Consider the following 57,238-nt stretch of genomic DNA (forward strand, 5'->3'; position numbering starts at 1 on the left):
TTCTGGTTCTTCGGGCATCCCGAGGTCTACATCATCGCCCTGCCGTTCTTCGGCATCATCACCGAAGTCCTGCCGGTCTTCAGCCGCAAACCGGTCTTCGGGTACTGGGGTCTCGTCGGCGCGACCCTGAGCATCGCGGCGCTGTCGATCGCGGTCTGGGCGCACCACATGTTCGTCACCGGAGCGGTCAGCCTGCCGTTCTTCTCGTTCATGACGTTCCTGATCGCGGTGCCGACCGGGGTGAAGTTCTTCAACTGGATCGGCACGATCTGGGGCGGGTCGGTGTCGATGGACACGCCCATGCTCTGGTCGGTCGGCTTCCTGGTGACCTTCCTGTTCGGCGGGTTGACCGGCGTGATCCTGGCGTCGCCGGCGCTGGACTACCAGATCTCGGACACGTACTTCGTGGTCGCACACTTCCACTACGTCGTCTTCGGGACCGTGGTGTTCGCGATGTTCGCCGGGTTCTATTTCTGGTGGCCGAAGATGACGGGCCGGATGCTGGACGAGCGGTTGGGCAAGCTGCACTTCTGGCTGCTGTTCATCGGCTTCCACACCACGTTCCTGGTGCAGCACTGGCTCGGCGTCGAGGGCATGCCGCGTCGCTACGCGACGTACGGCGCCAACGAGGGCTTCACGTTCCTGCACCAGGTCTCGTCGGTCGGCGCGTTCGTCCTGGGGCTGTCCACGCTGCCGTTCCTTTACAACGTCTGGAAGACGCGCAAGGCGCCGCTGGTCGGCGTGGACGATCCGTGGGGTTGGGGACGGTCGCTGGAATGGGCGACCAGTTGCCCGCCGCCGCGGCACAACTTCACCAGCCTACCCCGCATCCGTTCTGAGAGCCCGGCCTTCGACCACCACCATCCCGACGTGGCGCTCGCGGAGTACCCCGACACGAGGGCACCGGAGGACAGCCTCCTGGATGCCGGCGAGGACCAAGGCCGCGTCGACCATCTCAAGTCCCAGTCCTCGAGCCCCGACGACGAAACCCCCGACCCGCCACCCAAGAACTGAGCCCTCAGCCGGAGAGGCGGGTCAGGAGCGTGGTCAGGTGGTCGTGGGCCGCCTGGGGTGGCGGACCGGTCGTGGCCAGGAGGTTGAGGGCCTGGGTGTAGGTGTCGACGTCGTCGCGCTTGTCGAGGTAGAGGGCGCTGGTGAGGTGCTCCAGGTAGACGATGTCGGGCAGGTCGCGCTGCGGGAAGCGAAGAATGGTGAAGGCGCCCCCGGCTGCCGCGTGCCCAGGGCTGTCCACCGGGATGATCTGCAGGGTGATGTTGGGTCGCTCGACCGCCGACCGAAGAGCGTCCAGTTGATCGCGCAGCACGTCGCGTCCGCCGATCGGGCGAAGCAGCACGGACTCCTCGATCACAGCCCACAGCTTGAGCGGCGGCTCACGGTCGAGCACCTGCTGGCGCCGCGTCCGCAGGTCGACGAGCCGCTCGACCTCCGCCTCGGAGCGGGCGTTCTCCGGCGTCAGCCGCGCGACCGCCCGGGCGTAGTCGGCGGTCTGCAGCAGACCGGGCACGAACTGGATCTCGTACGTCCGGATCAGCTCGGCCGCCGCCTCCAGACCGATGTACGCGTCGAACCAGTCCGGCGTGACGTCGCCGTACCGATGCCACCAGCCGCGGTTGTTGGCCTCCCGGGCCAGCTCCAGCAGCCGCTCCCGCTCGCGCGCCTCGGTCACGCCGTACAGACTGAGCAGATCCTCGACGTCGCGGACCTTGAACCCGACCCGGCCGAGCTCGAGCCGGCTGATCTTCGACTCCGACGCCCGGATCGCCCACCCGGCGTCCGACCGGCTCACCCCCGCTCGCTCACGCAGCCGCCGCAGATGACTGCCGAGCATCATCCGCAGCGCTGTCGGCCCAACCTCACCGTGCCCCGCCATGGAGCCACTCTACAGTACTATCGAACATATGTTCTAGGCGGTCCGACACTCCGCCAGATCGAGCCAATGCTCGACATCGGCGGGCGTGAAGTGCCGGATCGCCCAGTCGACCATCCGTAGGCTCATGTGTGCCCACAGCGGCCGGAGTACGTCGTCCGGGAAGGTGTCGAGGACGTCGTCCAACCGTTCGACGACGGTGGTGTCGATGGGGGAGTCGCCGTGGACGCCGAAGCGGAGCGTGACCAGGTCGAGCCGGCGGTCACCGCGCCCGGCGCCGTCCCAGTCGATGACGCCGGTGATCCTCCCGTCGACCGCGAGCAGGTTGCGCGGGTGGAAGTCGACGTGCACCGCGTCGTCGCCGGACAACGGTCCCGGGTACTGCGTCCCGACCGCGGTGATCCGGTCGTCGAGGCGCGCCGTACGGCGATCATGTGCGCGCAGCGGCCCGTGGAGACAGAAGCCTGGGCCATCGCCTTGCAGGAACAGTTCGAGCGGCGGGATATCCGGGCGCTCGGCCAGCAGACCTGCCTGGAGGTCGTTCAACGCCAGCGCCTGGTCCAGGCCGTGCGGGTCGAGCTGCAGGATCGGGGCCCCGGGCAACAGTTCCTGCAGGGTGGCGACCGCGGAGCCGAGCTGCACCGCCAGTTGAGTTTCGGGGACCGGCGCCCCCGCGGCGCGGACCGCCTCGGAGACCGCGATCGGGCCCGCGAGCAGATCCTCGAGGCGCGTTCCCGGGCGCCACTTCAGCACCGACCGACGACCGTCGGGCCACCGAACGAACGCGGCGCCGACCTCCCCGCCGGCGCACGGCCCCTCGACCACCAGTCGTACGCCGGCCACCTCGGCCAACTCATCCGCGACCCGGCCCGCATCCAGCCGCTCCACCCGACCCCATGGCGAACTCATCCGCACCCCGTCAACTAGGCAACCGCAAACCCCGCAGTCTCCCCGCAGAGTCCGCCCCCTGTCGACCAGATTCCACCACCCACCCATCCGCCGAGCGAATCACACACGCCCGCGTGGGTCCTCAGCTCACCCCGCGCGCGTCATCAGGCTCGCACCCCGCTGATTGAGGGGGTCACGCCGCGTGCGTCCTCGGTCCCACGCCGCGTGCGTCCTCGGTCCCGTGCCGCGTGCGTTCCCGGTCCCGTGCCGCGTGCGTTCCCGGTCCCGTGCCGCGTGCGTTCCCGGTCCCGTGCCGCGTGCGTTCCCGGTCCCGTGCCGCGTGCGTTCCCGGGCCCGTGCCGCGTGCGTTCCCGGGCCCGCGCCTGCTTGGGGTGCCGGGCTCGCGCGTGGTGACGTCAGTCGCGGAGGTACTCGGCTCGCCAGCGGTGGATGGTGGGGTCGGTGGGGCTGGGGGACTGGATGACCTGGATCAGGCGGAGGTCCGGGGTGGCGAAGGACTCGATCGCCGCACGGGTGAGCGGCCACGGCGGACCCTCGATCGCGTCGTCGGCCTGGTCGTCCGGCCGGGCTGCCGCGATCACGACGAGCGTGCCGCCAGGCCCGACCTGTTCGCCGACCTGCTTGATCGCGGCCGGCTGGAGCTCGATCGGCAGCGCTTGGACGGTGTAGATCTCGACGACGAGGTCGAACGCGCGATGCCAGTCGGCCGGCGGCGCGAGCAGGTCGGCGGTGACGTACTTCGCTTGAGAGTCGGGATGATTGCGGCGCGCGGCCTCGACCGCCGAGGGGGAGATGTCGAAGGCGGTCGTGTCGTACCCGAGGTCGGCGATCAGCTCGGCGTCCCAGCCGGTGCCGGCACCGACGATCAGCGCGGACTTGCCGGACCCGTCCGGCTGCGACTCCTCGGCCCACTCCGTCAGCAGCGGGTGCGCCGCACCACGATCCCACGGAACCACCGCGGCCCCGTCGGAAGCGGCCGAGTAGAGGCGCTCGAACCAGCCGGTCGGATCGTGCTGTCCGAGGGACTCGCTCGCGATCCGCCGCGCCACGACGTCCGGATCCTCGGCCGGCTCAGCCATCGGCAACCCCTTCGTGAATGGCTCGCACGGTCTGCACGGTATCAACCTGGTCGGGCGACTTGTCCTCGCGATAACGCAGGACGCGCGCGAACCGCAACGCCATCCCGGCCGGATACCGCGGGGAGGTCTGGACACCGTCGAACGCGATCTCCACGACGATCTCCGGACGGAGGTAGACGGCGTACTCGTCCCGGCGTACCTCCAGCTCCTGGAACCGCTCGGTCTGCCACCGCAGCAGCTCGTCCGTCAGCCCCTTGAACGTCTTCCCGAGCATCACGAACTCACCGGTGTCCGAGTCGCGGGCACCGAGATGCAGGTTCGACAGCCAGCCGGTCCGCCGGCCGTGCCCCCACTCGGCCGCCAGCACGAGCAGGTCGAGCGTGTGCGTCTGCTTGACCTTGACCCAGCCCGACCCGCGCCGGCCGGCTTCGTACGGCACGGTCAACGACTTCACCATCACGCCCTCGTGCCCGCGTCTCACCGCGTCGGCGAAGAACGCCTGTCCCGACTCCGCGTCGTCGGTCACCAGTCGCGGGATCCGCTGCTCCTCGGGGATCAGCTTGCTCAACCACTCGTGCCGCGTTGCGCCGTCGAGCCCGAGCAGGTCCTCACCGTCCTGATGGAGGATGTCGAAGAAGTACGGCGTCAGCGGCACGGACTCCGGCCCGGTCGCCGCCCGGGTCGCCGTCCGCGAACCCGTTACCTGAAAGGGCTCCGGCCGACCGTCGGGACGCAACGCGATCAGCTCGCCATCGAGCACCACCTGCTGCGCGTCGAGCGCGAGCACGGCAGTCACGACCTCAGGGACGCGCGAGGTGATGTCGTCGAGCGTCCGGGTGTAGACCACGACCTCGGACCCGTCCCGGTGCACCTGGATGCGGATCCCGTCCAGCTTCCACTCGAGCGCGGCCGGCGTCCCCGTCTTGCCGAGCGCTTCGGCCACGCTGGTCGCGGACTGCGCGAGCATCGGCTGCACGCCTTGGCCGACCTTCAGCCCGAACTGCGCCAGCCCGGACTCGCCCTCGGTCAGTACGGCGACCGCGACCGGAGCCGCCGCGCCCCGCAGCATGGTCGCCGCCCGGATCTTCTCCAAAGGAATCCCGGTCGCGCGGGCGACCGCGTCAGCCATCACCCCGTCGAGCGCGCCCTGCCGCAGCTCACCGCTCACCAGCAACCGCAGGAACCGCTGCTCCGCCTCGGTCGCCCGGCCGAACAACGCGTCGACCGCCTCCCGCCGGCGCGCCTGCGACCCCGGACCAGCCAGCTCGGCCAGCTCGGCGAACGCGCGATCGACCTCCGCGACGGTCAAGGAGGGCGATTCGGCCGGCTCCGGCGCGGTCGTCAGGGTCCGCCAGCCGACCCCGGTCCGGCGCTGGCGCAGCTCGCCGGACAGGTAGGTGACCACGACCTCGGTCTCCTCCGGATCCGTGGCGGTGGCGAGCAGGGCGGCGATCAGTTCGGCCTTCTTCAGGCGCGACCGGGTGCCGGCCAGCCCGGTCGACGTCTCGACCACCTCGGAGAGCAACATGCCCCCAGTCTCACCCATCGCACCGACAGTTTCGGGCAGCGCAACTTTCGCGTCCGGCCGTGCATCGAACAAGGCAACCGAGCCTGATCCGGAGGACGATCACCGCACGAACCGGGGGGACCTCATGCGACGCACCCTAGCCACGACAGCCGGTCTCGCACTGACAGCTGCCCTCATCACCCCAACCGCTCACGCGGCCCCCGCCAAGCCCGCCACTCACGCCGGCCAGGCCAGTCACGCCGCTCCAGCCGCTCCCACGGCGATCGCCGCGGCCTCCGCGACCTGCTGGGTCGAAGCCGGCGCCGCGACGACCGGTCGCGACTACACCGACCGGTTCGTGCACTCGACGTCGCCGATCACGGTCGAGCCGGACCACCAGATCGCCGAGCAGCCGTACGGCGACCTGGTCGTCCGCCTCAACAGCGACATGGTGTGGGACCGCGACACCGCCATCGAGACCCTGACCGGCAGCGTCGTGTTCGGCGCGGCCCTGTACGACTCCCGGATCCGGATCGACCGCGTCTCGGGCAACGGAGCGATCAAAGAGACCACGCTGACCCGGATCGGCGGCGGCTGGGACCGGTTCCGCACGCTGACCCGGTCGAACGTGACGGCCGGCGACCCGGGGTTCGACCGCAGCTACGCACTCCGTGACGACGGCGTGCTCTTCCGCTGGTTCGTCCAGCCCGTGAACGGCCGGACGGTCTGGAAGGCCGCCGGTTCGCATCCGGGGTTCGCCGCGGTCAAGGCCGTCGCGCTGCTCAGCCGGACGTCGACGTACGACACCCTGCTGGTGAACACCCGCGGCGGCGCGCTCTACACCGTCCGCATCCCGCTCGCGTCGCCGATGCGGCCGATCGTAAAGCCGGTGCGCACCCGGACCTGGCAGGGCTTCGAGAGCCTGAACGTGAACCGCTGCGGCCAGTACGGCTCGCTCCTGCTCGGCATCGACAAGGACACCAAGGCCGGTTATCTGTACGCCGTCGGTCACGCGAACGGGACCGCGACGGTGATCAACAGCCTCGGCAAGGTCCCGGCGACGTTCGCCGAGCCGGTCGACTTCCGCTGGTCCAGCTACTACGACGCCCCGCCGTTCGGGGAATGAGTCTTCCCCCGGCTCCCTGACCCTTCAGGGTGGGTCAGGGAGCCGGCGGGAGGTCGTCGAGGAACGCGGCCGCCGGAGCGAAGAACAGCGTGCCGGTGACCGCGGTGGAGAAGTCGAGGATGCGGTCGTGGTTGCGCTCGGGCTCACCGACGAACATCCGCCGCAGCATCAGCTCGGTGACCGCGGGGGACTTCGCGTACCCGATGAAGTAGGTGCCGAACTCCTGGGTGCCGATCGTCCCGAACGGCATGTTGTCGCGCAGGATCTTCAGCTCGTTGCCGTCCTCGTCCTCGATCACGTTCAGCGCGAGGTGCGAGTTGGCCGGCTTCACGTCGTCGTCGAGCTCGATGTCGTCGAGCTTGGTCCGGCCGATCGCCTGCTCCTGCTGCTCGACGGTCAGCGCGTTCCACGCCTTCAAGTCGTGCAGGTACTTCTGCACGATCACGTAGCTGCCGCCCGCGAACGCCGGGTCCTCGGTGCCGACGAGTACGGCGTCCTCGGCCTCGGCACCGGCCGGGTTCTCGGTCCCGTCGACGAAGCCGAGCAGGTCGCGCATCTCGAAGTACTTGAAGCCGTGGACCTCGTCGATCACCGTGGCCGCGCCGTCGAGCACCTTCATGATCTGGCCGGCCAACTCGAAGCACTGGTCCAGGTGGGCGGCGCGGATGTGGAACAGCAGGTCGCCGGGCGTGGAGACCGCGTGGTGGGTGGCGCCGTGGAGCTCGACGAAGGGGTGCAGCTCGGCCGGCCGCGGGCCGCTGAACAATCGGTCCCACGCGTCGGAGCCGATGCTGGTGACGCAGGACAGGTTCCCGGCGGGCACCCGGAACCCGACCGAGCGGGTCAGACCGCTGACGCGCTCCAGCAGGTCGCGGGCCGTCTGCTCGCCGCCGGGCTCGATCCGGACGACCAGGAAGATCGCGGATCCGGTGAGCGGCATCAGCACCGACTGCGGCAGTGCTCGCGTCGACGCGGTCGGTCCGGGAGTCGGATCTGTCACCACTGCGCTCTCCTCCGAGTGCTTCTTGTCCCGATCTTCTAGAGTCCAGTCATGGACCCGCAGCACGGCGAACCACGCCCCGAGGATTCGCCCCGCCCAGGCACCCAGCCACCCCCTGGCAGCCCACCGCCACCTGGAGGTACGCCGCCACCCTGGAGCGCGCCGCAAGCCGGTCCGACCCCTCAGCCCGGCCCATATTCCCAGCCCGGTCCCTACCTGCCACCAGCACCCCACCCCCAACAAGGCCCGTACCAGCAGCCGCCCCACCCGCAACAAGGTCCCTACCAGCAGCCGCCCCACCCGCAACAAGGTCCCTACCAGCAGCCGCCCCACCCGCAACAAGGTCCGTATCAGCAGCCGCCGTACCCGCAGCCGGGCTTCTACCCACCGCCGGGGCAGTACCCGCCTGCGCAGTATCCGCAGGGGCAGTATCCGCCTGGCCAGCCGCCGTTCTGGTCGCCGGAGCAGCCGCCGCCGTGGGGTGCGCCGCAGCCGTTCTACCGCGAGCCCAGCATCGTCGCCGCGCCACCCGGTACGCCGTACCACAGGCTCGCGCGCACCCCGAAGCACCGCTGGTGGCGCCCGATCGTCGGCACGCTGTTCCTCGCGGCCGGTGCGTTCTTCCTGATCGGCGCGCTCGTCGTCGGCTGGGTGATCGTGCACGGCCTGGTCACCGGCGACGTCTCCGAGCCGACCGACACCGAGTTCTTCCCGAACGACGTCGAGAATCTCGCGCTCACGCTCGTCATGCTCGGTGTGCTGACGCCGCTCGTGCTCCTCGCGGCCTGGCTCGTGCAGCGCCGCCCGTGGTTCAGCGTGGCCTCTGTGCTCAACCGCATCCGCTGGCGCTGGCTACTGCTGACCTGCGTCCCGGCGTTCGGTTACCTCGTGCTCTCGTACGCCCTCGGGCTGCTGGTCGAGCAGATCTTCCCGACTACCGACCCGGTGCCTGCCGACGAGGGCTCGTGGGTCGGTCTCGGCGCGTTCGTCGTACCGGCGCTGGTCATCATCCTCCTGGTGCCGTTCCAGTCGGCGGCGGAGGAGTTCGTGTTCCGCGGGTGGTTGATCCAGGCGGTCGGCGCCTACGGACCTGACCGCGTGGACGGCCGCGCGCGGTGGCTCAAGTTGCTCCTGCGGACGCCGTGGCCCGGCATCGTGATCAGCAGCGCGGCCTTCGTCTCGGCGCACGGCTACACCGGCTGGGCGATGGCGGACATCTTCGTGTTCGCGATGATCGTCGGCTGGCTGACCATTCGCACCGGCGGCCTGGAGGCCGCCATCACGGTGCACGCGCTGAACAACCTGTTCGCCTTCTTGTTGCCTGCGGCAATGGGTACGCTCGACGGGTGGGACGAACAGGGTGGCGCGCCGTGGACCCTGCTGGTCGTGGACGTGCCGTGTCTTGCGATCTACGCGACTGCCGTCGTCTGGCTCTCCAAGCGCCAACGCATTGCCCGCGTGAGCTGACTGGCAGCGGGCCGGCCCGAAAACCGGGGGAGAAGTGTCGGTGCGGTCTGGCAGGGTGTCGCTGTGACGAACGCGAACACCCCACCGATCGAAGCCGTCCTGTTCGACTGGGGCGGCACCCTGGCCACCTGGCACGACATCGACCTGTACGCCGTCTGGCGGTCGGTGGCCGAGTTGATCGACGACGCCCGGGCCGACGAGCTCGCGGAGCGACTGGTGAAGGCCGAAGGCTCCGTCTGGCTGCGCTCCCGCGACGAGCACCTGAGCAGCACGCTCGAGGAGGTCTGCCTGCTCGCCGACGTGGTGATGACCCCGGCCGCCCTGGCCGAGTACGAGCGCCAGTGGCACCCGCACACCGAGCTCGAGCCGGACGCCGTAGAGACCCTGCAGGAGTTGCGGGCCCGCGGGCTGAAGGTCGGCGTGCTGTCGAACACGATCTGGTCGCGCCCACGGCACGAGGAGATCTTCATGCGCGACGGCGTACTCGACCTGCTGGACGGCGCCGTCTACACCAGCGAGATCAGGCACACCAAGCCGCACCCGGAGGCGTTCCTGGCCGCGATGAAGGCGGTCGGGGCGACCGACCCGGGCCGGTGCCTGTTCGTCGGCGACCGGCTGTTCGACGACGTCTGGGGCGCGCAGAACGTCGGCATGCGCGCCGTCCACATCCCGCACAGCGCGATCCCGCTCGAGCAGATCGGTCACACGGAGGGTACGCCGGACGCGACGGTGCACCGCCTGTCCGAGCTCCCGCCGCTGATCGACACGTGGAACGGCCAGGTCGCCTGAACCGTTCCGTCACGTACTCGACGCGCGCCGGCTAGCAACCGGACACCGGCTCTGGTTAGCGTCCAACCTCCGAGCAACCCGCCCATGGAGGTTTCTGACCATGTTGCCCATCCGCCGTAGGCTCGCCGCGCTCATCGCCGCCGCTGCGCTCGGCCTGTCCCTGACCGGCGGCGTCTCCCAGGCCGCTCCCACGCAGTCGACCGCCCCGACGGAGGCGGCCGGTGGGTCACGCCAGCCGCTGCACGTGATGTCGTACAACCTGCGCTACGCCAGCGACACCCCGCCGAACGAGTGGAGCGCCCGCCGCCCGGTCATGCGCGAGCAGCTGCGGCGCGCGCGGCCACAGCTCATCGGCACGCAGGAGGGGCTGTACGCCCAGCTGCAGGACGTCTCCGCCGACCTCGGCCCGTCGTACGACTCGATCGGGCTGGGCCGTGAGGGCGGCAGCAAGGGCGAGTTCATGATGATCTTCTTCGACACCCGCCGGCTGCAGCCGCTGGAGTACGACCACTACTGGCTGTCGGACACGCCCGAGGTGATCGGCTCGAAGACTTGGGGTGGCTGCTGTGCGCGGATGGTGACCTGGGTCCGGTTCAAGGACAAGGCCACGTCGAAGGAGTTCTACGCGATCAACACGCACCTGGAGGCGTTCGACGCGACCGCGCGGTCCAAGTCGGCGGACCTGATCCTGCAGCGGATGAAGGCCCTCGACCCGACCCTGCCGGTGATCATGACCGGTGACTTCAACGAGGCGGCCGCCGCCGGGGTGAACGTGTACGACAAGCTCGTCACCAGCGGCACCCTGGCCGACAGCTGGGTGACGGCCGAGCGCCGGGGCGCGCTGTGGGGCACCTTCCACGGCTACAAGCCGCTGACGCCGAACGGCAACCGGATCGACTGGATCCTGACCACCCCGGGCCTGCGCGTCTCCCAGGCGTCCATCAACACCTTCAGCAAGCGCGGCCAGTTCCCGAGCGACCACCTGCCGGTCGAGTCCTGGATCCACCTGTCCTGATCCGCCTGTCCTGAAGCACCGCACCGGATGACGAAGGACCCCCAGCCGCGAGGTGGCTGGGGGTCCTTCCGCGGGGTTTCGGGGTGGTGTCCTACGCGGCCAGGGTCGGGTCGGCGAGCAGGCGCAGCCGGCCGAGCGCCTCGCGCTCGATCTGGCGGACGCGCTCGGCGGAGATGCCGTGCACGGCGCCGATGTCGGCGAGCTTCGCCTGGCGGCCGTCGTGCAGGCCGTACCGGCGCCGGATCACGTCCGCGGACCGCGGGTCGAGCTGGTCGACCAGGCTGAACAGGCCCGAGCGGTCCGACGCGTCGGCGACCAGCTGGTCCGGCCCCGGCGCGGTCTCGGCCGCGATCAGGTCGCCCAGCGAGGTCTCACCCTCGTCGTCGATCGGGTTGTCCAGGCTGATGTGGTCCCGCCCGATGCGGATCAGCTCCGTGACCCGCTCCTCGTCCAGGTCCAGCTCCGCCGCGATCTCGTCGATCTCCGGCTCCCGGCCGAGCTTGCGCTCCAGCGTGCGCCGGGCCGAGCCGATCTGGTTCAGCTGCTCCACCACGTGCACCGGCAGCCGGACCACGCGGGCCTGCTGCGCGATACCGCGGGTGATGGCCTGCCGCACCCACCAGGTCGCGTACGTCGAGAACTTGAAACCCTTGCGGTAGTCGAACTTCTCCACCGCACGGATCAGGCCGGTGTTGCCCTCCTGGACCAGGTCCAGCAGCGGCATCTGCGAACGCCCGTAACGCCGGGCGATCGAGACCACCAGCCGGAGGTTCGCGGTCACGAACCGCTGCTGCGCGCGCTGGCCCTCGTCCGCCAGCCACTGCAGCTCTTCCTCCGTCGCATATTTGGGCGCTCCGCCCTTCTTCCGTCCAACCCGCCCCTCGGCCAGCAGTTGCTCCGCCAGGAGACCTGCCTCGACCGTCTCAGCGAGCTCGACCTCTTCCTCAGCCGACAGCAGGGGAGTGCGCGCGATCTCTTCGAGGTAGAGACCGACGCTGTCCTTGCCGTCGATACCGTCGTCCGCGGTGCGGACACGAGTCGTGCGAGCCACCGAAACTCCCTTCGTCGTTACATGGAGAGCAACGCTCGAGTGAGGTTCAAGATTCCACGACGAGTGTGTAAACAGCCTGAACGTTCCCTGAGAGTTCCCGGCACCGATCAGGGGCGGAAACCACGGTCTGCAGGCCTGGTCGCGGTCGCTTGCCGGACACCGAGGCCCGAATCTGCGCGCATTTCGGTGTGTTCACGCACCTTCCGCGGGTCTCCACCGGAATTGCACCGGCCGGATCCAGCGACACCCCGGCGCCGAAAGCTGAGAAACTGGACAGAATCCCGGCCTTTCCGGTCGCCGAATGTGTTGCACGACACACCATTCGTTCTCTCCATCGGACAGCAACGCCGCAAGTACCCGCCGTGTTCCCGCGCGAAACGGTCACCGGTTGCCGATGGGCGCAGGCCCGCCAGGTCGCGGGCCTGCGCAATGCGTCAGGCGAGGCCGAGGGTGTCCAGCTCCCAGGCGAGGGTGAAGGCGAGCTCCCGCCACGCGTCGTACCGGCCGGAGCGGCCGCCGTGGCCGGCTTCCATCTCGGTCTTCAGCAGCACGTCGACTGTCCCGGTCGCGGTGGCGCGGAGCTTGGCGACCCACTTGGCCGGCTCGACGAAGAACACCCGGGTGTCGTTCAGGCTGGTGATCGCGAGGATCCGCGGATACTGCTGGGCGGTGACGTTCTCGTACGGCGAGTAGGACTTCATGTACTCGTACACCGCGGCGTCCTCGAGCGGGTTGCCCCATTCCTCCCACTCGATCACGGTCAGCGGCAGCGACGGGTCCAGGATCGTCGTCAACGCGTCCACGAACGGCACCTCGGCGACGATCCCGCCGACCGCGTTCGGCGCCAGGTTCGCGACCGCGCCCATCAGCAGGCCGCCCGCGCTGCCACCCTGGGCGACGATCCGCTCCGGCCGCGTCCAGCCGTCCTTGACCAGGTGCTCGGCGGCGGCGACGAAGTCGGTGAACGTGTTCCGCTTGGTCAGCATCTTCCCGTCGTCGTACCACTGCCGGCCGAGCTCACCCCCACCGCGGACGTGCGCGATCGCGAACACCACGCCGCGGTCGAGCAGGGACAGCCGCGGGATCGAGAACCACGGATCCATCGAGCTCTCGTAGGAGCCGTACCCGTACAGCACGACGGGCGCGTTCCCGTCCTTCGCCACGTCCTTGCGCGCCACCAGCGAGATCGGCACGGAGGTCCCGTCGGTGGCGGTCGCCCACTCCCGGTACTGCGTGTACGCGGACAGGTCGACGCCACCGAGAACGGGCTGCTGCTTCAGCAACCGGCGTTCACCGGTCGCGACGTCCACGTCGTACGTCGACCCCGGCGTGACCAGCGACGTGTAGCCGAAGCGGTACCGCGTGTCGTGCCACTCGTCGTTGCGCCCGGGGGAGACCGTGTAGATCGGCTCCTCGAACTCGAGCGTCTCCGGTGATCCGAGGCCGTCCGGCGTATGGCGCATGACCGCGAGCTCGGTGAGCGCGTCGCGCCGGCGGTACAGGATCACGTGGTCGGCGAACGCGTCGACCCCGAGGAGCCGGCTGGTCTCGTCTCCCTGGATCAGCGTCGTCCAGTCACCGGGGGAGTCCAGCGACGCGGTCGCGAGCGAGAAGTTCGCCGCGTCCGCGTTGTGCGTGACGAGCAACTGGTCGCCCGCGTGCTCGACGTCGTACTCGACGCCCTCGCGCCGGGGCGCGACCACGACCGGCTCACCGGCCGGGTCGTTCGCGTCCAGCAGCCAGACCTCGCTGGTCAGCTTGCTGCCGAGGGCGATCATGATCGCCTGCTCGTTGCGGGTGAGGTCGACGCCGACCCAGAAGCGCTCGTCCGGCTCCTCCATCACCAGTACGTCGTCGCCGGCGCCGAGGGTGTGCCGCCACACCTGGTACGGCCGCCAGGCGTCGTCGACCTTGGTGTAGAAGATCGTCGAGCCGTCCGCCGACCAGGCCGAGCCGTAGTGCACCTCGGGCAACTCGTCCGGCAGCAGCTCACCGGTCGACAGGTCCTTGATCCGCAGGGTGAACCGCTCGTCGCCCTTCAGGTCGACCGAGTACGCCAGCAGGCGGCCGTCGGGGGAGACGTCGACCGTGCCGAGGGAGAAGAACTCGGAGTCGCCGGCCACCTCGTTGCCGTCGAGCATCACCTCTTCGCCCGGGATCTCGCCGTCGGTCGCGGGCGGCTCGTCGCCGTCGGCCTTGACCCGGCAGTGGATCCCGTACTGCTTGCCCTCGATCGTGCGCGCGTAGTACCAGTACCCGCCGCGGCGCGCGGGCACGCTCAGGTCGGTCTGCAGCGTGCGGTCCGAGATCTCCTTGAAGATTGCCTCACGCAACGATTCCAGGTGGGCCGTGCGCGCCTCGGTGTAGGCGTTCTCGGCCCGCAGGTACTCGAGCACGTCGTCGTCGGACTTGTCCCGCAACCACTCGTACTCGTCGACGAACACGTCGCCGTGGTGACGGCGCTCGACCGGCTTCCGGGCGGCGACCGGGGGCTTCACAGAATCGTTCTCGGGCATGTCGCGAGACTACCCGTAACCGGCGGCGCCCCGTCGCCGGATATCCACAGCCGGATCAGAGCGCGTACGTCGCCACGACCGGAGCGTGGTCGCTCCACCGCTCGGCGTACGTCGGGGCCCGGTGGACGACGCAACCGGTCGCGGCCGCGGCCAGCTCCGCGGACGCGATCTGGTAGTCGATCCGCCAGCCGGCGTCGTTGTCGAACGCCTTGCCGCGCCACGACCACCACGAGTACGGACCTGGGCCCTCGCCACCGAACCGACGGCCCAGATCCACCCAGCCGGCGGCGAACAAACGATCCATCCAGGCACGTTCCCCGGGCAGGAAACCGCTCTTCTTCCGGTTCGCCTTCCAGGCCTTCAGGTCGACCTCACGGTGCGCGATGTTCAGGTCGCCGCACATCAGCACGTGCCGCCCGTCCGTGCGCAACTCGGTGAGCCGCGCGGTGATCGCGTCCAGGAACGCGTACTTCTCCTCCTGCCGCGGCGGCGTCTCGAACTCACCGGTGAACACGTACGTGCTGACCGCGGTCAGCAGCGACCCGTCGTCCAGCACGACGTCCGCCTCGATCCACCGCCCCGACCCGGCGAACCGCTCCGGCCCGACGTCGATCCGCTCCTCCTTGATCGGCCGGCGGGACGCCACCGCGACACCAGCCCGGCCTTTGTGCCCGTCGATCGACGGCTCGGCGTGCGCGAGGTGCCAGTCCGGGCCGAGCAACTCGCGCAGTACGTCGTCGGTCGCCCGGACTTCCTGCATCAGCAGCAACTCCGGATCGGTCTGTTCCAGCCAAGGCGCCATCCCCCGCCGGAATGCGGCTCGAATTCCGTTCACATTCACCGTGGCGACCGTCAGCACGTCCAAACCCTAACGCGCACCCACCGACAGGTTGCGCAGCGCCAGATATCCACCGACGGCCGGCACGAACGACAGCACCTTCGCCCGCGTCGACGCGCCGGCCGTGGACAACGCCGAAACGATCACCACCAGGTAGGCCGTCCCGTGCGTCGGACCGAGCGCGGACGACACCGCCGGCCAGTGCACGGTGAAGAGGTTGAGGAACAACAGGCACACACTGACCGCCTCGACGGCAGCCGCGATCTTCAGCACTCGCAGCACGTCAGACCCCCGTCGTCGAGCCGGGCCGAACGACCATCAGCACGACCACGACGGCCCACAACAGTGCGAAGACACCGGTTGTCATGGACAGCGCCTTCGCCTGCGGCATCAACTGCTCGCGGACCTCGGGGGTGGCACCGACGCCCGCGAGCACCCGGGACTGCGCCGGCAGCACGGCGAACGCGAGGACGCCGGCGGCGATCGCGGTCAGCGCCATCGACACGATCAGCCAGTAGTCCGTGAGGACGCCGAGCCCTGCCGCGACCGCGATCCCGAAGACCGGCACCGTCAGCCCGCCGATCGCGTAGCCCCGGCTGATCCGGTGCAGCACCTGGAGTACGCCGTTCTCCGCGTGCTCGGCCGCCAGCGCCCGGCGGGCGAGCGGCGGGAACATGCTGGCCGCGACCGTGACCGGTCCGATGAAGATGATCGCGGCGAGCACGTGCACGCTGAGCAGGAACTTGTTCATCCGGATCCGATCTCTCGAGGCGCCCTCTGTTTCAGGGTGACTGTAACTCAAGTATCAGCCCACCTGAAACTACGCCCGGCTGCCATGATGTGCCGATGACAGATGTGCCGATGGACGGGGAGAGCGGCCGGCCGCCGATCAGCCCGGCGCTGCTGCTGATGATGCTCGGCCGTCAGCTCCGGGACGCGACCGAGACGGAGCTGCGCCGGCAGGGCCTGTCGATGCGGCACTTCTCCGCGCTCGGACATCTGGCTCACCAGCCCGGGCTGTCGTACAGCGAGCTCGCCCGTCGGGACGGCATCACCGCGCAGAGCATGCAGTCGACCCTGCTGCAGTTGCAGCAGATGGGTGCGGTCGAACGCCTGAGCGCGCCGGGACGGGGGAGGACCGCCGACCTGCAGGTCACGCGGGCCGGTCACGAGCTGCTCGACCGCTGCCGAGCCGTCCTGAACGAGGTCGACGAACGGCTACGCGAGGCCGTCGGTCCGGACCGGGCGGAGATCGTGGTGAAGGCGACCCTCGACGCCCTGACCAGCTTCAGTCGGCCGGCATCCTGAGTCAGTGGGTGGTCGACAGGATGGCGTCGAGGGAGCGCTCGCAGAGGCTTTCCAGGTCGCCGGCCGAGATCGTCGGGTGGTCGATCCAGGTCAGCAGGGTCTGCTCGACGTACCCCTGCCAGCCGTGGCAGGCGAGCTCGACGACCGGCGTGATCTCGATGCCGCGCCGGCCGACGGCGCCGATCACCCAGGTGCTGAACACCTGCCGGATCTCCGAGTGCAGCGCGCGGACGTCGGGATCGCCGGCGGCCGACATCAGCAGCGTGACCCGGTAGAGCTGGGGCGCCTCCAGGACCGCGCGGACGAAGGCCCGGATGCCGGCCCGCAGTTGCTCCTCGGGTGGCAGCGACGGGTCGGGGGCGGTCCGCAGCATCACCTCGGCGGCGGCTTCCTCGATGACGGCGTACTGGAACTTCTTCTTCGAGCCGAAGTAGTGGAAGAGCAGCGCGGGGGAGACGCCGGCCTCGGCAGCGACCAACTCGACCGTGAGCTCGCGATGGGGGTCGGCGACCAGGACCCGCCGGGCGGCCGCCAGGATCTGCGCACGCCGCTCGTCGGGGCGCAGCCGGGCGGCCGAGGTCTGGGTCATACCGCCAGTCTATTGAGCAATCGGTCAACAGTCACTTACTGTTGAGTGCCCACTCAACAAGCTGGAGGTCCTCGATGAGTCCGTTGCCCGGTCAGGTCGTCCTCGTCACCGGAGCCTCGCGCGGTATCGGCGCCGCGGTCGCGCGCAGGCTGGCCCAGGAGGGTGCGACGCTTGCGCTGGTCGGGCTGGAGCCGGACGAGTTGAAGAGGGTCGCCGAGGACTGTGGACCGGACGCCGGCTGGTGGGAGGCCGATGTCACCGACACCGAGTCGCTGCGGACCGCGGTGGAGTCCGTGGTCGCGCGGTACGGCCGGATCGACGTGGTGATGGCGAACGCCGGCATCGCGGCGCCGGGGTTCAGCCGGAGCATGGATCCGAAGGTGTGGGAGCGGGTCGTCGACGTCAACCTGGTGGGCGTCTGGCGGACGGTCCACCTCACGCTTCCGTACCTGCTCGAGAGCAAGGGCTACCTGCTGCTGGTGTCGTCCCTCGCGGCGATCGTGCGCATCCCCGGGCTGGCGTCGTACAACGTGGCCAAGGCCGGTGTCGAGGCGATGGGGGACACGCTGCGGGTCGAGCTCAAGCACCTCGGTGTCCGGGTCGGCGTCGCGCACATGACGTTCGTCGACACCGACATGGTGCGTGGGGTGGACGAGCACCCGGTGTTCGGGAAGGTGCGGACCGGGGTGCCGCTGGCGGGCAAGGTGTACCCGCTGGAGTTCGCGGTGGAGAAGTTCACCGACGGGATCAGGAAGCGCCGGCGGACCGTGCACGTGCCGGGGTGGATCGGCGCGATGAAGGTGTTCCGCTGGCTGATCCCGCACGTGATCGAGGCCGGCTCCCGGTTCAGCGTGCCGAGGGCGGACCAGGCCGCGCTCGCCGACATCGAGGCTCGCGGACTGGCCGAGTCGACCCGGGCGTCCGGAGCCGGCGGCCGCGCCGACGCGGCGAAGGCGGCCGGACGATGAGCCGGCCGACGAGCCGGGCGTACGACGTCGTCCTGCTCGGCGCCAGTGGGTTCACCGGCGCCCTGACCGCGGAGTACCTGGCGAAGAACGCGCCGCCGGACCTCCGCTGGGCGGTTGCCGGACGCAACAAGACGAAGCTGGAGGGCTTCGGCCGCGACGTCCTGTACGCCGACGTCACCGACCCTGCCTCGCTCAAGGCGCTGGCCGAGTCGACCCGCATCGTCGTCACCACGGTCGGGCCCTACATCCAGTACGGCGAGCAGTTGGTCGCGGCCTGCGCCGACGCGGGCACGGACTACCTGGATCTGACCGGTGAGCCCGAGTTCGTCGACCGGATGTACGTCCGCTACCACGAGCGGGCCGTCCAAACCGGTGCACGCCTCATCCATGCGTGCGGCTTCGACTCGATCCCGTACGACCTCGGCGTCCAGTTCACCGTCGAACAGCTGCCTGAGCGAGTCCCGATCCGGATCGACGGGCTGGTGCGCGCCGGCGGCCGTCCGTCCGGCGGCACCTTCCAGACGTTCATCACCGCGCTGTCCCGGCCGAAGCAAAACCTCGAGGCCCACCGAGCCCGGCGCCGGCTCGAGCCGCGTCCCGAGGGCCGGTCGGCCAAGGCGGTCCCCGGCAGGCTCCATCGCCAGCAGGGGTTCTGGGCGGTACCGCTGCCGACCGTCGATCCCCAGATCGTCGCGTACTCGGCCCGCCGGCTCGACCGCTACGGGCCTGACTTCCGCTACTCGCACTATGCCGCGGTCCGGCGCCTGCCGATGGTTGCCGGAGGCATCGGTGGGGTCGCTCTGCTCGCCGCGGCGGTCCAGGTCCCACCGGCCCGCACTGCGTTGCTCAAGCGGCTCGCGTCCGGGGAGGGACCGAGTCCGGAGCGGCGTGCCAGGTCGTGGTTCAACGTCCGCTTCGTCGGCCGCGGCGGGGGCCGGCAGGTGATCACGGAGGTCGCGGGCGGCGACCCCGGGTACGACGAGACCGCGAAGATGCTCGCGGAGAGCGCCCTGTGCCTGGCCCTCGACGACCTCCCGGAAACGGCCGGCCAGACGACCACGGCCGCCGCGATGGGGCCTGCCTTGCGCGAACGGCTGGTCAGTGCCGGCCTGACGTTCGCGACCCTGAGCACCGACGCCTACTGAGTCAGGGTCCGACCCGGATTGATCCCGGGGTGTGCCGCGACGACTTCGGTGGCGCACCCCATGGGTGGCAGGCTGGAAGCATGAGGACGCTTCTCAACCTGATCTGGCTGGTGCTCGCCGGGTTCTGGCTGGCGGTCGGGTACGCGGTCGCCGGCATCATCTGCTGCGTGCTGATCGTGACGATCCCGTTCGGCATCGCGGCGTTCCGGATCGCCGGGTTCACACTCTGGCCGTTCGGCCGGACGGTGGTGGACAAGCCGTCGGCCGGCGCCGGCGCCGTCCTCGGCAACATCATCTGGGTGATCTTCGCGGGCTGGTGGCTGGCGCTGGGTCACCTGGTCACCGGGATCGCGCTGTGCGTGACGATCATCGGCATCCCGCTCGGGGTGGCGAACTTCAAGCTGATCCCGATCTCGCTGCTGCCGCTCGGCAAGGACATCGTCCCGACCGACCAGCCGTTCGCCGTCCGGTGAGCGGTCCGGTCAGCCGGCCGGCGAGGTCGCTCACTGTCCTGGGCTCCTGTGGTGCCTGGCCCGAGGCCGGCCGTGCCTGCGCCGGTTTCCTGCTCGAGTACGACGGCTTCAGCCTCGTGCTCGATCTCGGGTACGCCGCCCTGCCGCAACTCCTTCGCCACCGCCCGCACGGTGAGGTCGACGCCGTCGTCGTCACACATCAGCACCCGGACCACTGCGTCGACGTGAGCGCCCTCGCCCGGGTCCGGTACTACGAAGCGCCGGACGCCGCCCCGATTCCGCTCCACTGTCCGCCGGGTGTTCTCGACGTACTGCGAGCCCTCGAGCCGAACCCGGATCCGGCGACCGTCTTCGACGTCCACAACCTGGCCGAGACGAAGGAGCTCGGGCCGTTCGCGGTGGAGACCGTGGTGCTGCCGCACTACGTCACCAACTTGGGCGTCCGGTTGACCGCTCCCGGCGTCTCGGTCGCCTACACCGGCGACAGCGGGCCGTCCGACGAGCTGTCGAAGCTTGCCCAGGGCACCGACCTCGTCATCTCCGACGCGACCCTGCAGGGCGCATCACCGCCGACCACTCCGCGGTACACCATGACCGCGACCGAAGCCGCCCGCGGCGCCAGGGGAGCGCGCCGTCTGCTCCTGACGCACTTCTGGCCGGGCTCCGATCGGTCGGTGTCGGTCGCCGAGGCACGCAAGGAGTTCTCCGGCGAGGTCGTCGCGGCCGAGGAGGGCCTCACCCTCCCGCTGTGAGGTCAGGCAGCCTCGACGACCTTGCGGACGTTGGCGATGTCGCCGCAACCCGAATCGATCAAGCGGGCACGCTCCTCGGCGAACGCGTCGCCCAGCTGGCGGCGGGTCTCTTCCGAGATGTCGGTACGGGCCGGATTGAGGACGTCGCGTTCTTCCTCGTCGAGGTGGTGAGAGAGCGACTCGGACAGCTCGTGCAGCTTCTCGCTGAACTCCTCGCTGTCGGTGTCCGCTACCTCCATCAGCGCCAGCAACGCCTCGTTGCCCTCGTCGTGCTCGTGCTCGGAGTGCTCGACCTCTTCCTCGTCGATCGCGTTCTTGCGCCGCAGTGACGGGTAGACCTTCGACTCCTCGGCTTCCGCGTGCGCGATCAGGACCGTGGCCAGGTCGGCCAGAACGGCGGCCCGGTCGCTCCGCACGTCCCGCAGTTCGCGCAGCGCCTCCTCGAACCAGCGGTGGTCCGCCAGGATGATCTCCACCACGTCGCCACCCGTGGCCGGCAGGATCTTCGGCATTCGTCGCCCTCCAAGAATCTCGAACGTCTGCGGAGCCGGTACCCACGGCCGTACCGGTTAACCTGCCCCCATGCCGACAGCTCTGGTCCGACGTCCCAGCCCCCGCCTCGCCGACGGGATCGTCACCCACATCGAACGCAGCCCGGTCGACGCGGACCTCGCCGCCCGCCAGTGGCAGCAGTACGTCGACGCGCTCGAGGCCACCGGCTGGACGACGGTCGAGGTGCCGCCGATCGACGAGTGCCCCGACGGCGTCTTCGTCGAGGACACGATGGTCGTGTACGGCGACCTGGCCGTGATCGCCCGCGCCGGCGCCGACGAACGCCGGCCCGAAGCCGCGGCCGCCGAGCAGGCCGTGGCGGCGCAGGGCCACCGGATCACGCACATCAACGAACCGGGCACCCTCGACGGCGGCGACATCCTGAAGATCGGGTCGACCGTGTACGCCGGACTCGGCGGCCGGACGAACGCGGACGGCATCCGCCAACTGGCCCAAGCACTCGAGCCGCTCGGCGCGACCGTGCGGACGGTGCCCGTGAGTAAGGTCCTGCACCTGAAGTCCGCGGTGACCGCCTTGCCCGACGGCACCGTCATCGGGTACGAGCCGCTCGTCGACGATCCACAGGCGTTCGACGTGTTCGAACCGGTCCCCGAGGAGTCCGGCGCGCACGTCGTACTGCTGGGGGAGGGCCGTCTGTTGATGGCCGCGTCGGCACCGAAGTCCGCGGAGTTGTTCGAGCAGTCGGGCTACACGCCGGTGGTCGTCGACATCAGCGAGTTCGAGAAACTCGAGGGCTGCGTCACGTGCCTGTCGGTGCGCTTGCGACGTTGAGCATCCGGCGCGCGGCCTCGACCGCCTGGACGTCGCGCTTCCGGCCCCGCGCCTCGGCCAGGTCGCACGCCTCCACCAGCGCCGTGCGGTAGACCACCGTGTCCGGGTGCGAAGCGCCGAGCGCGTGCGTGCTGTCGTCGACCGTCCGGGTGAGTGCTCGGATTGCGTCGGCAACCTCCCCGCACGCGAGCAAGGCTCGACCGAGCGCGGCGCGGTCCCGCAGCAGTTGGGCGTCGTACCGATCGAGGTCCTGCTCGTCGACAGCGACGATGTTCGCGAGCAGCTTCGCCTCCGAGCGTGGACCACCAACCATGAGCCGCGCGCCGGTGACCGCTTCGGTGGCGGCGCTGGTCAGCTCGTGGTTCGGACCGAACACCTCGATCAGCTGCGGGGTCACCAGCTCGAACCACGCGATCGCCCGGCCGTAGTTCGCGGTCGCCAGCAATCCCTGGGCGACCCGGAGCCGCACGCGCAACGTGGCCGGATCGTCGGCCGCCAGGACCTGCTCGCGGTCGGCCAGCACCGACTGGTAGAACGGCAGCGCGCGACCGGGCTCGCGGTCGTGCCAGTGCGCCTCGGCCTGCCGGTACGCCGGATCGCCGTCCAACTCCGCATGCGTGATGACCGGTTCGCGCCGTACGACGGTCCGCACGGGCCGCTCGACGACCTTGCGGCCGATGTAGTCGCGACCGCCGGTCGGGATGATCCGGAACCGGCCGACCTTCGCGACCGGGATCCACAGGAATGTCGAGTAGAGCGTGCGGACCGACGAGCCGCAGCTCTCGCAGACGTCGCGGTGGCCGTAGAAGCGGGTCCCGATCCCGGTCGCGCCGGCCGCGTCGGGTGCGCGCCAGGCGACCGACGACGCGGTGCAGGGTGCGCAGAACGGGTACACCCCGCGCCGTTCCTCATTCATTCGGCCCATTCTGTCCGCTGCCGGGTTCGTCGTTCGCCCCGGCCTCGGTCACGGCCAGTTTTTCCAGGGCGGGATCGTCGACGGCGAACGTCCGGACCGGGCCCGGCGGGGTGTCCGCGGTCTCGAAGCGGACGGTCACCCGGCCGAGTCCGGAGCCCCAGACCCAGCCGCGGCCGTGCTCGGGATGGACGACGTCCTGGCCGGGGTAGTAGCCGGTCAGGTCGCGGGTGCGGTCCGGCAGCTCGACCACCTCGGGCGGCTGGTCGGCGTACTCGCTCTCGGTGAACAGGTCGTCCTGGATCCAGTCGGCCAACGAGGAGACCCCGACGCCGAGCAACCGGATGCCGCCGGAGATGTCGCTCTCCTCGAGCAGCCGGCGGGCGACCCGTGCGATCACCCGGGCGTCGTCGGTCGGGCCGGCCAGCGTGGACGAGCGGGTGTGCGTGGTGAAGTTGTGCATGCGCGTCTTCACCGTGACCGTCCGGCCGGACAGCTGCGCCTTCTGCAGGCGTTCTGCGACGCGGTGCGCCATCCGGTCGGCGATCGCCGACAGCAGCGAGCGGTCGATGATGTCGGTCTCGAAGGTGTCCTCGACACTGACCGACTTGGTCTCGCGGTCGCTCACCACCGGGCGGTCGTCGGCCGCGACCGCCAGCCGGTGCAGGCTCGAGCCGTGCGCCGACCCGACCTGCCGGATCAGCTCGTCCTCGTCCAGTTGCTGCAGGTCGGCGACCGTCCGGACGCCGGCCATGCTCAACCGCTGCGCGGTCGCCGGCCCGACCCCGGGGATCACCGTCACCTGCATCGGCGCGAGGAACTCGGCCTCCGTCCCCGGCGGTACGACGACCACGCCGTCGGGTTTGTCGAGGTCGCTCGCAATCTTCGCGATCAGCTTCGACGTGCCGGCCCCGACCGACGCGGTCAGCCCGCCGCTCGCCTCCCGGATCGCCGCCTTCAGGTCGAGCGCGATCGCGTGCACGTCGTCGACCGTCAGCCCGGTCAGCCCGGACGCGGACAGGTCCACGAACGCCTCGTCCAGCGACAGCGGCTCGACCAGCGGCGACAGCGCCCGCATCTGCGCCATCACCGCCTGACTCGTCCGCCGGTACACCTCGAACCGCGGCCCGAGGTACGCCGCGTGCGGACACCGGGACCGTGCCTCGGCGGTCGACATCGCCGACCGGACGCCGTACCTGCGCGCCTCGTACGACGCCGTCGACACCACGCCGCGCAGGCCGATCCCGCCGACCACGACCGGCTTGCCCCGCAACGACGGCTTGTCGCGCTGCTCGACGGCCGCGAAGAACGCGTCCAGGTCGACATGCAGCACCGAAGGATCACCACGCACCTGACAAGTCTCGCCGTACCCACCGACAGTCCCGCGACCGGACCCGGTCGTTGCCCGCAGCAAATCCCCGGCCGCCGCCCCCGGCGGACCGGGTCCGGACGCCGGTGTGACGCACCACGCGATTGCGGCTCACATCCGCGGGCACCTTCAGGCAGACTGAGGCCATTACCACCTCGGGGCCACCACGGGAGGCACGGATGGGTGAGGAAGTCGACCGGGTCGAGTTCACCCGGGCGGACCGGACGGCGTTCCGCAACCAGGTCCACCGGAACCTGGACGCGTTCGCCCGGATGTTGCGCGAGGCCCGGTTCGCCCCCGAGCGGCCGATGACCGGGATCGAGATCGAGCTGAACCTGGTCGACGAGAACTTCGACCCGGCGTTCAAGAACTCCGAGGTGCTGAGCGCGATCGAGGACGACGCGTTCCAGACCGAGCTCGGCCAGTTCAACATCGAGATCAATGTGCCGCCCGGCCAGATCGACGGCATCGGGCTGGACACGATGGAGTCGAACATCCGCGACAGCCTGAACGCGGCCGAGGAGAAGGCCGGCCGGACTGGCTCGTCGATGGTCATCGTCGGCATCCTGCCGACGCTGATGACCGACCACATCCACCGCGAGGCGCTCAGCACGAACCCGCGGTACGCCTTGCTGAACGACCAGATCTTCGCCGCCCGCGGCGAGGACGTGCAGATCGCCATCGACGGGGTCGAGCGGCTGGCGGTGACCGCGGACAGCATCGTGCCGGAGGCGGCCTGCACGTCGACGCAGTTCCACCTGCAGGTCACGCCGGAGGCCTTCCCGAAGTACTGGAACGCGGCCCAGGCGATCTCCGGCGTCCAGTTGGCGGTCGGCGCGAACTCGCCGTTCCTGTTCGGCAAGGAGCTGATGCGGGAGACCCGGATCGCCCTGTTCGAGCAGGCCGCCGACACCCGCACGCACGAGCTGAAGACGCAGGGTGTGCGGCCGCGGGTGTGGTTCGGCGAACGCTGGATCACCTCGATCTTCGACCTGTTCGAGGAGAACTCGCGCTACTACCCGGCGCTGCTGCCGGTCACCTCCGACGAGGACCCGATCGCCGTGCTGGACCGCGGCGACGCGCCGGCCCTTTCGGAGTTGCGGCTGCACAACGGGACGATCTACCGCTGGAACCGCCCGGTGTACGACGTTGTCCGGGAGAAGCCGCACCTGCGGGTGGAAAATCGCGTACTGCCGGCCGGCCCCACGGTCGTCGACACGATCGCCAACGGCGCCTTCTACTTCGGCCTGGTGCGCGCACTCGCCGACGACGAACGGCCGATCTGGTCGCAGATGTCGTTCTCCGCGGCCGAGGAGAACTTCCACGCGGCCGCCCGGTACGGCATCGACGCGGAGGTCTTCTGGCCCGGCGTCGGGACGGCGCGCGCGACCGAGCTGGTGCTGCGACGCCTGCTGCCGTTGGCCTCCCGGGGCCTGGACGCGTGGGGCGTCGACACCGCGGTGCGCGACCGCCTGCTCGGCATCATCGAGCAGCGCTGCCTGACCAACCGCAACGGTGCCGCCTGGCAGGCCGACGAGTTCCATCGACTGTATACAAAGGGATCCCACGGTCGCCGGGACGCGCTCCGCGGGATGCTCCGCCGGTACTCCGAGCACATGCACGCGAACACGCCGGTCCACGAGTGGCCGATCGACTGACCGGCGCCCCGGGGAGCCGCACTGAACCGGTTAGTCGGGCAGACAACGTAGGACAAGCGATCGTCACGCTCTGTCCGGGTGGCCGCACTTGCCCAAGGCAACGGGCAGGACGCTCCGGCGAGGAGTTCGATAACGACCCGGACTACAGGGGTGGCGCGTTGGGTGACAGCCCTGCAAAGGTGTGGCCACCGGAAGGTTAGAGAGGCCCGTCGCGGGTAGTACTCGGGCACCGGCGTGGCTGCCGCAGCAGCCGCCGCGGCGGTGGTGGAGTACTACCCGCACGACGATCAGCCGTCCGTCACGACCGCGACACAGCTGGTGCAAATCCAGCGGATGCCGACCACGGTCGGGAGCAGTATCGTTCGGAACGGGTCGACACGACACCCGGAGGTGAGGCAGGGCGATGACGACCATCGTCGTGGGTTACGTGCCGAAGGCGGAGGGCCGTGCAGCCCTCCGGCGCGCGGCGGAAGAGGCGACGCTTCGTGACGCGAAGCTGGTGGTGGTGAACTCGCACCGGGGCGGACGCACCTTCGACAGCGACGAGGCCGCGGCGAGTGACGCCGCGCTGACGGAGGTACGGGAGCAGCTCGACTCGACCGGTGTGCCCTACGAGGTGCGGCAACTGGTGCGTGGACTCGACCCGGCGGAGGACCTGGTGGCCGTCGCCGAGCAGGTGCACGCCGAGTTCATCGTGATCGGGCTTCGGCGCCGGTCGCCGGTCGGCAAGCTCATCCTCGGCAGCAATGCCCAGCGGGTGCTCCTCGACGCTCCGTGTCCGGTGCTGGCCGTGAAGGCCGAAGAAGGGGAGGACTGAGGTGACTTCGACACGCAGCAAGAAGCTGTGCCTCGCACAGCAGCCCGACGCCGACGAGATGCTGAGCAGAGATCCCTTCGCACTGCTGGTGGGCATGCTGCTCGACCAGCAGATCCCGATGGAGCGTGCGTTCGCGGGTCCGGTCGCGATCGCGAAACGGATGGCCGGCCCGTTCGACCCGTCCACGGTCGCGCACTACGACCCGGACGCGTTCGTCGAGGTGGTGGCCGGCCCGCCGGCCGTGCACCGGTTCCCGACCGCGATGGCCGCCCGGATCCAGACCCTGGCCAAACACCTCGACGAGGAGTACGGCGGTAACGCCTCGGCGCTGTGGTCCGATGTCAAGTCAGGGGACGACCTGCTGGCCAGGCTGTCCGCCCTGCCGGGGTTCGGTGCGCAGAAGGCGAAGATCTTCGTCGCGCTGCTCGGCAAGCAGCTCAAGGTCCGTCCGCGCGGCTGGCGCGAGGCGTCCGAGCCGTACGGCGAGGACGGCGCGTACAAGTCGGTCGCGGACGTGATCGACGTGGCGTCGTTGGTGAAGGTGAGGCAGTTCAAGCAGGAGCAGCAGCTGGTCCAGCAACGCGTCGTGGCCCGGCCGCTGCGGCGGACCCGCAACGGCTGAGGACGGTCCGGCACACGACTCGGTGAACGTCGAAGTACTCAGGCCTCCACCGCCGCGGGCACGCCCGGGCAGTGGAGGCCTCGGTACGTCGTTCGGGGGGTCGCGGCACGCTCGGGCTTGGTCCGCGGATTACAATGTAGTGTTGCCGCCGCCTGACCAGCGAGCAGCCGCAGACAGTCGTACCCAGAAGCCAGCATCACCAGCACCATCAACGTCGTACCGCCGTACTACAAACCCTGCGTCAGACGAGAGGTAATTCGTGTCGTCCAGCTCGTCCGAGAACCTTCCCGCCGAGTCAGCCCGGGCAGTGCCCGCCACCGCCCGCAGCACGGCTCCGAGGACCAGCGCCCGAGTGACCGACCCCGCGGCCAAGAAGGCCGCTGCCAAGAAGGCCGCGGCCAAGCCGGCCGCCGCCACCAAGGAGGACGGTATCCCCGCGAAGAAGGCCGCCGCGGCCAAGAAATCGTCGCCGGCGAAGAAGGCCGTCCCTGGCAAAGTCACCGAGGCGGGGTTGTCGATCGATCCCAAGACCGGCAAGCCGCGCTCGCTCGACGAGGTTGACGAGTCCGACTTCAAGCCCGACGCGGTGCAGGGCCTGGAGAAGGAGCTGACCGAGGACGAGGGCTTCGTCGTCTCCGAGGCCGACGAGACCGACGAGCCCGAGCAGCAGGTCATGGTCGCCGGCGCGACCGCCGACCCGGTGAAGGACTACCTGAAGCAGATCGGCAAGGTCCCGCTGCTGAACGCCGAGCAGGAGGTCGAGCTCGCCAAGCGGATCGAGGCCGGCCTGTTCGCCGAGGAGCAGCTGGGCGACGAGGCCGCGAAGCTCAAGGACAAGGTCCGCGACGAGTACGACTGGATCTCCGAGGACGGCCGGCGCGCGAAGAACCACCTGCTGGAGGCCAACCTGCGCCTGGTGGTGTCGTTGGCCAAGCGCTACACCGGCCGCGGCATGCTGTTCCTGGACCTGATCCAGGAGGGCAACCTCGGTCTGATCCGCGCGGTGGAGAAGTTCGACTACACCAAGGGCTACAAGTTCTCGACGTACGCGACCTGGTGGATTCGGCAGGCGATCACCCGGGCGATGGCCGACCAGGCCCGGACCATCCGGATCCCGGTGCACATGGTCGAGGTCATCAACAAGCTGGCCCGGGTGCAGCGGCAGATGCTGCAGGACCTCGGTCGCGAACCCACTCCGGAGGAGCTCGCCAAGGAGCTCGACATGACCCCGGAGAAGGTCATCGAGGTGCAGAAGTACGGCCGTGAGCCGATCTCCCTGCACACCCCGCTCGGTGAGGACGGCGACTCCGAGTTCGGCGACCTGATCGAGGACTCCGAGGCGATCGTGCCGGCCGAGGCGGTCTCGTTCACGCTCCTGCAGGAGCAGTTGCACGCGGTTCTGGACACGCTGTCCGAGCGCGAGGCCGGCGTCGTGTCGATGCGCTTCGGCCTAACGGACGGCCAGCCGAAGACCCTGGACGAGATCGGCAAGGTGTACGGCGTGACCCGCGAGCGGATCCGTCAGATCGAGTCCAAGACGATGTCGAAGCTCCGCCACCCGTCCCGTTCGCAGGTCCTGCGGGACTACCTGGACTGATCGATGACCCAGGTGATCGCCGGCGCCGTCGCGCTGGCGATCCCTGTCCTCGACACGGCTTCACTGGCCGCCGCCGTGCTCACGGCGGCGGCCCTGCTGTTCACCCTGCTGCTGGTCGCCCGCGCCTCCGCGCCGGCGACCACTCCGTTGCGGGCGATCGCCTCGTCGGTCCGGCACCGCGCGGAGGAGACGGCGTTCCTCCGTCTCCGCGACCCGGACGCGTCCGGCCGTCCCCGCCCACGAGCCCCCGGACAGTAGTGCCTGCTCTCGCGCGCTCACTGTTCCTTCTCACTCGTGGAGTTCTGTCATGCCTGCTTTCCTCGAGGCGCCGGTCGCCGGTGCCTACCACCTGATCACCGCCCTCGTCACCGCGATCGAACCGCTCACCGGCGCGTACGCAGCCGTGACCGCGATCGTCCTGTGCACTCTCGCCGTACGCCTGCTGCTCCTGCCGCTCAGTGTCCGCGCCCATCGCGGGATGCGTGCGCGCGCGGCTCTCATGCCCCAACTGAAGGTCCTCACCGATCGGCACCGGAACGATCCGGAGCGGCTGCAGCGTGAGATCGCCAAGCTGCAGGCGGACTCCGGGACCACCGTGTTCGCCGGGTTCCTGCCGACGCTCGCGCAGTTGCCGTTCTTCTGGCTGATGTACACGTTGTTCTCGCGCGCGATGGTCGCGGGGGAGTCGAACCAGTTGATCAGCGGAAGCCTGCTCGGCGCACCGCTCGGCCTGCACTGGCCGGTCGTCACCGCGACGCCGGCGTTCCTCGCGCTCGCCGTACTGCTCGCCGTGGTCGCGTTCTTCTCCGCCCGCCTGCAACTGCGCCAACTGGACGAGACCGCGACCCCGCTGACGCGCCGGCTGGCGCGGCTGCTCCCGTTCGGCACGCTCGCGACCGCGGCGTTCGTACCGCTGGCCGCCGGGTTGTACCTGCTCACGACCACTACCTGGACCGTGGTCGAACGCACCGTCCTGCAGCGCTGAGAGCAGGCGTTGCGGCCCGCCGGAGCATTCTGCTACCGTATTTATTAAAGCCGGTTGCATAACGATGGGACCTCGATGCACGCGGAGCGGTCGGAGAACCAGGTCGCCTGCCTGCGATTCCTGGCCGGCACCGACGAGGCGCGCACGGTCGGCGTCATCAGCGCGGAGACCGGCCTGTCCCGGCCCACCGTGCACGCCGTCCTCGAGAATCTCCTCGACGCCCGGCTGGTCGTCGCCACCAACCCGTCGACCGCCGGGCCGGGACGTCCCGCCCGCGCGTTCCGCTTCGCCCGGGAGACCGGAGTCGTCGCGGGCGTCGACCTCGGACCGCGCGGCGCCCGGGCAGTCCTCTGCGACCTGTCGGGCATCCGGCTCGGGTACGCCGAGCTGCCGCGGGGCCGGCGTCCGGACCTCTCGCTCGTCCCGCAGGCGTTGCGCGCGGTCGCCGACGAGAACTCGATCGACCTCGGGCGGCTTCGTGGGGTTGGCCTCGCCCTGCCCGGCGTGGTCGAGACCGACGGCCACCTGCGCGCCAGTCTCGCGCTGCCCGAGCTGGTCGGCCTCCCGGTCGCGGACACCCTGTCGCAGGAGCTCGGCTGTCCGGTCGTGGTCGACAACGACATCAAGCTGGCCGCGCTCGCCGAGCAGCGCGGCGGCGCGGGACGCGGGTACTCCGACGTCGTCTACCTCCAGATCGGCCGGCGTGTGTCGGTGGCCATCGTTCTGAACGGGGTCATCCGGCAGGGACGGCACCGGCTCGCCGGCGAGCTCGGTGCGCAGCGAGGGATGCGGTGGACGCGGAACGCTCAGCGCGGGCAGCTGGTCTGGACGTCGCACCCGACGGTCGAGGCCGTGGTGGCCGCGGCGGCCGCGGGCGACTCGGCTGCCCGGGCGGAGATCAAGGAGTTCTGCTCCCAGCTCGCCGGCCGCATCGCCACCGTGCTCCTCGTGGTCGACCCGGAGGTCGTGGTCGTCCGGGGCGGGCTTCCGGAGGACAGCGGTGCGTTCCTTCGTCCGCTGGCGGCCGCGGTCGAGAAGGAGTTGGTGTTCCCCGAGCGCCCGCCGTTCGTCTCCTCGGCCCTCGGCCGCGAGGCCGTGGTGCTCGGGGCGGTCGGCAACGCGTTCGACCGGTTCAGTTCCGGCATCTTCGGGGTCCACGACTACCCGAGTCCGTGGACCCGGCTCACCCACGTCGTAGAGAGGACGAGTACGTGAAGCTAGGAGTCAGCTCATACTGCTTCCGCACGCTGATGGCGAGCGGCGAGATGGACTTGATCGGCGTCCTGGACTGGGTCGCGGCCTCACCCGCCCAGCACCTGGAGGTCGCCGCGATGGACGGCGAGTACTACCTGGAGCACGACGACGTCGTCCGCGACGCGGCCAAGCACGCCGACGAGCTCGGCGTACCGATCGTGAACTACCTGGTCAGCGGCGACCTGCGGACGGCCGACGCCCAGGAGATCGACCGCCTCCGCCGGCAGCTGGATGTCGCGCACCGGTTCGGCGCGCGGATCTTCCGGCACGACGTCGCGCCCTGGGCCTGGCGCGAGCAGGACCCGGGGGAGTTCGAGTCGACCTTCGAGCGGGTCGTCGAGGGCTGCCGCGCGGTCGCCGACCACGCGGCGGACCTGGGCATCGTGTCGACGATCGAGAACCACGGCTTCTACATGAACGGCGGCGACCGGCTGGCCCGGCTGGTGCACGCGGTGGACCGCCCGAACTTCCGGGTCACCCTCGATCTCGGCAACGGGCTCTGCGTCGGCGAGGTGCCCGGCAAGACCGCCGCCACCCTGCTCGACGTGGCGGCGTCCGTCGGCGTCAAGGACTTCCACATCCGCCGCTCGGCGGGTGACGGCTGGCTGAAGACACTGGCCGGTGACTACCTGCTCGGCACCGTCGCCGGCCACGGCGACGTGGACCTGGCGGGCCTGCTGGCACTGGTCGGCACCAAGCCCGACCTGCCGGTCAGCCTCGAGTTCGAGGGTTTGGAGTCGACTCCGGACGCCATCGAGCGCTCGCTCAAGAACATCCTCCGACTGGTGGGAGCTGCCTGACATGACAACCCGAATCGCAGTCATCGGAGTGGGCGCGATCGCGACCCAGCACCTGCTCGCGTACCAGGCCAACCCGCAGGCCGAGCTGGTCGCGGTCTGCGACATCGACCGGACCCGCGCCAAGGCGCGTGCCGACGAGTTCGCCGTACCCAAGGCCACGGACGTCGTCGAGGAGGTCCTGGCCGATCCCGACGTCGACGCCGTGAGCATCTGCGTCCCCAACCTGCTGCACGCGTCGATCGCGGAGGCGGCGCTGCGGGCCGGTAAGGACGTGCTGGTCGAGAAGCCGATGTCGGTGACGGTCGCGGAGGCCGAGGCGCTGGTCCGGGCCACCCAGGAGACCGGCCAGGCCCTGCAGATCGGCTACGTACGCCGCTTCGCCCCGAACGCCCTGGTGACCAAGCGTTTCCTGGACGCGGGGGAGTTCGGTGACATCTACGCCGCGCGGGCCACGATCATCCGGGCCGCCGGCAACCCCGGTGGCTGGTTCGGCGACGTCGGGGTCTCCGGCGGCGGCCCGCTGATCGACCTGGGCGTGCACATCATCGACCTGTGCTGGTACCTGATGGGCATGCCGGCCGCGGTCTCCGCGTCGGGCGCGACGTTCTCGACGCTCGGTGCCCGGGACAACATCCAGCACCTGTCCCGGTACCGGGCCGCGTCGGCGTCGCGGGTGAACAACGTCGAGGACTACGCGACCGCGCAGATCCGGTTCGAGGGCGGGGCGGTCCTCGACGTCGACACGTCGTACTCGCTGCACGCGCGGAACTCGACCAGTGTGAAGATCCACGGCGACAAGGGCGGCGCGGAGATCGAGCCCGAGCTGCTGATGATCACCGAGCGGCACGACACTCTGCTGCACGTGCAGCCGCAGATCGACTCGCTCGGCTTCGACTTCACCGTCGGGTTCGCCAACCAGATCGACCACTTCCTGCGGATCTGCCGGCGGGAGATCCCGGCCGACGCGACCGCGGAGCAGGGCCTGGAGATGGCCCGGATCCTGACGGCGATCTACGAGTCCGCCCGGATCGGCGCCGAGGTAGCCATCACCCGGTGACCAGGCGCCGTGGCTGAGCCTGGCCGGGGCGGGCCGGGTTCGGCCACGGTTCGGGGCCTGACTCGGTGCCTGACTCGGGCCCGGCTCAGCTTCGATTGAGGCGGGCCTCGATGCCGTCGAGTGTGCGGGCGAGGCCGTAGGTGAAGCTGTCCTCGCCGCCGGCTTCGAGATCGGTGTCGCTGTTGGCGGCGTAGAGCGCCCGCATGTGCGGATACGGCTCGGCGGCCCTGACCGCGGCCGGCCAGACCTCGGACTGCCAGGCCGCCATGTCCTTGCCGGAGCGCTTCAGCTTGCTGACGGTCGCGGCCTCGACCGAGGCCACGCCGATCACGTAGCCGAGCACGGTGTTGGCGGCCTGGTCCGCCTCGATCAGCTCGAAGCCGGCGGTGCGGTAGATCCCGAGGATCCGGTCCGAGATCCGCATCAGGTTCGGGCCGAGGTAGTTCATGCCGACGTCGGCGAGCGTCGGCGCGACCCACGGGTGCCGGACGATCATCGCGCGGACACTGCGGGCAGCCGTCTCCGCCGCGTCCCGCCACTGGGCCGGCTCGGTCACCTCGGGTACGTCGATCTCGCCGTACACCTCGTCGACCGCGAGCTCGAGCAACTCGTCCTTGTTCGCGACGTGCCAGTAGACCGCGGTCGCGACCGCGCCGAGCGCCGTCCCCAGCTTGCGCATGGTCAGTGCGTCCAGGCCCTCGGCGTCGAGCAGCTTGATCGCCTCGGCGACGATCTGCTCCTGACTCAGCGCCGGCTGCTCGCGCCGGCGACCGCGCTTGGGCCGCGTCCAGACGGACGTGTACTCCTCGGTCGGCATCCCGCCACCTCCTCGTGGGAGTTCACCCTACCGCATTTCCTGAACGACGTGCAGGACTTGACCGCTGTTCAATTGGCGTTGCACACTGTTCAGGCAAACTGCACACCGTTCAATTCTGAGGAGGTGCGTGATGACCGCTCGTCATCCGCGTCGGTGGCTGATTCTGATCGTGCTCTGCCTGAGCACACTGGTCCTGGTGCTGGACAACGGTGTGCTGAACGTGGCGATCCCGGTTCTGACCGAGGACCTGGGGGCCACCGCCCAGGAGATCCAGTGGATCATCGCCAGCTACATCCTGGTCTTCGCCGGCCTGCTGCTGACCGCGGGCAGCCTGTCCGACCGGTACGGCCGGAAGAAGGTGATGATCGCCGGCCTGGCGATCTTCGGGGTCGCCTCACTCGTCGCGACGTACGCCGGAAGCCCGGAGATGCTGATCACCGGGCGAGTGCTGATGGGGATCGGCGGGGCGGTGGTGATGCCGAGCACGCTGTCGGTGCTGATCACCGTGTTCGACGACGAGGAGCGCCGCAAGGCGATGTCGATCTGGAGCTCGGTGCTGATGGTCGGCCTGATCGGCGGCCCGGTGCTGGGCGGGGCGCTGATCGCGAAGTTCTGGTGGGGTTCGGTCTTCCTGATCAACGTGCCGGTCGTGGTGATCGCGATCGCCGCGGCGCTCATCTGGATGCCGGAGTCGAAGGCGCCGTGGCGTAAGCCCGACCCGGTCGGGGCGGTGCTGTCAATGATCGGGCTGGTCGCGCTGGTCTGGGTGATCATCGAGCTGCCCGAGCACGGGATCTCCTGGCCGATGCTGGCGGTTGCGGTCGCGGGTCTGGTCGCGTTCCTCGTCTGGGAGGTGCGGACGCCGGTGCCGATGGTGCCGCTGCAGTTGTTCCGGGACCGCAACTTCAGCGGCGGCAGCCTGTCGCTGGTGCTGCTGCAGATCGCCAACGGCGGGCTGATTCTCGCGCTGACGCAGTACATGCAGTTCGTGCTCGGCTTCTCGCCGACGAAGGCCGGGCTGGCGATGGCTCCGATGGCGCTGGGCGTGATCGTGGTGAACGGCCTTGGCGCGACGCTCGGTCAGAAGATCGGCAACCGGCCGATGACGGTGGCCGGACTGGTCGGGCTAGCCGGTGGGTTCGCGGTGATGTCGACGCTGTCCGCCGACGACGGGTTCGGCATGGTGACGATCGCGCTGCTGATCTTCGGCGTCGGCGCCGGTCTGGCGCAGCCCGCGGCCACCGCCGCGCTGATGGGTGCCGTCCCGCACGAGCACGCCGGCGTCGGCTCCGCGCTGAACGACACCGTGCAGCAGGCCGGCGCGGCGCTCGGCATCGCGATCCTCGGCAGCGCGCTGGCGAACAACTTCACCGCCACGATGCCGGACAGCACGCCAGAGGCCGCCCGCGGCTCGATCGGCGAGGCGCTGGCAGTGGCCGGCACCACCGGCGACAGCGCCTTGGCCGACCTCGCCAAGAACGCCTTCGCCCAGGCGATGTCCGGCACCTTCGTGGTCAGCGCCTTCGCCGTCCTCGGCAGCGCCTTGATCGCCTTCGCCCTCATCCGCGACAAGAAGACCACCCCACCCACCCCCGACGCAGAGCAAGAAACAGTCGCCGTCAGCTGACCACGACAGCCGGTCCTCGGTCGCACATGTTTCGGGGGCTGGGGTGTTTACCTGTTGGTCATGAATGGTCTCGACTGTTGCGGCATGAGTACTCCTGATCTGGTGCGTGAGCTCGGGTTTCGTGTCCTCGACGAGGAGGACGACGACCCGGTGCTGCTGCGGGCCGACGGTACGCCGGTCGACACCTGGCGCGAGGGTTATCCGTACGGCGAACGCCTGCCGCGCGAGGTGTACGACCGGGACAAGCGGCTGCTGCAGATCGAGTTGCTCAAGCTGCAGTACTGGGTGAAGCGGTCGCAGCAGAAGCTGGTGATCGTGTTCGAGGGCCGGGACGCGGCCGGCAAGGGTGGCACGATCAAGCGGTTCATGGAGCACCTGAACCCCCGCGGCGCGCGGATCGTCGCGCTGGAGAAGCCGACCGAGCGCGAGCAGACCCAGTGGTACTTCCAGCGGTACGTCGAGCACCTGCCGGCCGCGGGGGAGATGGTGCTGTTCGACCGGTCCTGGTACAACCGCGCCTGCGTCGAGCGGGTGATGGGGTTCTGCAGCCAGGACGAGTACGAGGAGTTCATGCGGCAGGCGCCGGAGTTCGAGCGGATGCTGGTCCGGTCGGGGATCCGGCTGGTGAAGCTGTGGTTCTCGGTGTCCCAGGCCGAGCAGCAGACCCGGTTCACGATCCGGCAGATCGACCCGGTCCGGCAGTGGAAGCTGTCGCCGACCGACCTCGCCTCGCTGGACAAGTGGGCGGACTACACCGAAGCCAAGGAGGCGATGTTCCACTACACCGACACGCCGCACGCGCCGTGGACCGTTGTCAAGAGCAACGACAAGAAGCGGGCCCGGCTCGAGGCGATGCGGCACGTGCTGAGCCTGCACGACTACACGGACAAGGACCACGAGCTGGTGGGCCGTCCGGACCCGAAGATCCTCGGGCCGGCCGCCGAGGTCCTGGAGCACGGCGAGTCGGCGAACCGGGTGTTCCCGGTGCTCTAGTCGGACCCGGTCCGCTCACCGATCAGCGGCAGGTGCACGGTGAAGGTGGCGCCGTGTCCCGCAGTGTCGGTGACGACGACCCGGCCGCGGTGCGCGGCCACTAGGGCGGCCACGATCGACAGTCCCAGGCCGGAGCCTCCGGTCGCGCGGGTGCGGGCCGAGTCGGCGCGGTAGAAGCGCTCGAAGACGCGCGCCTTCTGCTCCCGGTCCAGTCCAGGACCGGTGTCACTCACCTCGAGGATCGCCTCGCCGCCGCGGGTGCCGACGGACACCGTGATCGGTGCCTCGACCGGCGTGTGGTGCAGCGCGTTGCTGACCAGGTTGCCGAGCACCTGACGCAGGCGCGCCTCGTCACCCGCGACCACCGGCGCCTCGGACACCGGCAGGATCTTCAGCGAGATGTCCCGGTCCGGCTGCACCGCCTGGGCGTTGTGCAAGGCATCGGCCGCGATCGGCAGCAGGTCGACCGGCTCGAGCTTCAGCGGGCGCTGCTGGTCGAGCCGGGCGAGCAGCAGCAGGTCGTCGACGAGCAGGCCCATCCGCTTGGCCTCGTCCTCGATCCGCCGCATGGTGTCCGGATCGGTGGCGCCGCCGCGCTGCCGCGCGAGCTCGGCGAACCCCCGGATCGACGTCAACGGCGTCCGCAGTTCATGGGAGGCGTCCGCGACGAATCTCCGCATCCGGTCCTCGGACTGCCGCGCCGCGTCCTCCGACCGGCGGGCGGCGTCCTCGGAACGGCGGGCGGCGTACTCCGACGCGGTGCGCTGGGCGAACGCCGTCTCGATCTGCCCGAGCATCTGGTTGAGCGCAACCGACAACCGCCCGACCTCGGTCCGCGGATCGCGTTGCGGGACCCGCCGGCTCAGATCGCCGCCCGCGATCGCGACCGCGGTGTGCTCGACGTCCTCGAGCCCGCGCAGACTGCGCCGTACGACGACGGTCCCGAGGCCGGCCAGCAGCACCAGCAGGATGACGCCGGCCGCGGCCTGGATCCCGACCAGGCCCTGGATCGTCCGGTCGACGTCCTTCAGGCTCTGGGCGACCATCATCGACCCCTTGCCGTTGTCGAGCGGTACGGCGAGCACCCGCCAGGTGGCTCCGCCGGACACCGCGTCGACGTCGAAGGCTTTCCCGTCGAGCGCCCGGACCTGGTTGAGGGTGAGGGTCGGCAGTTTCGGCAGCGGCTCGGTCTCGGCCAGCCGCGCACCGAACGGACCTTCGTCACTGCTGCCGTCGGAGTCGTTGAACTGGACCACGAACTGGCTCGGCAGCGGTCGCCTGGGCCCGGGCGGCAGCGGCCGCCGGTCGGCCGGGATCCGGTCGATCTGGACCGCGGTCTCCCGCAACTGCTGGTCCACGCGGTCGATCAGGAAGCCACGCATGATCGTCGTCGCCACCACGCCCGACGCGACCAGCGCCACCACCACCAGCGTCAGGAGTACGACGACGATGGTGATCCGCAGGGGATACCGGTCGGTGAAACGCCGGTGGCCGAGCTGCATCAGTTGGGCCCTCGTGGGGTCCGCAGGACGTAGCCGACGCCGCGGACGGTGTGCAGCAGCTTCTGGTCGCCGGTGTCGACCTTGCGGCGCAGATACGACATGTACGACTCGACCACGCCGGCGTCGCCGGCGAAGTCGTAGTTCCAGACCGCGGACAGGATCTGGCCCTTGGACATCACCCGCTCGGCGTTCTCGAGCAGGCAGCGCAGCAGCTTGAACTCGGTCAGCGAGAGCTGGACCGCCTGGCCGGCCTTGAAGACCTCGTAACTGTCCTCGTTCAGCTCCAGGTCGGCGTAGCGCAGTACGGCGGCCTCGGTCGCGGCCTGCTCGCGGTGACCGGAGCGCCGCAGCAGCGCGCGGACCCGGGCGACCAGTTCGTCCAGGCTGAACGGCTTGGTGACGTAGTCGTCGCCGCCGGTCTGCAGTCCGAGCACCTTGTCCTCGACCGCGTCGCGCGCGGTGAGGAACAGCACCGGTACGTGCCGGTCCTCACCGCGCAGCCGGCGGACCACCTCGAACCCGTCCAGGCCGGGCATCATCACGTCCAGCACGACCAGGTCGGGCTCCACCTCGCGCGCCTTGCGCAGCGCCTCGGCGCCGTGGGTCGCCGTACTCACGTCGTACCCGGCGAAGCGCAGACTCGCGGACAGCAGTTCGACGATGTTGGGCTCGTCGTCGACCACCAGCAGATGCGGGCTCATGCCCTCAGTGTGCCGGGCTCACCCGTGGGAAGCCTGGAAGCTTCCTGGCAATCGGCTGTGAGTCGCGATCGGCTGTGAGTCGTCAGCGCGGACCGCGGCCGAAGCCCCACTTCTCCCGGGCGGCCTCGCGGACCGTGCCGTCGTTGACCGACGTGGCGGTCGCCTTGCCGTCGGCCACCACCGCCGTGACCATGACGGTGTTGCCGGTCTTCACGTCGTCGATGCCGTCCCGGGCGGCGTTCACCAAGGTGTCCTCGGTCAGGGTGTAGGTCCGGCTGTAGCCGTCCTCGCTCTTCACCGTGAGCGACTCCGTGCTGACCGCGGTGACCTCGCCGCGCTGGGTGGCGACGGTCTGGTAGGTCCCGTCGTCCTTCTTGACCACGAACTCGCCGTGCAGCGCGCCGCCCAGGCCGAGCATGCCACGGTGTCCCGGACCGCCACGCTCACCCGGCTTGTCCGGAGTGGTCGACGGGGTGGACGGCGAGGCCGAGGGGGACGGCGTAGGGGCCGGGTCAGCGGTGCTCGAGGCCCACGCGACTCCGCCCGCCACTGTGGTGGCGACCACCGCCGCGGCCGTCCCGGCCAGCCGCCAGCGGTTCTCGATGAGCTTCTGGTACGACGCCATGCTGAATACCTTCCGTACTGCGTGCCAGGCCGAGCACCTGGCACTGGTTCTCTCACCCTGCACCGGCAACCTTGGACGAGGCTCCGGTGCGCCTGAGAAAACCCTGGCAATCGGCCCACCACGCAGGGTGGTCAGACCAGGAACAGCACGGCGACCAGCCAGACGGCCGCGGCGAGCGACGCGCCGATGAACTCGATCAGGATCGACAGCCCGGTCGCCCGGAGCGCGTGCTTGGTCGACGTCCAGGCGTGCTCGTGGGCGCCGAGCCGCTGCCGTTCGGACAGGTAGACCCCGAGCGGGAAGCCGACGAACATGCCGACCACCGGGATCACGAAGAACCCGACGATGCCGAGGACGACGCCGACGAACATCGACCGCCGGGGCACCCCGGACTCCCGGAGCCGTCGCTCCGGTACGACGTACTTGACCACCTGGCTGGCGCCGATCAGGACGACCGCGGCGGCCAGCACGGTCCACCCGGTGGCGCTCTGCACCTCCAGCGCCCAGATCAGGATCGCGGCCAGGCTCAGCAGCGCGCCGGGGAGGATCGGGATGACGATGCCCAGGATGCCGACGAAGATCGCCACCCCGACGAGGAACGTCGCAACACTGTTCACACGGCCACTCTGCCGCACAACCGGGCCCTTAGGGTGGGCACATGCCCCAGTTGCATGAACTCGTCACCGCGCTCGCCGCTCCCTGGGTGGTCCTGTCGCCGCGCTCCGGCCAGCTGACCGGCACCGGCGCCGAGGGGGTCTACGCGCAGGACCGGCGGATCCTGTCCCGGCTGACCGTCACGATCGACGGCGAGCCGCCGGTCCCGGTCCATGTCGACGAGCGCTCGGCCTCGGTGCACGAGTACGCCGCCGTCGTCGAGGGGCTGGGGGACGCGACCCGGCACGACCCGACCGTGACGCTGCACCGCACCCGCGAGCTCACCACCGCGGGCCTGACCGAGCGGATCCGGCTGGTGAACCGGTCCCGCGTGCCGGTCGAGTGCCGGCTGGACGTTGCCCTCGGCACCGACCTGGCCGGTACGGCGGCGGTCCGCAGCGGCGCCGCCGCCGACCTGCCCGAGCTCAGCCCGGTCGACGAGGGCTCCGGCCGCCTGCACTGGGACAACTCGGGGACCCGGGTGACCGCCCGCGCCGAGCCCGGCCTGAGTACGACGCCCCGGGTCGAGCCGGGGGAGGAGTTCGTCGTCACCGTCGAGATCACCGCCGACATCCCGAAGGGCGCGACCGGCTTCAGCATCGACCCGCCGGCCCGTCCGGCACGCTACGACCTCGGCATCGAGTGCGACGACCGGCGGGTGGACCGGTGGGTGACGCGGTCGCTCGACGACCTGCGGGCCTTGCAGCTCGGGGCCGGGGACGACCGGTACCTCGGTGCCGGCCCGCCCTGGTACCTGACGCTTTTCGGCCGCGACTCGCTGATCTCCGCCGGCATGCTGATCCCGGTCGACCCCGAGCTCGCCGCGGGTACGCTCCGCGCCCTGGCCGCCAGGCAAGGCACCCAGGTGGACCCGGAAACAGCCGAGCAGCCCGGCAAGATCCCGCACGAGCTGCGCGACGAGCTCGCCGACCACGGTGGCGGCCTGGTCCTGCCGCCGGTGTACTACGGGACGCATGACGCGACCCAGCTGTGGATCACCACGCTGCACAAGGCCTGGCGCTGGGGCATGCCGTCGGACCAGGTCCGCGACCTGCTGCCGAACCTGCGGCGAGCGCTGTCCTGGATGAAGGAGTACGGCGACCCGGACGACGACGGCTTCCTCGAGTACGTCGACGAGTCGGGTCATGGCCTGGCCAACCAGGGCTGGAAGGACTCGTTCGACGCGGTCCAGTGGCCCGACGGCACGCTGGCCGCGGCCCCGATCGCGCTGTGCGAGGTGCAGGGCTACGCGTACGCCGCCGCCGTCAGGGGAGCCGAGCTGCTCGAGGCGTACGGCGAGTCCGGCGACGAGTGGCGCGAGTGGGCCGCCGCCCTGCAGGAGCGGTTCCGCGACACGTTCTGGGTCGACGGCTACCCGGCCATCGCCCTGGACGGCGAGAAGAACCCGGTCGCCGGCCGGGCGTCGAACATGGGCCACCTGCTCGGCACCGGGCTGCTGGACGCCGAGGAGGAGCTGGCGGTCGCCGACGTACTCGCGGGAGACGACCTGGACAGTGGCTTCGGGCTGCGCACGTTGTCGACGGCAATGACCCGGTTCAACCCGCTCGGGTACCACACCGGCAGCGTCTGGCCGCACGACACCGCGATGACGATCGAGGGCCTGTTCGCGACCGGACACGCTGCCCGCGCGTCGTCGTACGCCGCGGGGCTGATCCGGGCCGCGGAAGCCTTCGAGTACCGGCTGCCCGAGCTGTTCGGCGGGCGGGGTCTGCAGGAGGAGTCGACCCCGACGCCGTACCCGTTGTCGTGCCGTCCGCAGGCGTGGGCGGCGGCTTCGGCGGTCGCGGTCGTGGTGGCGGCGCTGGGGATCGAGCCGGACGTGCCCGGTGGCACCCTCGTGCTGAACCCGGCGGACTCGATGCCGTGGAAGGCGCTCAAGCTCACCGGACTGCGGCTGGGAGACGGCCGTTTGTCCGTCCACTGGCAGGGCGGGAACCTGACAGTGCTGGAGGCCCCGAAGGACCTCCAGCACTGACCGCCCCGTCAGTTGGCCGGTGTCAGCGTCCAGCGTTGGCAGGTGCCGTTCCAGTACGGCCACGTGATGACGTCTGCACCGGCGAGCGCACTGCAGCCGGCCACGTCCATCGATCGCCCGGACTTGTTCTGCAGGATGCTCCAGGACCCGCCGGCGGCGGGTTCGATCCGCCAGGACTGGCAGTCGGCCGAGTCGTTCGGCGTGATCGGTAGCACTGGTGACCCGTTGCTGCCGGGACAGCCCTCGACGTCGACGTTCTTCTGCGAGTTCGGGTCGTGGATCTGGTAGACGTCGTCACCCTTCGGGACGATCTGCCAGCGCTGGCACGGACTGCCCGCCACCCACTGCCACGTGCGGATGTCCGTGCTCGCCGGATTGGTGCCGCAGTCCTTGATGTCGAGCACGTGGCCGCCGCGGACGGACGCGACCTTGTACCGGCCGCTCAGCGTCTGGCCGGTGAACGCGGGCCGCAGGATCCACTGCTGGCTGGCGTCCGCCGTACAGGTCTGCTGCACGACCGGCACCGCGTCACCGAGCGAGCCGCCCCGGACCGCCGCACACTTGCCGCTGTGCGCGAACCGGAGCCGGACGACGGTGTCGTAGCTGCTGCCCTCCAGGTACTCGACCGTCAACTGCTGGTTGCCGGTCCCCACGCACGGCCACTGGAGCAGGGGTACGTCGTCGCCCAGCAGCCGGTCGTCGACGTCGAGGCAGCGGGCCTTGCCGTCGCCGTTGGCACCGTTGCCGTGGACGGTGTGCACCTCGAACTGCTCGGTGCCGGCGATCTGCGCGAGCCGGAACCGCTGCTGGATGTTGCCGTTGCAGGTGTACTGGTGGATCGGCGCCGCGTCGGCCTGACTCGCTCCGGGCACGTCCAGGCACTTGCTGCTGTGCCGGGCGACCAGTTCGTAGGCGCGGTTGTCGATGTCGAACCGCGGCCCGGTCGTCGCACCCACGCTCTCCTCACGCCATCCCGTCGACGGCGCCGCGAACGACGTACCGCTCGAGGTCAACGTAGAGACGTCGCGTCCACCACCGTCGAGCGCGTACACCAGGGCGACGTCGTCCTTGCGGTCCCCGGTGTAGTCCCCGGCGCTGAGCGCGGCCTTGGCCGGGTCGAGGGCTCCCCGGAACCACTCCGACTCCGCCATCGCCGTACCGCTCGAGGTGAACACGCGCAGGCCGAGGTCGGTCTGGCCGTGCTCGTACATCGCGACGAGGTCGTCGCGGTTGTCGCCGTTGACGTCGGCGACGACCGGCTTGCTCTTCTCCCAGCAGTACGGCCCTTCGTAGAAGGTGACCGGGGTGGTCGCGAACGACGTACCGGCCGACTTCCGCACGGTGACCCGGGTCCGGCACGCGCCGAGGTTGGTCATGTCGACGAGGTCGTCCTTGCCGTCGGCGTCGACGTCCGCGAGCAGGGGAGCACTCCGGTACCACTCACCCGACCCGGCCGCGGTGCTGACCCACTGCACCGGTGTACCGAGGTTGCCGCCACGGAACACCAGCACGCGCCAACTGCCGTTGCCGTTGTCGAGTTGTACGGCGATGTCGTCCTTGGCGTCCCCGTCGACGTCACCGGCGAAGATCCGCGCACCGCTCAGCGGCCAGCCCGCCGAGCCGCTGTGCCAGACCGGCTGCGACGGCGTGTCGTACCGGTTCCCGTCGGACTTCAGCAGGTACGCCGCGATCCGCCGGCCGGCCTCCTCGCGGAACAGCACGAGGTCCGCCCGCTGGTCACCGTCGAAGTCACCCTGGACGGGCCGGGTCCGGTAGAGCGCGAATCCGCCGTTCTCACCCGAGTCCCAGGCGAACGTGCCGGTCTGCAGCCCACCGGGCTTCGACAGCACGTTCCACACGCCGGTGCGACCCCAGCCGTGGTCGAGTACGGCGCTGATGTCCGCGCGACCGTCGCCGTTGATGTCACCGCGAACCCGCGGGATCGGCTGCGGGTTGTCGGAGGCGATCAGGTCGTACGCCGGGCTGACAGTGCTCGCGTTACCGGCTCGATCCACCGCCCGGACGAACAGGCGCCCCTGTGGTCCGGTCACCGGATCCGGCCACACCGTCACCGGCAACTGCGCGGTCCCGTCGGGGCGGGCCTTGATCCGCGACAGCACCTTGTCCTGCTGGAAGCCGTACAGGTACTCCGCGACGTCCGTGTCCGACCCACCTGGTCGCAGGGTCACCACACCCGTGGTCCGCGCCGGGATCCCGGGTTCGCCCTCAGGTGGGAAGTCGGTCGATGCCAACTGCGGCACCGACGGCCGGGTCGCGTCGAGTATGAAGTAGCAGCGGGCGCTCTCCGGACCAAACTCGATGCCGTCGTTGGCCACGTTGTCGTTGCTGCTGGCCACGTAGTAGTACGCGACACCAGCGGCGAGCGCGGTCGGCGGCAGCTGCGGCCAGGCGAACGCGGCACCGGACGTCGTCGTACTGGACAGTGACTGGTAGGCGACCGCCCCGGTGTCTGCGCGGTGGATGGACAGCCGGGTGGTGAGGTTGTCGTTGTCCGGGTCGCTGGCGACCGCTGCGAACGTCGGCGGGGTCAGGCCGCTGACCAGGGTCGGCTCGCTCGCGGTGCCGCACGGACGTGGCCGGGAGAAGTTCACCTTGACCGGGCTGCGCGGCGCGTTGTTGTAGCTGACCACCAGCGCCGCGGTGTTCGGGTGGAACTTCTTCCACTGGTACTTGTTGCCCTCGTCCTTCGCCCGCAGCCCGAACGTCGCCGTTCCCGCGCGGGCGTCGGCGACACCCTGCATCACCGTCTTCACCTTGTCGCTGGTGAACCGCATGGCCATGTCTGGCTGGCCACCGTTCGTCCACGCGTTCCCGCTGGCTTCGGCGAGCTCCCGGATCCAGTGACCCGGCACCGAGTTGTTCCAGGTCAGCGGCTGGCTCGCGTCGATCGCCTTGGTGTGCCACAGCATGGCCGGTGTCGGACTGCCCGACGGCGAGTGGTTGAGCACGATGTCGAAGGCGGCGGACACGACGGTGGAACCGGCCAGCGCCTCGGTCCGGAACTGGAAGTACGACCGGTACCGGACGGCAAGGTCCCACGACAGCCCGACTTTCGCCCCTTCGGCCCGGTCGAAGTTCCAGTACGACTGACCCGGCGCCATCTGGTTGACGTGCGTCCACAGCTGATGGCCGGCCGACCAGGACGGGTCGACGTACACCGGGAACCGGGTCGCGGGCGACGTCAGCAGCGCCCGGTCCGGTACGACGCTGAGTCCGCCGGCCGTCCGCGTGGTCGGGATTGTCACCTGCCTCGAGTCCTGGGAACCGCTGTGCCGGACCGCCTCCGGCGCACCGGTGCTGTCCCACATCACCGCCTTGTCCGCGGCGAACACCGCGGCACCGGTGGAGTCGAGGGCGACCGTCGAGCCGTCCGGCCGGGTCCCGACCCGCAGACCCGTGGTGGCGATACCGAAGTCGACCCGCTCCAGTCGCTGTGCCGCCGCCCGGGTCTTCACCACCAAAACTTGCGCGAACCCGTCGGCCTCGGCCCGCAGCTTCAGGTCGACACCGGGAAACACCTCCGGGTACGTCGCCGTGGCGCCGTCCAGGACGGGCCGCGGCAGCTCGGCCGGCCAGCTCATCCGGAGCTGTCGTCTGCTGGTGCCTAGGGCAACGAGTGCGCGATCGCCGCCCCCGGAGAAGACGAGCTCGGTGACCGTCGCCTCCGGCCGGACCGTCCCGTCCGCCTGCATGCGCAGCGTGGTGTCGACCGGGACCCAGCCCTTTCCGCGTCTGACCCGGACCGGTGCCGGGTGGGCGACCAGCGTGCGCAGGCCGGACGGTTCGGCGTACACCTCACTGCTCTCGGTTCGCAGCTCAGGCAGCTCGACCCGCTCCTTGGGCGGTGCGGGGTCCGCCACCTGCGCCACGACGGGACCGGCGTGGACGATCGGGACGGCCAGGAGGAGTGCGAGGGCGCCGGTGAGCAGCCCACGTCGCCTGCTCACAGACCCCACCCCTCGAAGATGTCCAGGATCCGTTGGATCAGCTGGCCGCCGGGGACGCGGGCTCCGCCAGGAGCCTGCGTGCGGAAGTCCTTGCTGTCGTAGGGCCCCCTCCACTTCGGGGTTCCGTCCGGGTACTGCGTCGGGTGCGGATCGACCTCCTCGACGGTGCCGGGCACCCACTCGTCCGGGTTGTACGGGTCCAGGAACTCCTTGAACATCTCCCGCAGCTGCCGGTCCCGCTCGCCCTGGCGGCGTATCTGCTGTATCTCCTCTTCGGACAGCTTGCGATACTTGTTCTTCGTGTCCGCGGCTTTGCCACGCGACGACGGCTTGTCGGACTTGCCCTTCGACGTCTTCGGTTTCTGCGGCTTGGTCGTTCGGGGTTTCTGTGGTTTCGGTGCCGGCTTGGGCGGTTTCGCCTTCGCCACGTCGGGTTTGCGCACCGGTTTGCGGACCTTGTCGGCGATCTTCTTGTAGATCCACTTGATCCGGTTGACGATCTTGACCTCGAACCGGGTCTCCCGTTTGGCGACCACCTTGATCACGGTCTTGGTGTGCTCCACCCAGCGAACCACCTGCCGGGTGACCTTCTCCCACAGCCAGAGCAGGAAGTTCCAGACCGTCTCGACGATCGTCTCGATCACCTTGACCAGGAACTTCACGATCTCGACCAGCAGCAGGTAGACGATCACCGCGATCACGGCGACGACGACCACCGGGATGACGACCGGGATCGCGATCACGGCCGCCCGGCCGTCGGAGTCGGCGAAGGTGACCGGGTTGTTGTTCGCGTAGGCGTACCCGTTCAGCTGCTGCGGATCGTCGGGGTCGATCACCGGATCGACCGAGATGAACCGCCCGATCGTCGGGTCGTACTCCCGCGCGCCCAGATGGACCAGCCCGGTCCCGGGATCCTCGGTGCCCTTGTGGAAGCCGCGTTGTCCCGGCCAGTCGGCCGGTGCGGCTCCGCGGACCTCGCCGTACGGCGTGGTGCGGCGGCGCTGGACCGACTGGTTCGAGGCGTCCACGGCGATCGTGGGCGTGCCGTGCAGGTCGGTCAGCAGCCAGCTGAGCTTGCCGTTCGTGCGCACGGCCACGACGTCCTCGCCGAACGTGTAGTACCTGGTGCCGTGCAGTTGACCGTCGGTGCCGAGGAGGATCTCGGTCTCGCCGAGGTAGAGCGTCGTACCGGTGCCGTCGCGTCTGAGCAGCCGGTTGCCGTCGCCGTCGTCCACGAACGAGGTGCCCTTGCTGGTGCTCTCGAGCTTGCTCTCGTTGTTCCAGGTCAGCGTCTCGGTGGAGCCGCCCTCGGTTCGGGTGGTGAGGTTGCCGGTGGCGTCGTACCCGAAGCTCTTGGTCGACGTGCCGGCCGGGCCGGTGGTGGTGACGCTCTTCAGCGTGTTGGGCTGTGCCGGGCCGCCGTACGCGTAGGTGCTGGTTGTGGTCGCGCCGGTCGGTGTCACCTTGCGTTCGGTCTGCCGGTTGCCGACCTTGTCGAACGTCCAGCTGTGCCAGTACGGCGCCGGTCCGCCGAGGCCGGCGGCGGTCGGGACGGCCTCGCAGTCACCGGACGACGGCGTCCAGGCCTCGGTCAGCCGGCGCTGGTAGTCGTAGCCGAAGCACTGCGTGTCCGTCGGCTCGCCGGTGGTCGACGACGGCGTGTCGGTGATCTTCTCGATGTTGCCCGCCGGGTCGTACGCGTACTGCGTGTCCGAGATCCGTCGCGGCGAGGTCTCGCGGTCGGTGACGACTCGTGTCAACCGGCGCGTGCCGTACTCGTACTCGAACCGCTGCTGCACCCAGCGGCCACTGTCGGCCCCGAGCGTCAGCACGTCGGTCTCCTCGAACGGCGTGTACGTGTTGTTCCGGACGTAGCTGCCGAGCTCACTGCTCAAAGTGGTGGGCAGACTCTGGTCGTTGTAGCCGATCGACAGCGTCTCCGCGGCCAGGTCACCGGCCTTGGGCAGGCTCCGCGTGGCCACCTTGCCGTCGTCGGTGTAGGTCTGGCTGACGGTGTGCGTGCCGGCGAGCTTGCCTTCACTCGAGGGCAGCGTGACCGACTGCCCCTTGGGCCGCCCAGCCTCGTCGTAGCCGGTGACCGCGGTCGTGTAGGCCTTGCCGTTCACCCAGCGGGTGGTGGAGGTCGGCTTGCCCGCGGACAGCGTGTCGTAGGTCCACTCGATCTGCACCGGCCCGGTCACCGAACCACTGCGCTGCGTCTTCCGTCGTCCGAGGTCGTCGTAGGTGTACGCCGTGGTGACACCCTTCGCGTCCGTGGTCGTCTCGATCTGGTCCACGCTGTTGTAGGTGTACGTCGTCGTACCCCGGTCGGGATCGGACTCGACCGTCCGGCGGCCGCGGACGTCGTACTGGTAGCTCCAGACGTTGCCGGCGGGGTCGGTCAGCGACTTCAGCTGACCGAGCGGGGTGTAGGTGTACTTGGTGCTGTCGTAGCCGCCCGACCAGGTCTCGCCGTGGTAGTGGCGTAGCTCGGTCAGCCAGCCGCGGGCGTCGGTGATCCGGGTCGTGGGCGCCTGGCCCTGCGGCGGGTCGATGCTCTGCCGGGTGGCCGTGACCTGGTGACCGGTCCGGTACCGCTCCTGCCCCTCGGACCGGAAGATCTGTGCGGTCGGGCGCTCGGCGCCGTCCCAGACCGTGACCTCCTGCTTCGGTACGACGGCGTCGTCGACGTACAGGATCTCCTGGCTCGGCGGGCCCTCGGCGTAGTACGGACCGGACAGGATGCTCTGCTTGCCGCGGCTGTCGTAACGGTAGTCGGTGACGAGTCGTCCACCGGCCGGTGTGGCCTCCTGGGTCTGGCGGAGCCGTTGCAGGCCGTCGTACAGCTCGTAGACGACGTCGTAGCGGTTGTCGCCGAGCCGAGTCTTGGTGACGACCGCGGACGAGGCGTCGCCGCGCAGCAGGTACTCGAATTCGACGTCGGCCGGGCTGGTGGCCTTCGGGTGACCCGGGTTCCAGACCTTCGCGGTCCGGCCGAGCGGGTCGAGCGCGGCCTCGGCACGGGTGCCGTCCGCCTGGGTGGTCGCGATCTGCTCACCCCAAGCCGGCTCGTACTCCTCGCTCGCCTGCAACCCGTTGGGAGCGGTCTCGGTCATCTTCGTCACCGGACCGTACGACGGTGTGAACGACGTCCGCACGGTCTGGTTCAACGCGTTGCTCATGCTGGTCCGCCGGCCGTACTCGTCGTACGTCGCAGTGAACACCGTCTCGTACGTCGGCTTGCCGGCGCTGTCGAAGCCGGACAGCCGCTCGCCCTTCGTCGGCACGCCCCGGGTCGGTGCCGCCGTGTGCGAGGTGGCGCCGTCGTAGTACATCCGCTCGTCGCTCAGGACCTGCGTGTTCGTCCACGTCTTGTCACAGCCGACGGCGACGGTCTGCTCACGCGCCTGGAGCTCCTGCAGTCCGGTCGCCGCGTTCTCGGTGTACTCGTACCGCGTGCAGGTGTCGTCGTTGGCCGTCGTGGTGTCGTTGCCGTGGTGTTTCCACACCAGCCGGCCCTTGGCGTCGTACTCGTGCTGGTTCGTGACGTTCAGCGTGCCACCGTCGATCGACTGGTACTGCTTCACCCCCTTCTGCCCGGTGAGGTACGCGTACCGGGTGCCCCACGGCCGGGTCTCGACCGCGGTCGGCTCCGGCGAACGCCAGTAGTCGTTGATGGTCTTGTTCACGATCGACGTGCCGGCGAACGTCAACTGCTCGCGGACCTGGCCGGAGAACTCGTCCAGGTCGTCGACGGCCGTCCCGGTCGAGTCGGTGATCTTCACGTCCCGCGGCGTACCGTCGGCCTTCCGGTCACCGTGCATGCCCCGGTAGTAGAGCGTCTCGGTCACCGACCGGGTCTCGTTGGCGGCGCCCTTGGTCACCCGCACCTTCCCGTACCCACGCCACTGGTTCCAGGTGTGCGTGGTCGTGTCGGCGAGTCCGTCCTGCTCGTTGTAGTGCCAGGCCGGCGTGCTCAGGTACTCGACCTTGCTGGTCACCGGCACGGGCGCGGCCGGCACGCTCGTGGCCGCGCTCCGGTCGGTCTCGGTCGCCTCGGTCACGACGTACTTGTGGAACCAGTCCTGCCGCTCGCCCTGGTCCGGCGGCGTCCATCGTTGTGGGTGGCAACGACGGTTGTTGTCGGCCGGGTTCGGCAGGCTGCCCGCGGTGCAGTCCTTGGGGGAGTAGGTGACGGCCAGGTCGCCACCGGTCCCGTACTTCACCGCGCTGACGCGGTACCAGACCATGCTCGGCAGGTTCGGGTTCGCCGGGTCGACGCGGTTGTCCAGACCGACCCCGTCGAAGTTGGTCTCCGGCATCTGCAGGTCGCCACCGACCAGACCGGTCTGCGTGACCGCCTCCAGCCACAGCGCCCGGCCGGTGGTCGCGCCGTTGGTGTACTCGTGCCGCAGCGACCACGACTGCACGTCGGTGAACGCCGTACCGCGCAGCACCTGCGTGGTCACCTTGCTCAACCGCTTCTGGCTCCAGAACGTCGGGTTGAAGTGGTTGTTGCAGTTCGTCGTACTCGTGCAGTTCAGGTCCCACGGCGTGTCCGGGTACGACGCCGGCTGCGACGGACCGCAGCCGACGCCCACGCACCGCTCCACGGTCGTGAACAGCACCTTGCCGACCGGGCTCTGGGTGTAGACCTGGCCGTCACGCTGGCCGTACTCGATCCGGTTCAGCGTGCTGTTGCGCACGTACTCGCTCACCGTCGTCGCGGTCATGTTCCGCGCGTAGCGGTTCGTCTCGACGTCGTAGTACAGGCTCATGGTGTTGCCGTGCCGGTCGACCACGTAGTCGAGGTTCCAGCGGTAGGCCTGCTGGCACCACGAGTCCGCGAACGCCGGCTTGTTGCACTGCTCACCGTTGTTGTTGCCGTACACCGGCATCGTCATCGTGGACCGGGTCTCCGGCTTGCCGGACGACCAGCCGGGCAGGCGGTTCCGGCCGAAGTAGTACTTGGTCCCGTCCTTGGCCGTGACGCGCCAGTACTCACCCTTCTCCGCGGCCAGCAGACCCTGGTCGCCGTTGGCCGTTCCCCACAGCTTCTCGACCACGGTGCCGTCGTCGCCACGCAGGCGCCACGTCTCCGACGTACTCGTCCTCGACACCAGGAAGAGGTCACCGGACTTGCCGCTCATCGACAGGTTGGCGTTCTCGCTGGCGAAGCACAGGTCGCCGGTCTTGCGGGAGCCCTGGTTGCCGGCATCCTTCGAACAGCTCTTGTAGCGCCGCTCGATCGCCCCGGCGCCGGCGATGTCGAACCCCTGGCCGACCACGGAGACCTGGTTGTTCGTTGCCGACGTCAACCCGTCCAGGGACGAGGACGAGTACTGCAATGCGACCGTCGGTTGCGGACCGCCCATTCCCGGCGGCGCGTCCATCGGCAGCTGCCACTCGAACGCACCCGACTGCCCGCCGATGCTCCACTTCGATGAACCACCCGACGAGTCGCCCTTGCCGAAGTCGCCGCCGCCACCCGACGACGCGGCCGCCATCCGTAGCGCCTTCGGCTGCGCGTCGACGGCCACCTCGGCCTGCAGCGTGCCGTCACCCCTGTTGCTAGTGGCAACAGGCTGACCGGTCTTCGCGTCGTACAACCGCAGCCGGTTCGCCCAACCGCCGCCGTAGGTGTCGCGGAACGCCGAGTAGTCCACGGTCAGCGTGACCCGGCCCGCGGCCTTGACGCCGTCGCTACGGCGGACGTCGAACACCAGCGCGTCCCCACGTCGCCCCTCGACGGACACCCTGACCTTCGACGGTCCCGTACGTACGCCGCTCTCCACGAACCGCTGGGTCGCGTCTGAGCCCGGACCGACCCAGACCGGGAGGTCACCGACTCGCTGCTTCACCTGCGGGGGTTTGCTGCCCATCACGGCGTTCCAGCGACTGACCGACGTACCGTGCCCGGGCGCCGGAACCGCGGCCTCGGCAACACCCGGCGACGGCCACGTGAGCCGTGGCGTGTGCGGTTTGGTCGCATCGACCACCGCCGGGTCGGCCGACGTGGCGGCCGGTTTGGCCTCGACACCGCGGACCGGCTTGTCCCGCCGCAGCTCGATGTCTTTGTCCCGCGGGCCGGCCGCCGCGGCCGCGGTCAGGCCGTGGTGCTGGTCCCCGAGGATCAAGGCGATCCCGACCAGGGTCGCGATGCCGGTGTGCAGGCTCCTGCGGACGAGCCGGCGTCTGCGGAGTACCTGGGGTGAAGACTGTGGTGGGGATTGGGGCGACACCGGCGTGGCGGTCATCGGGATCTCCTCGCTGACAGGGCGTGAGCACAGCGTGGATGAGGAGACCGCCACCCGCGACCGTTTCTACCGCGGTCGAATACCGCCCGTTGTGAAAGCGATCTGAAAGCCCGGCATGCTGTCCTGGAAGGAACTGTGCACGGTCAGATCGTCAGCACGGCGGCGGTTGCGAGGGTCAGGTAGACGGCAGCGACGATGCGGTTGCGCCAGGGGCTGGTGGTGCGGACCGAGCGGACGCGGCGGCCGATCGCGTCGGCTCCGACGGCGTAGCAGAGGTCGAGCACGAGCCCGATGACGAGCGCGCCGGCGCCGAGCAACAGCATCTCGGTGCGCAACTGGTCGGGACCGGCGTCGCGGCTGGTGAACTGGGGGAGGAAGGCGAGGAAGAACAGCGCCGCCTTGGGGTTGAGCAGGTTCACCACCACACCGTCGCGGAAGATCCGGCCGAGCGGCGCGGGCGGGACTCCACCGGCGGGCTCGGAGGTCGATGCCTTCAGCATCTTCACGCCGAGGAACGCCAGGTAGAGCGCGCCGGCCACGGTGATCGCGGTGAAGAGCGCCGGCGACGCCTTGACCACGGTCGCCAGGCCCATCGCGGCGACCACGACGTACACCAGCGTGCCGGTCTCGATCGCCAGTGCGGAGACCACGCCGGCCCGCCGTCCCTGGGTGAGACTGCGGAGCGAGATGTAGAGGTTGTTCGGCCCCGGCATTCCCACCAGCAGCACCGTCGTACTGGCGAATCCCAGTAGCTGCGCGATCCCCATGATCTCTCTCCCTCTCGAACTGGACTGCCTTGTGGTACTAGCCTGGCCGCGCGTGAAGCAGTCCACCCGAGCCAATAGGGGGAGAAGTGGACCGTTCTGCAGACGCGGCCGTCCTGGCGGACCTGATCGGCGGCCGGCTCACCGGCCGCAGTGGCGGCCTGTACCGCCGGCTGGCCGACGTGATCGCCTCGTTGATCGGCTCGGCCGAGCTCCCGGTCGGCGCCCGCCTGCCCGCCGAACGCCGGCTCGCCGAGGCCCTCGCGGTCAGCCGGTCCACCGTCGTCGCGGCGTACGACGAGCTCCGCGCCCGCGGCCTGGTGGAAAGCCGCCGGGGGAGCGGTACGACGATCGCGCGGTCCGCGAGCCGGGGTCGTTCACGAGCGGACAAGCGCATGCCGGCCGGGTACGGCGAGTCGTTGTTCCACCGGATCGCGGTCGGGCCGGGCGAGGTCATCTCGCTCACGTACGCCGTCGACCCCGGGCTGCCGGAACTGACCGACGAGCTGGTCGAGCTGGCGACCAGCGACCTGCCGACCCTGCTCGACGACGTCGGCTACCACCCGCGCGGACTGCGGGTGCTCCGTGAACGGATCGCGGACCACTTCGACGAGTCCGGGCTGCCGACGTCACCCGAAGAGATCGTCGTCACCACGGGCGCGCATCAAGCGATCGCTCTGGTCACCCAGATGTACCTGCGGACCGGTGCGGCCGTGGCCATCGAGCAGCCGAGCTGGCCGGGATGCTTCGACCTGTTCGGGGCGGCCGGCGGGCGCGTGGTCGGCGTACCGCTGGACGACGCGGGGATCCGGCCGGACCTGCTGACGGCGGCGTTCACCGAGCACCAGCCGGCACTGCTGTTCGTGATGCCGACGTTCCACAATCCGACCGGGCGGCTGATGTCGGCGAACCGGCGGCGGCAGGTCGCCGAGCTGGCCGCCAAGTACGGCGTGGTGATGGTCGAGGACAACGCGTACTCGGCCTGGGATCCGGCCGGACCGGCGATCCCGGCGCCGCTGGCGGCGTACGCGCCGGACGGGGCCGAGGTGCTGACGATCGGGTCGGTGTCGAAGGCGGTGTGGGGTGGGCTGCGGATCGGGTGGATCCGGGCCACGCGGCCGCTGGCCGAGCGGCTCGCGCGGCACAAGGCGTTGGCCGACCTCGGCAGTCCGGTGATCGATCAGGCGCTGACCGCGCGGCTGCTGCCACGGCTGGGGGAGTTGACCGCGGCACGGGGCCGGGTTGCCTCGGCGCGGCGGAAGCTGATGGGTCAGTTGCTGACCGAGCGACTGCCGACGTGGGAGTGGTCGGAGCCCGAGGGCGGGTCGGCGTTGTGGATCCGGCTGCCCGAGACGGACGCGCGGGTGTTCGCCCAGGTCGCGCTGCGGCACGGGGTCGAGGTGGTGGCGGGGCGGGCGATGGATCCGACCGGGGCGCACGACGACTACCTGCGGGTCCCGTTCGCCTACCCGGAGCCGATCCTCGACGACGCCGTCGACCGGTTGGCCCGGGCCTGGCACGAACTACGCCGCCACGGCCCCCCACCCGCCGTACCCATGGTCTGAGAGCCCCACATGGTCCAAGACCCTCAGAACTGAAGGATGGCGGCCACCCTTCCGGGTGACCGCCATCGAGCCTCTATGACTTTGGCGCCGTCGTTGGCGCGTTTTTGAAGCTTGGGCTTACCGCTCGTCCTCCGTGGCGACGGCCGGGGTGGCGTCGAGCCGGCCCGTCTCGTCGTGGATGGTGATCGCGATGTTGCGCAGCTTCTCCGCGTGCTCCCGGCTGTGGTGGGCGCAGAAGAGCAGCTCCCCACCGGAGGTCAGGGTGACACGGACGTAGGCCTGCGCGCCGCAGCGGTCACAACGGTCCGCAGCCGACAGGGTCGAACTCGGGGCGAGTGCTGTAGTCACTTGAGGCCTCATCTCATCTAGTTCCGTACTCACCAGATAGCAACATCCTGACATGCGGATCGCTTCCCGGATGGGCCAGCGTGTCCGTATGTGAGACGAACCACCTGTTCCCGTATGACGCATCTTGACGACGAATCGTTTCGGATACGGGGCAATTGTTGTTTCCGGCGAGTGTCGGGCGTGTCTTCTCTCACTGTGCGCCATGGTGTCGTCACAGCGCGCTGAAGTTCGGAGTGTCGTAGACCACTCGAGATCGAGTCCGGATCGATACCTGCGAAAACACCTTTCTGGACGGCGATCCACCTGCGAATCGTTGCCTCCGGGGTACCCGGCCGGATCCGCCGCCACACCACCGGCCGGACCACCGCCTGCCGGGATTTGGGGGTACGGCGGCATAGGGTGGGAACATGCGTTCGGACCCGGCCGGTCCTGGACGCTGTGCAGTCAGCGTGTGAACCCGTGAAGGAGCCCAGTGGCCGCCCCGACGCCTCGCAGTACCGAGCTCGACCCGACGTACAACGCCCGTCACCTGCTCGTCCTCGAAGGACTCGAGGCGGTCCGGAAACGGCCGGGTATGTACATCGGGTCCACCGACAGCCGCGGCCTGATGCACTGCCTGTGGGAGATCATCGACAACGCCGTCGACGAGGCCCTGGCCGGGCACGGCGACCGGATCGATGTCGTGCTGTACAAGGACGGGTCGGTCGAGGTGAAGGACCGGGCCCGCGGCATCCCGGTCGACGTCGAGCCGAAGACCAAGCTCAGCGGTGTCGAGGTCGTGTTCACCAAGCTGCACGCCGGCGGCAAGTTCGGCGGCGGCTCGTACAACGCGTCCGGCGGTCTGCACGGTGTCGGCGCCTCGGTGGTGAACGCGCTGTCCGCGCGCCTCGATGTCGAGGTCGACCGCGGCGGCACGGTCTGGACCACCTCGTTCCGGCGCGGTGTGGCCGGCGAGTTCGACGGCGAGGGGGCGAGCGCGGCCTTCACCCCGGCGAAGGGCCTGCGCAAGGCCGGCCGGGCGAAGAAGGGCGTCACCGGCACCCGGATCCGCTACTGGGCCGACCGGCAGATCTTCACCCGGGACGCGTCCTTCAACTACGACGAGCTGGTCACCCGGGCGCGGCAGACGTCGTTCCTGGTGCCGGGCCTCGAGCTGGTGATCCGGGACGAGCGCGGCGACGAGGTCACCGAGGAGTCGTTCAAGCACGACGGCGGGATCAGCGAGTTCTGCGAGTTCCTGGCCACCGACCAGAAGGTCACCGACGTGATCCGGCTGACCGGCACCGGGAACTTCACCGAGACCGTGCCGATGCTCGACGACGCCGGGCACATGACCCCGACCGACGTCGAGCGTGAGCTGGAGGTCGACATCGCGGTCCGCTGGGGCGACGGGTACGAGACCGAGCTCCGCTCGTTCGTGAACATCGTGGCTACGCCGAAGGGCGGCACGCACGTGGCCGGCTTCGAGCGGGCGCTGTCGAAGAGCTTCACCAACGCCCTCGACGGCACCCGGCTGCTGAAGAACGGCGAGGAGATCATCAAGGACGACGTCCTCGAGGGCCTGACCTCGGTGGTGACGGTCCGGCTGGCCGAGCCGCAGTTCGACGGACAGACCAAGGAGGTGCTCGGGACGCCGGCGGCCTCGCGGATCGTCGCGAAGGTCGTGCAGAAGGAGCTCGAAGCCTTCCTGACCTCGAACAAGCGCGAGCACAAGGCGCAGGCCCGGGCGGTGCTGGAGAAGGTGGTCGCCGCCTCCCGCACCCGGGTGGCCGCGCGTCAGCACCGGGAGCTTCAGCGGCGCAAGACCGCGCTGGAGTCGTCGGCCCTGCCGGCCAAGCTGGCCGACTGCCGCAGCAACGACGTCGACCGGTCCGAGCTGTTCATCGTCGAGGGTGATTCGGCGCTCGGTACGGCGAAGCTCGCCCGCAGCTCGGAGTTCCAGGCCCTACTGCCGATCCGCGGCAAGATCCTGAACGTGCAGAAGGCGTCGGTCGGCGACATGCTGAAGAACGCCGAGTGCGCGTCGATCATCCAGGTCGTCGGCGCCGGCTCGGGCCGCAGCTTCGACCTCGAGCAGGTCCGCTACGGCAAGATCATCTTCATGGCCGACGCCGACTCCGACGGCGCCCACATCCGCTGCCTGCTGGCCACGCTCTTCTTCCGGTACATGCGCCCCCTGGTCGACGCGGGTCGCGTCTACACCGCCGTACCGCCGCTGCACCGGTTCGAGCTGACGAACCCGAAGAAGGGCCAGGAGAAGTACCTGTACACCTACAGCGACGCGGAGTACCAGCGGAAGACGGCCGAGCTGATGAAGAAGGGCGTCCGCTGGAAAGAGCCACCGCAGCGCTACAAGGGCCTCGGTGAGATGGACGCCGACCAACTGGCCGAAACCACCATGGACCCCCGCCACCGCACGCTCCGCCGCATCACCGTCGACGACGGCGAAGCCGCCGCCACCGTCTTCGACCTCCTGATGGGCAACGACGTGGCCCCCCGCAAGGAATTCCTCGTCCAAGGCGCCTACGAACTCGACGAAACCCGCATCGACGTCTGAGCAACCCAGGTCGTGGACCGATGAGGTT

Annotated in this window: 48 protein-coding genes (1 of these 48 cut by a window edge); 25 read left to right on the plus strand and 23 right to left on the minus strand. The window is 69.7% G+C overall.

The genetic code is table 11. The features are described from left to right. Positions 1–1,014, plus strand: the 3' portion of a protein-coding gene (ctaD, locus tag ACQPYZ_RS17360; RefSeq protein ID WP_433169398.1) for an aa3-type cytochrome oxidase subunit I. 783 nt of this gene lie to the left of the window's left edge; 1,014 of the gene's 1,797 nt are visible here — the last part of the coding sequence; the start codon falls outside the window, past its left edge; its stop codon occupies positions 1,012–1,014. 4 nt (positions 1,015–1,018) lie between these two features. Here ctaD and ACQPYZ_RS17365 read toward each other — a convergent pair whose 3' ends face one another. The 4 genes from ACQPYZ_RS17365 to ACQPYZ_RS17380 all read right to left on the minus strand — a co-directional run bounded on the left by ACQPYZ_RS17365 (position 1,019) and on the right by ACQPYZ_RS17380 (position 5,404). Further along, complete coding sequence (locus tag ACQPYZ_RS17365) at positions 1,019–1,891, minus strand: helix-turn-helix domain-containing protein (RefSeq protein ID WP_433169400.1); 873 nt, start codon at positions 1,889–1,891, stop codon at positions 1,019–1,021. 33 nt (positions 1,892–1,924) lie between these two features. Then, complete coding sequence (locus ACQPYZ_RS17370; RefSeq protein ID WP_433169402.1) at positions 1,925–2,797, minus strand: phosphotransferase; 873 nt, start codon at positions 2,795–2,797, stop codon at positions 1,925–1,927. A gap of 395 nt (positions 2,798–3,192) precedes the next feature. Further along, complete coding sequence (locus ACQPYZ_RS17375; RefSeq protein ID WP_433169404.1) at positions 3,193–3,876, minus strand: class I SAM-dependent methyltransferase; 684 nt, start codon at positions 3,874–3,876, stop codon at positions 3,193–3,195. Then, the gene (locus ACQPYZ_RS17380; RefSeq protein ID WP_433169406.1) at positions 3,869–5,404 is read right to left on the minus strand and encodes an ATP-dependent DNA ligase; all 1,536 of its coding nucleotides are present in this window, start codon (positions 5,402–5,404) and stop codon (positions 3,869–3,871) included. The genes ACQPYZ_RS17375 and ACQPYZ_RS17380 overlap by 8 nt, the downstream gene beginning before the upstream one ends. A 124-nt stretch (positions 5,405–5,528) precedes the next feature. Between ACQPYZ_RS17380 and ACQPYZ_RS17385 the strand changes: the two genes are divergently transcribed. After that, complete coding sequence (locus ACQPYZ_RS17385; RefSeq protein ID WP_433169408.1) at positions 5,529–6,509, plus strand: hypothetical protein; 981 nt, start codon at positions 5,529–5,531, stop codon at positions 6,507–6,509. A gap of 34 nt (positions 6,510–6,543) precedes the next feature. Here ACQPYZ_RS17385 and ACQPYZ_RS17390 read toward each other — a convergent pair whose 3' ends face one another. Further along, positions 6,544–7,509: a Dyp-type peroxidase gene (locus tag ACQPYZ_RS17390; RefSeq protein ID WP_433169410.1), complete on the minus strand. Its 966-nt coding sequence runs from the start codon at positions 7,507–7,509 to the stop codon at positions 6,544–6,546. A 51-nt stretch (positions 7,510–7,560) separates the two neighbouring features. Here ACQPYZ_RS17390 and ACQPYZ_RS17395 point away from each other — a divergent pair, with 51 nt between their 5' ends. From ACQPYZ_RS17395 to ACQPYZ_RS17405, 3 genes are all read left to right on the plus strand, one after another. After that, entirely contained in the window at positions 7,561–8,976 is a 1,416-nt protein-coding gene (locus ACQPYZ_RS17395; protein WP_433169412.1) for a CPBP family glutamic-type intramembrane protease, read from the plus strand. Positions 8,977–9,039: 63 nt separating this feature from the next. Beyond that, positions 9,040–9,765: an HAD family hydrolase gene (locus ACQPYZ_RS17400; RefSeq protein WP_433169413.1), complete on the plus strand. Its 726-nt coding sequence runs from the start codon at positions 9,040–9,042 to the stop codon at positions 9,763–9,765. A 100-nt stretch (positions 9,766–9,865) separates the two neighbouring features. After that, complete coding sequence (locus tag ACQPYZ_RS17405) at positions 9,866–10,780, plus strand: endonuclease/exonuclease/phosphatase family protein (protein ID WP_433169415.1); 915 nt, start codon at positions 9,866–9,868, stop codon at positions 10,778–10,780. Between the two features lie 91 nt (positions 10,781–10,871). On the opposite strand, the gene ACQPYZ_RS17410 is transcribed toward ACQPYZ_RS17405, so the two are convergent. The 5 genes from ACQPYZ_RS17410 to ACQPYZ_RS17430 all read right to left on the minus strand — a co-directional run bounded on the left by ACQPYZ_RS17410 (position 10,872) and on the right by ACQPYZ_RS17430 (position 15,936). Next, a complete protein-coding gene (locus tag ACQPYZ_RS17410) occupies positions 10,872–11,831 on the minus strand; it encodes a sigma-70 family RNA polymerase sigma factor (RefSeq protein ID WP_433169417.1) in 960 nt (319 codons plus the stop codon). Between the two features lie 434 nt (positions 11,832–12,265). Next, on the minus strand, positions 12,266–14,347 hold the full coding sequence (locus tag ACQPYZ_RS17415; protein WP_433169419.1) for a S9 family peptidase: 2,082 nt from the start codon (positions 14,345–14,347) through the stop codon (positions 12,266–12,268). Positions 14,348–14,402: 55 nt separating this feature from the next. Continuing rightward, positions 14,403–15,206: an exodeoxyribonuclease III gene (locus ACQPYZ_RS17420; RefSeq protein WP_433169421.1), complete on the minus strand. Its 804-nt coding sequence runs from the start codon at positions 15,204–15,206 to the stop codon at positions 14,403–14,405. A gap of 9 nt (positions 15,207–15,215) precedes the next feature. Next, positions 15,216–15,467 carry a DUF3817 domain-containing protein gene (locus ACQPYZ_RS17425; RefSeq protein WP_433169422.1) on the minus strand — a complete coding sequence of 84 codons (252 nt, stop codon included), beginning with the start codon at positions 15,465–15,467 and terminating at the stop codon, positions 15,216–15,218. Position 15,468: 1 nt separating this feature from the next. Further along, entirely contained in the window at positions 15,469–15,936 is a 468-nt protein-coding gene (locus tag ACQPYZ_RS17430) for a hypothetical protein (protein WP_433169424.1), read from the minus strand. A 95-nt stretch (positions 15,937–16,031) separates the two neighbouring features. On the opposite strand from ACQPYZ_RS17430, the gene ACQPYZ_RS17435 reads away from it, so the two are divergent. Then, positions 16,032–16,493: a MarR family winged helix-turn-helix transcriptional regulator gene (locus ACQPYZ_RS17435; RefSeq protein WP_433169426.1), complete on the plus strand. Its 462-nt coding sequence runs from the start codon at positions 16,032–16,034 to the stop codon at positions 16,491–16,493. A gap of 1 nt (position 16,494) precedes the next feature. Here the strand turns inward: ACQPYZ_RS17435 and ACQPYZ_RS17440 are convergent, their stop codons facing one another. After that, positions 16,495–17,082: a TetR/AcrR family transcriptional regulator gene (locus ACQPYZ_RS17440; RefSeq protein WP_433169427.1), complete on the minus strand. Its 588-nt coding sequence runs from the start codon at positions 17,080–17,082 to the stop codon at positions 16,495–16,497. Between the two features lie 74 nt (positions 17,083–17,156). Between ACQPYZ_RS17440 and ACQPYZ_RS17445 the strand changes: the two genes are divergently transcribed. The 4 genes from ACQPYZ_RS17445 to ACQPYZ_RS17460 all read left to right on the plus strand — a co-directional run bounded on the left by ACQPYZ_RS17445 (position 17,157) and on the right by ACQPYZ_RS17460 (position 20,420). Further along, positions 17,157–18,050: an SDR family oxidoreductase gene (locus ACQPYZ_RS17445; protein WP_433169429.1), complete on the plus strand. Its 894-nt coding sequence runs from the start codon at positions 17,157–17,159 to the stop codon at positions 18,048–18,050. Next, positions 18,047–19,195, plus strand: a complete 1,149-nt coding sequence (locus ACQPYZ_RS17450) for a saccharopine dehydrogenase family protein (protein ID WP_433169431.1) — start codon at positions 18,047–18,049, stop codon at positions 19,193–19,195. Before ACQPYZ_RS17445 ends, ACQPYZ_RS17450 begins: the two co-directional genes overlap by 4 nt. An 80-nt stretch (positions 19,196–19,275) precedes the next feature. Next, positions 19,276–19,668 (plus strand): YccF domain-containing protein, encoded by a 393-nt coding sequence (locus tag ACQPYZ_RS17455; protein WP_433169433.1) that lies wholly within the window; start codon positions 19,276–19,278, stop codon positions 19,666–19,668. Beyond that, positions 19,665–20,420, plus strand: coding sequence for an MBL fold metallo-hydrolase (locus ACQPYZ_RS17460; RefSeq protein ID WP_433169435.1), 756 nt, complete (start codon positions 19,665–19,667; stop codon positions 20,418–20,420). The genes ACQPYZ_RS17455 and ACQPYZ_RS17460 overlap by 4 nt, the downstream gene beginning before the upstream one ends. Positions 20,421–20,422: 2 nt before the next feature. Here ACQPYZ_RS17460 and ACQPYZ_RS17465 read toward each other — a convergent pair whose 3' ends face one another. Then, positions 20,423–20,932, minus strand: a complete 510-nt coding sequence (locus ACQPYZ_RS17465; RefSeq protein ID WP_433169437.1) for a hemerythrin domain-containing protein — start codon at positions 20,930–20,932, stop codon at positions 20,423–20,425. A 70-nt stretch (positions 20,933–21,002) separates the two neighbouring features. On the opposite strand from ACQPYZ_RS17465, the gene ddaH reads away from it, so the two are divergent. Next, on the plus strand, positions 21,003–21,764 hold the full coding sequence (gene ddaH, locus ACQPYZ_RS17470; protein ID WP_433169439.1) for a dimethylargininase: 762 nt from the start codon (positions 21,003–21,005) through the stop codon (positions 21,762–21,764). Here the strand turns inward: ddaH and ACQPYZ_RS17475 are convergent. Together ACQPYZ_RS17475 and ACQPYZ_RS17480 are read right to left on the minus strand one after the other, a co-directional pair. Then, entirely contained in the window at positions 21,733–22,680 is a 948-nt protein-coding gene (locus ACQPYZ_RS17475) for a tetratricopeptide repeat protein (RefSeq protein ID WP_433169441.1), read from the minus strand. The two genes, ddaH and ACQPYZ_RS17475, sit on opposite strands and share 32 nt — an antisense overlap. Continuing rightward, positions 22,673–24,028 carry a DNA polymerase IV gene (locus ACQPYZ_RS17480; protein WP_433169442.1) on the minus strand — a complete coding sequence of 452 codons (1,356 nt, stop codon included), beginning with the start codon at positions 24,026–24,028 and terminating at the stop codon, positions 22,673–22,675. Before ACQPYZ_RS17480 ends, ACQPYZ_RS17475 begins: the two co-directional genes overlap by 8 nt. A gap of 197 nt (positions 24,029–24,225) precedes the next feature. Between ACQPYZ_RS17480 and ACQPYZ_RS17485 the strand changes: the two genes are divergently transcribed. The 9 genes from ACQPYZ_RS17485 (at position 24,226) to ACQPYZ_RS17525 (ending at position 32,836) form a co-directional block, all read left to right on the plus strand. Continuing rightward, positions 24,226–25,704 (plus strand): glutamate--cysteine ligase, encoded by a 1,479-nt coding sequence (locus tag ACQPYZ_RS17485; protein WP_433169444.1) that lies wholly within the window; start codon positions 24,226–24,228, stop codon positions 25,702–25,704. Between the two features lie 403 nt (positions 25,705–26,107). Continuing rightward, positions 26,108–26,521, plus strand: a complete 414-nt coding sequence (locus tag ACQPYZ_RS17490) for a universal stress protein (RefSeq protein WP_433169446.1) — start codon at positions 26,108–26,110, stop codon at positions 26,519–26,521. A gap of 1 nt (position 26,522) precedes the next feature. Then, positions 26,523–27,143, plus strand: a complete 621-nt coding sequence (locus ACQPYZ_RS17495; protein WP_132321761.1) for an HhH-GPD-type base excision DNA repair protein — start codon at positions 26,523–26,525, stop codon at positions 27,141–27,143. Between the two features lie 259 nt (positions 27,144–27,402). Then, entirely contained in the window at positions 27,403–28,740 is a 1,338-nt protein-coding gene (locus tag ACQPYZ_RS17500) for an RNA polymerase sigma factor (RefSeq protein ID WP_433169448.1), read from the plus strand. Between the two features lie 3 nt (positions 28,741–28,743). Continuing rightward, positions 28,744–28,998 carry a DUF6412 domain-containing protein gene (locus tag ACQPYZ_RS17505; protein ID WP_433169450.1) on the plus strand — a complete coding sequence of 85 codons (255 nt, stop codon included), beginning with the start codon at positions 28,744–28,746 and terminating at the stop codon, positions 28,996–28,998. 49 nt (positions 28,999–29,047) lie between these two features. Further along, on the plus strand, positions 29,048–29,725 hold the full coding sequence (yidC, locus tag ACQPYZ_RS17510; RefSeq protein WP_433169452.1) for a membrane protein insertase YidC: 678 nt from the start codon (positions 29,048–29,050) through the stop codon (positions 29,723–29,725). Between the two features lie 75 nt (positions 29,726–29,800). Beyond that, positions 29,801–30,940, plus strand: a complete 1,140-nt coding sequence (locus ACQPYZ_RS17515; protein WP_433169454.1) for an ROK family protein — start codon at positions 29,801–29,803, stop codon at positions 30,938–30,940. Further along, a complete protein-coding gene (locus ACQPYZ_RS17520; protein WP_433169455.1) occupies positions 30,937–31,779 on the plus strand; it encodes a sugar phosphate isomerase/epimerase family protein in 843 nt (280 codons plus the stop codon). The genes ACQPYZ_RS17515 and ACQPYZ_RS17520 overlap by 4 nt, the downstream gene beginning before the upstream one ends. 1 nt (position 31,780) lies before the next feature. Continuing rightward, on the plus strand, positions 31,781–32,836 hold the full coding sequence (locus ACQPYZ_RS17525; RefSeq protein WP_433169457.1) for a Gfo/Idh/MocA family protein: 1,056 nt from the start codon (positions 31,781–31,783) through the stop codon (positions 32,834–32,836). Between the two features lie 85 nt (positions 32,837–32,921). Here the strand turns inward: ACQPYZ_RS17525 and ACQPYZ_RS17530 are convergent, their stop codons facing one another. Next, the gene (locus ACQPYZ_RS17530) at positions 32,922–33,653 is read right to left on the minus strand and encodes a TetR/AcrR family transcriptional regulator (RefSeq protein WP_433169459.1); all 732 of its coding nucleotides are present in this window, start codon (positions 33,651–33,653) and stop codon (positions 32,922–32,924) included. A 130-nt stretch (positions 33,654–33,783) separates the two neighbouring features. Between ACQPYZ_RS17530 and ACQPYZ_RS17535 the strand changes: the two genes are divergently transcribed. Then, positions 33,784–35,280, plus strand: a complete 1,497-nt coding sequence (locus tag ACQPYZ_RS17535) for an MFS transporter (protein WP_433169461.1) — start codon at positions 33,784–33,786, stop codon at positions 35,278–35,280. 84 nt (positions 35,281–35,364) lie between these two features. After that, positions 35,365–36,273, plus strand: a complete 909-nt coding sequence (ppk2, locus tag ACQPYZ_RS17540; protein ID WP_433169463.1) for a polyphosphate kinase 2 — start codon at positions 35,365–35,367, stop codon at positions 36,271–36,273. On the opposite strand, the gene ACQPYZ_RS17545 is transcribed toward ppk2, so the two are convergent. From ACQPYZ_RS17545 to ACQPYZ_RS17560, 4 genes are all read right to left on the minus strand, one after another. Then, complete coding sequence (locus tag ACQPYZ_RS17545; RefSeq protein ID WP_433169465.1) at positions 36,270–37,775, minus strand: sensor histidine kinase; 1,506 nt, start codon at positions 37,773–37,775, stop codon at positions 36,270–36,272. The two genes, ppk2 and ACQPYZ_RS17545, sit on opposite strands and share 4 nt — an antisense overlap. Then, positions 37,775–38,476 (minus strand): response regulator transcription factor, encoded by a 702-nt coding sequence (locus ACQPYZ_RS17550; RefSeq protein ID WP_433169467.1) that lies wholly within the window; start codon positions 38,474–38,476, stop codon positions 37,775–37,777. Before ACQPYZ_RS17550 ends, ACQPYZ_RS17545 begins: the two co-directional genes overlap by 1 nt. A gap of 82 nt (positions 38,477–38,558) precedes the next feature. Then, positions 38,559–39,101, minus strand: coding sequence for a hypothetical protein (locus tag ACQPYZ_RS17555; protein WP_433169469.1), 543 nt, complete (start codon positions 39,099–39,101; stop codon positions 38,559–38,561). A 131-nt stretch (positions 39,102–39,232) separates the two neighbouring features. Then, positions 39,233–39,718, minus strand: a complete 486-nt coding sequence (locus ACQPYZ_RS17560; RefSeq protein ID WP_433169471.1) for a DUF456 domain-containing protein — start codon at positions 39,716–39,718, stop codon at positions 39,233–39,235. A gap of 41 nt (positions 39,719–39,759) precedes the next feature. On the opposite strand from ACQPYZ_RS17560, the gene ACQPYZ_RS17565 reads away from it, so the two are divergent. Beyond that, positions 39,760–41,751 (plus strand): amylo-alpha-1,6-glucosidase, encoded by a 1,992-nt coding sequence (locus ACQPYZ_RS17565; protein ID WP_433169474.1) that lies wholly within the window; start codon positions 39,760–39,762, stop codon positions 41,749–41,751. Between the two features lie 8 nt (positions 41,752–41,759). On the opposite strand, the gene ACQPYZ_RS17570 is transcribed toward ACQPYZ_RS17565, so the two are convergent. From ACQPYZ_RS17570 to ACQPYZ_RS17580, 3 genes are all read right to left on the minus strand, one after another. Then, complete coding sequence (locus ACQPYZ_RS17570; protein WP_433169476.1) at positions 41,760–45,719, minus strand: RICIN domain-containing protein; 3,960 nt, start codon at positions 45,717–45,719, stop codon at positions 41,760–41,762. Continuing rightward, positions 45,716–51,976, minus strand: a complete 6,261-nt coding sequence (locus ACQPYZ_RS17575) for an RHS repeat domain-containing protein (RefSeq protein ID WP_433169478.1) — start codon at positions 51,974–51,976, stop codon at positions 45,716–45,718. Before ACQPYZ_RS17575 ends, ACQPYZ_RS17570 begins: the two co-directional genes overlap by 4 nt. A gap of 143 nt (positions 51,977–52,119) precedes the next feature. Next, positions 52,120–52,743, minus strand: a complete 624-nt coding sequence (locus ACQPYZ_RS17580) for a LysE family translocator (RefSeq protein WP_433169480.1) — start codon at positions 52,741–52,743, stop codon at positions 52,120–52,122. 86 nt (positions 52,744–52,829) lie between these two features. Here ACQPYZ_RS17580 and ACQPYZ_RS17585 point away from each other — a divergent pair, with 86 nt between their 5' ends. Further along, positions 52,830–54,305, plus strand: coding sequence for a PLP-dependent aminotransferase family protein (locus ACQPYZ_RS17585; RefSeq protein WP_433169482.1), 1,476 nt, complete (start codon positions 52,830–52,832; stop codon positions 54,303–54,305). Positions 54,306–54,422: 117 nt separating this feature from the next. Here the strand turns inward: ACQPYZ_RS17585 and ACQPYZ_RS17590 are convergent, their stop codons facing one another. Continuing rightward, positions 54,423–54,665: a DUF7455 domain-containing protein gene (locus tag ACQPYZ_RS17590; protein WP_433169484.1), complete on the minus strand. Its 243-nt coding sequence runs from the start codon at positions 54,663–54,665 to the stop codon at positions 54,423–54,425. A 460-nt stretch (positions 54,666–55,125) separates the two neighbouring features. Here ACQPYZ_RS17590 and ACQPYZ_RS17595 point away from each other — a divergent pair, with 460 nt between their 5' ends. Next, positions 55,126–57,210 carry a DNA gyrase/topoisomerase IV subunit B gene (locus ACQPYZ_RS17595; protein ID WP_433169486.1) on the plus strand — a complete coding sequence of 695 codons (2,085 nt, stop codon included), beginning with the start codon at positions 55,126–55,128 and terminating at the stop codon, positions 57,208–57,210. Positions 57,211–57,238 lie beyond the last annotated feature (28 nt).

Source organism: Kribbella sp. CA-247076, assembly GCF_050942445.1.
Taxonomy (GTDB): domain Bacteria; phylum Actinomycetota; class Actinomycetes; order Propionibacteriales; family Kribbellaceae; genus Kribbella.

Excerpts from the sequence above, each read along its gene's own strand:
- ACQPYZ_RS17365 (WP_433169400.1), bottom strand. The coding sequence starts at position 1,891 with ATGGCGGGGCACGGTGAGGTTGGGCCGACAGCGCTGCGGATGATGCTC.
- ACQPYZ_RS17370 (WP_433169402.1), bottom strand. The coding sequence starts at position 2,797 with ATGAGTTCGCCATGGGGTCGGGTGGAGCGGCTGGATGCGGGCCGGGTC.
- ACQPYZ_RS17375 (WP_433169404.1), bottom strand. The coding sequence starts at position 3,876 with ATGGCTGAGCCGGCCGAGGATCCGGACGTCGTGGCGCGGCGGATCGCG.
- ACQPYZ_RS17380 (WP_433169406.1), bottom strand. The coding sequence starts at position 5,404 with ATGTTGCTCTCCGAGGTGGTCGAGACGTCGACCGGGCTGGCCGGCACC.
- ACQPYZ_RS17385 (WP_433169408.1), top strand. The coding sequence starts at position 5,529 with ATGCGACGCACCCTAGCCACGACAGCCGGTCTCGCACTGACAGCTGCC.
- ACQPYZ_RS17395 (WP_433169412.1), top strand. The coding sequence starts at position 7,561 with ATGGACCCGCAGCACGGCGAACCACGCCCCGAGGATTCGCCCCGCCCA.
- ACQPYZ_RS17405 (WP_433169415.1), top strand. The coding sequence starts at position 9,866 with ATGTTGCCCATCCGCCGTAGGCTCGCCGCGCTCATCGCCGCCGCTGCG.
- ACQPYZ_RS17415 (WP_433169419.1), bottom strand. The coding sequence starts at position 14,347 with ATGCCCGAGAACGATTCTGTGAAGCCCCCGGTCGCCGCCCGGAAGCCG.
- ACQPYZ_RS17430 (WP_433169424.1), bottom strand. The coding sequence starts at position 15,936 with ATGAACAAGTTCCTGCTCAGCGTGCACGTGCTCGCCGCGATCATCTTC.
- ACQPYZ_RS17435 (WP_433169426.1), top strand. The coding sequence starts at position 16,032 with ATGACAGATGTGCCGATGGACGGGGAGAGCGGCCGGCCGCCGATCAGC.
- ACQPYZ_RS17440 (WP_433169427.1), bottom strand. The coding sequence starts at position 17,082 with ATGACCCAGACCTCGGCCGCCCGGCTGCGCCCCGACGAGCGGCGTGCG.
- ACQPYZ_RS17445 (WP_433169429.1), top strand. The coding sequence starts at position 17,157 with ATGAGTCCGTTGCCCGGTCAGGTCGTCCTCGTCACCGGAGCCTCGCGC.
- ACQPYZ_RS17450 (WP_433169431.1), top strand. The coding sequence starts at position 18,047 with ATGAGCCGGCCGACGAGCCGGGCGTACGACGTCGTCCTGCTCGGCGCC.
- ACQPYZ_RS17455 (WP_433169433.1), top strand. The coding sequence starts at position 19,276 with ATGAGGACGCTTCTCAACCTGATCTGGCTGGTGCTCGCCGGGTTCTGG.
- ACQPYZ_RS17465 (WP_433169437.1), bottom strand. The coding sequence starts at position 20,932 with ATGCCGAAGATCCTGCCGGCCACGGGTGGCGACGTGGTGGAGATCATC.
- ddaH (WP_433169439.1), top strand. The coding sequence starts at position 21,003 with ATGCCGACAGCTCTGGTCCGACGTCCCAGCCCCCGCCTCGCCGACGGG.
- ACQPYZ_RS17475 (WP_433169441.1), bottom strand. The coding sequence starts at position 22,680 with ATGAATGAGGAACGGCGCGGGGTGTACCCGTTCTGCGCACCCTGCACC.
- ACQPYZ_RS17485 (WP_433169444.1), top strand. The coding sequence starts at position 24,226 with ATGGGTGAGGAAGTCGACCGGGTCGAGTTCACCCGGGCGGACCGGACG.
- ACQPYZ_RS17490 (WP_433169446.1), top strand. The coding sequence starts at position 26,108 with ATGACGACCATCGTCGTGGGTTACGTGCCGAAGGCGGAGGGCCGTGCA.
- ACQPYZ_RS17505 (WP_433169450.1), top strand. The coding sequence starts at position 28,744 with ATGACCCAGGTGATCGCCGGCGCCGTCGCGCTGGCGATCCCTGTCCTC.
- yidC (WP_433169452.1), top strand. The coding sequence starts at position 29,048 with ATGCCTGCTTTCCTCGAGGCGCCGGTCGCCGGTGCCTACCACCTGATC.
- ACQPYZ_RS17515 (WP_433169454.1), top strand. The coding sequence starts at position 29,801 with ATGCACGCGGAGCGGTCGGAGAACCAGGTCGCCTGCCTGCGATTCCTG.
- ACQPYZ_RS17525 (WP_433169457.1), top strand. The coding sequence starts at position 31,781 with ATGACAACCCGAATCGCAGTCATCGGAGTGGGCGCGATCGCGACCCAG.
- ACQPYZ_RS17530 (WP_433169459.1), bottom strand. The coding sequence starts at position 33,653 with ATGCCGACCGAGGAGTACACGTCCGTCTGGACGCGGCCCAAGCGCGGT.
- ACQPYZ_RS17535 (WP_433169461.1), top strand. The coding sequence starts at position 33,784 with ATGACCGCTCGTCATCCGCGTCGGTGGCTGATTCTGATCGTGCTCTGC.
- ppk2 (WP_433169463.1), top strand. The coding sequence starts at position 35,365 with ATGAGTACTCCTGATCTGGTGCGTGAGCTCGGGTTTCGTGTCCTCGAC.
- ACQPYZ_RS17545 (WP_433169465.1), bottom strand. The coding sequence starts at position 37,775 with ATGCAGCTCGGCCACCGGCGTTTCACCGACCGGTATCCCCTGCGGATC.
- ACQPYZ_RS17550 (WP_433169467.1), bottom strand. The coding sequence starts at position 38,476 with ATGAGCCCGCATCTGCTGGTGGTCGACGACGAGCCCAACATCGTCGAA.
- ACQPYZ_RS17555 (WP_433169469.1), bottom strand. The coding sequence starts at position 39,101 with ATGGCGTCGTACCAGAAGCTCATCGAGAACCGCTGGCGGCTGGCCGGG.
- ACQPYZ_RS17565 (WP_433169474.1), top strand. The coding sequence starts at position 39,760 with ATGCCCCAGTTGCATGAACTCGTCACCGCGCTCGCCGCTCCCTGGGTG.
- ACQPYZ_RS17575 (WP_433169478.1), bottom strand. The coding sequence starts at position 51,976 with ATGACCGCCACGCCGGTGTCGCCCCAATCCCCACCACAGTCTTCACCC.
- ACQPYZ_RS17580 (WP_433169480.1), bottom strand. The coding sequence starts at position 52,743 with ATGGGGATCGCGCAGCTACTGGGATTCGCCAGTACGACGGTGCTGCTG.
- ACQPYZ_RS17590 (WP_433169484.1), bottom strand. The coding sequence starts at position 54,665 with ATGAGGCCTCAAGTGACTACAGCACTCGCCCCGAGTTCGACCCTGTCG.